Raw genomic sequence first — 57,403 nt, 5'->3', positions numbered from 1 at the left:
GGCTGTCGCAGAAGACCGGGCAGAGATACCGCCTTCCGAGCGAAGCCGAATGGGAATATGCGGCGCGCGCGGGAACCAAGACCGCGTTCTGGTGGGGCCGCGACGCAGGCTCCGGACACGCGCAATGCGACAATTGCGGCAGCCCGACCACCCAGAGACTGGTTGCCACCGGTTCATTTCGGCCCAACGGGTTCGGACTGTACGATACCGCCGGCAACGCCGCCGAATGGGTCGAAGATTGCTGGAACGACAATTATCGGGGCGCGCCGAAGGATGCCTCGGCCTGGACCAGCGGCGATTGCCGCCTGCGCGTATTGCGCGGCGGCAATTTCACCAGCAAGGCTGCAGAAGTCCGCTCCGCGTCGCGGTTTCGCTATGATGTCGACGTGCGCTACTACGCCAACGGTTTTCGGGTGCTGCGGGAAATACAGTGATGGCCCATCATTCATTTGATGTGTTGCAGCGCGAGCTCGCGCTGGCGATCGGGATCTGTGCGGCAGCTTCCGCGACAAGTGCGCAAACCTATTCGGCCAGTGGTCAGATCGGCTATCTCCAGGAATGGGAGATGAAGGCCAGTCTTGCGAAAACCATGACCGCTACCGGCGCAAGTTACGATGGCCCGGTGACGCTGCGCCATGTCGGCCTGTGCAGCGTCAACGGCGTCGAGGAAAAATCCGGCACCGTGCAGCTAAAGGTTTCGCCGAAGACCTCGGGCATTGAGGGAACATTGGCGATGCAGGACGACAACTGCCACATCGTCGCCTCTGCAGCACAATCCTACTCGGGACTGCTGAGCTGCCGCGATGGCCAGGGCATCCCGATCAAATTTTCCATCGAGCTGATGCAAATCGCCGATCAACACGATCCGGCGAACGGGAAATAGCGGTCTGACCGGCTCGCATCGCGATCCCTACTTGATCACGACTTGCCGCTATCCTCGGTCTTCTTCTTGGGCCGCGGTGGTCCATCCACCGGCGGCAGCGACTTCAGATATTCCGCGATGGCGCCGCGGTCCCCGCCGCTCAATTGCGAAATATTTCTGAGCACAGCCACCATCGAGCCGCCGGCAGAATCGCCATCGGGGGTTTGTCCGCTTTCAAGAAAATACGCGACATCCTTTTCGCTCCAATCCGAAATTCCCTTTTGCGTAATGTTCGGCACCCAGCCCTTGCCGTCCGGCTCCGGTCCGCCCGCGAAACGTTGCGAGGCGACAATGCCGCCGAGGAAATTGCGCGGGCTGTGACACTCCGCGCAATGGCCGAGGCTGTTCACGAGATACGCGCCCCGATTCCATTGCGCCGAGCGCGCGGCGTCCGGCGTGAACGGCTTGTCATCCATGAACAGCCATTTCCAGATTCCGACATTGCGGCGGATGTCGAACGGAAACGGCACGTCGTGATCGCGCACCCTGCCCGAAACCGGCGGCAGCGTTTTCAGGTAGGCGAAGAGATCGCGGATGTCTTCGCGCTTCGCATGCGCATAGGAATCGTAGGGAAAGGCCGGAAAATAATGAACGCCTGACGGAGAAACCCCGCGCATGACGGCGTTGACGAACTGCGCCTCGGACCATCGCCCGATGCCATCGACCGGATCGGGCGAGATGTTCGGGACGTAGAAGGTCCCGAACGGCGACGGCAGCGCAAGGCCGCCGCCAAGGCGGGTGCGATCGGGCTGGCCGGGCACGGCGTGGCAGGAGGAACATCCTCCGGCGTTGAATGTTGTCTGACCGTTCGCGAGATTTGGCGTGTAAGCCGGTTCTGTCACTGTGGATATGACCGACGGAATCGTGAGCCACCAGTAAACGCCGAAGGCAGCCGCACCGGCCAACACAACAGCAAGGACTATTCGTCGCGTCATTCACCGATCCGTCACTGACCGCTTCAATTTAACGGCTAGCACGGCCTGATTTCCAGCCATAGACTGCCCGAAATTTTGAGCCTCGGTGCCTGCCAGGGGAATAAATCTGCAATCTTATTGTTTTGAGGAAATGTCATTGTTTTAAGACCGTTCCAACCACTTGACGTCAACAGGGAGAGAAGCATGTCGAAAATCAAGATCGCGCTTGTTACGCTGGCACTGGGTGCGACCGTCGCCTTCACCAGCTCCGCCTTCGCCGAGAAGATGAAGGCAACCCTTGACGGCAAGTCCGAAACCCCGCCCAACGCCAGTGCCGGCAAGGGCGAAGCCGACATCGACTATGATGCGGCCACCAAGAAGCTGACCTGGAAGCTGACCTATTCCGGACTTTCCGGTCCCGCGACCGCGGCCCATTTCCACGGGCCGGCCGAACCCGGCAAGAACGCCGGCGTTGCGGTCGCGATTCCGAACGCCACCTCGAGCCCCGTCCAAGGCAGCGCCACGCTGACAGACGCGCAGGCCGCCGATCTGACGGCCGGCAAGTACTATGTCAACATCCACACCGCGGCCAATCCGGCCGGCGAAATCCGTGGCCAGGTGACCAAGTAAGCCCGTCGGTCGACGAATAATCCAAAAAAGGGGCCGACACATCGGGTGTCCGCCCCTTTTGCTTTGTGCTCTGCTCGAACTGAAATCAGCTGTTCTTGACGCGGAAGGTCTCGTGACAGCCGCCGCATTGCTTGCCGATGACCGGCAACGTCGCCTTCAGCGTATCGAGATCCTTGATCGTGCCCTTGGCGTCGGTCACGACCTTGCCGAAGCTTGCGATGTGCTCGCTGAAACCGGCCTTGTCCTCCCAGATCTTTGACGAGGCGCTGTAATCGCCATCCGCCTTGAGACCCTTGATGCTGTCGGGAAATAACGTCGGAAGATTCTTGGCGGTATCTGCGAACTGGGCAAGCGCCGTATCGACGGTCGCCTGGTCGTAGGGCTTTTCGCCCTTGACCATCGCGGCCAGCGCGCCTGCATTCTTTCCGTTGCCCTTCATGAAGGTCTGCGCATGCTTGACCGCATCCTGCTGTGCCACGACGGCACCAAACCCGAGCAACAACGCTCCGGCAACCACGACAGCCCGCATCATCATTCCAATTCCCCTTGTTTTTCGGCCGCGATCAATTCGCGTCCCGGAAACTATCCCTGCGGTCATTTCAACACCGCGGCTCGCGTTTCATTCCAGGGCATGATCCCGAAAAGTGGAAACCGGCTTTCGGAAAAAGATCATGCCCCAACAAAAGATAAGCGCAGAATCCGATTCAGCTTTGCTGAAGCAGATTGCAGCGATGATATCAGAGGCTATGGCGGCGTTGATGCTCCCGGATCGCAATCCAGACCCGCTCAGCCGTGGCCGGCATGTCGATATGGTCGATTTTGTATTCGCGCCACAGCCCTTCGATGATCGCATTGACCACCGCCGGACAGGAGCCGATCGCCCCGGCCTCGCCCGCGCCTTTGACGCCCAACGGATTGGTCGTGCACGGCACGTTATGGGTCTCGAACACGAACGACGGACCGTCGGCCGCGCGCGGCAAGGCGTAGTCCATGAAGGTCCCGGTGACGAGCTGGCCATCCTTCGGGTCGTATACCGCCTGCTCCATCAAGGCCTGCCCGATCCCCTGCATGGCGCCGCCATGAACCTGGCCGGCAAGCAATAGCGGGTTCAGCGTCACCCCGAAATCGTCGACGATGACGTAGTTCACGATTCTGATGATGCCGGTGGCGGGATCGATCTCGACCTCGGCGACATGCGTGCCGTTGGGGAATGTACCGTCGGCGCTGGCGAAGGTCGCGCTCGCATTGAGCTTCGATGGATCGACGCCCGGCCGCTTGGCCAGATCGGCAAAGCTGATCGAGCGATCGGTACCGGCGACGCGAATGGTGCCGTCGTTGATTTCGAGATCTGCGGCGCTGGTCTCCAGCGCTTCAGCCGCGATCTCGCGCAAATTCACGCCCAGCGTGCGGGTGGCCCGCTCAACGCTGACGCCGCCCGAGGGAATCGACGCCGAACCGCCGGTGCCAAGGCCGGTGGCGATCATGTCGGTATCGCCCTGGAAGATGTGGACACGCTCGGGCGCAAGCCCGAACTGCTCGGCGACCAACTGCGCGTAAGCGGTCTGATGGCCCTGCCCGCTCGACTGGGTGCCGATCAGAACCGTGACGTCGCCATTGGGATCGAGCCGCACATTGGCGGTCTCCTCGCCCATGGTGCCGCAGACCTCAACGTAAGTGGACATCCCGATGCCGCGCACCAGGCCGTCTTTTTTCGCGGCCCTGACGCGCTTGGGAAATTCCTTCCAATCCGCGATTTCCATGGCACGCTTCATGTGCGCGGTGAAATCGCCGGAATCATAGACTTTTCCGGTCGCGGTCTTGTAGGGCATCGCGCGCGGCGCAATGAAATTCTTGCGGCGGATCGCATCCGGCGTCATGTCGAGTTTTCGCGCCGCGGCATCGACCAGGCGCTCGACCACGTAAGCGGCTTCCGGCCTGCCGGCACCGCGATAGGCATCGACCGGCACGGTGTTGGTGAAGACGGTGCGCACGCGGCAATGGAACGTCTGGATGTCGTAGAGGCCGGGCAGCATGCCGGCGCCGCCATGCGGAATGTAGGGGCCGAAGGTCGACAGATACGCGCCCATGTCGCCCATCAGATCGACATCCATCGCCAGGAATTTACCGTCCTCGGCCAGCGCCATCCGCGCTTTGGTCACGTTGTCGCGGCCCTGCGCGTCGCCCATGAAGTGATCGGCGCGATCGGCGGTCCATTTGACCGTCTTGCGCAGCTTGCGCGCGGCAACCGCGATCAGCGCATATTCGCGATAGGGAAACAGCTTGGTGCCGAATCCGCCGCCGACGTCGGGGCAGATCACCCGCATCTTCTCGAGCGGCATCTTCAGCACGTTCTGGCACAGGATCTCGCGCAGCCGATGGCTGCCCTGGCTGCCGATGGTCAGCGTGAGGTGATCCTGCTTGGCGTCGTATTCGGCGACCGCCGCGCGCGTTTCCATGAAATTGGTGACGACGCGTGGATTGACGATCGACACTTCGGCCACCGCATGCGCCTTGGCGAACGCAGCGTCCGTCGCCTGCTTGTCGCCGATCGGCACATCGAACAGCACGTTGCCGGCATGATCCGGCCAGACCTGCGGCGCATCCTTCTTCACCGCATTGGCGACGCCGACCACCGCCGGCAGCGGCGTCCAGTTGACCTCGATCGCCTCGATGGCGTCGCGGGCCTGATCGATGGTTTCAGCGACCACGAATGCAACGGCATCGCCGACATGCCTCACCTCGCCCTCGGCCAGGATCGGATAGGGCGGACCGGTGAAGGGATTGTCCTCCAGATTGAACAAGCACGGCAGCCCGCCGAGATCCTTCACGTCGGCAGCCGTCAGGATCACGCCAATGCCGGGGAGACCGCGGGCGCGGGTCGCATCGATGGTAAATTTCGCGTGCGCGTGCGGCGAACGCAGCATCAGCGCATGCATCGAAGCCTGCGGCGCGTGGTCATCGGTGTAGCGGCCCTTGCCGCGAATGAGCGCATCATCTTCCTTGCGAAGGACGCTTTGACCGACGCCAAATTTCACCGGAGCAGCCATGTGATCTCCACTTGCAGCCTTGATTTGCGGCATATTGCAGCGGATCGCGCGCCAGCGCAAAGGGTTTAGCTGCGCACCAGCGATCTCAGCCAGCCTCTGCCGAACAACAGCAGGATCAATCCGGCGTAGACGATCGTGCCGACGACCATCAGCAGCAAAAGCGCGGTTTCATCGCGAAACGCGGGCAATCGCGCAAGGTGCGCCGCGGCGAGCCTTGCCGTAAACCAGAACGACGCGGCGAGGACCAAGCCGGAGGCGGCAAACTTCGCCAGCGATTGCGTCAGCGCGCGATCGATTTCGAGATACCCGGCCCGCACCGCAAAACCCAGCACCAGCAACAGATTGATCCAGGCGCCGACCGCGGTTGCGAGCGCAAGACCGACCTGCGCCAGCGACCCCATCAGAAAAACCTTCAGGAGCACGTTGACGGTCAAGCCGGTGAGCGACGCCTTCACCGGCGTCACGGTGTCCTTGCGGGCGTAGAACGTCGCGACCGCGCTGCGGATCATCACGAACGGAATGAGTCCGATCGAGTATGCCGCAAGCGTCATCGCCGCGGCCGCGGCATCGCCCTTGGTGAAGGCGCCACGCGCGAACATGGCGCGGGTGATGACATCGGGCACCGTGAGAAACGCAGCGACGAAAGGCACGGCCGCGAGCAAGGTGAATTCAAAGGCGCGCCGCTGCGCCGCCGCGGCGCCCGCATCATCGCCCGCTGTAATTCGCCGCGACATTTCCGGCAGCAGCACGGTGCCGATGGCGATGCCGATCACGCCGATCGGCAGTTGATAGAGCCGGTCGGCGTAATACAGCGCCGACAGCGCACCCGCCGGCAAGAAGGTTGCAATGATGGTATCGGCGAACATCGCGACCTGTGTGCCCATCGAGCCCAGCGTCGCCGGGCCGATGGCGCGGAAGAAGGCGCGCACGTCCTCGTCAAGCTTCAGCGGCGCAAAGCGCGGCAGGCCGCCATGGCGCGACAGATCGCCGGCGAGCAGAAAATACTGCAGAAAGCCCGAGATCAGCACGCCCCACGCCGCGGCGTGACCGACGGTCGGGAAGAACGCGGCCAGCGCCAGCGTCGCCATCATCGAGATGTTGAGCAAGATCGACGCCGCCGCGGCACTGGCAAAACGATGCATCACGTTGAGCATGCCGCCATACAGCGTCACCAGCGTGATCAGCAGAAGGTAAGGGAAAGTGATCCGTGTCAGCTCGATCGCGAGCCGGCGCTGCTCGGGTTCGTCGGTAAAGCCGGGCGCCAGAAGGCTCATGGCTTGCGGCATGAACAGCCAGGCGACGACGAGCAGAACCACTTGCGACAGAAACAGCAGCGTAAAGATGCGGTCGGCGAACAATCGCGCCGAGGTCTCGCCACCCTTGCCATGCACATGGGCGTAAGCCGGCACAAACGACGCGTTGAATGCGCCCTCGGCGAAAATCGCGCGGAAGTGATTGGGCAGCCGGAACGCCACGAAAAACGCGTCGGCGACCGGCCCCGCGCCCAGGATCGCCGCCAACATGATGTCGCGCGCGAAGCCGGTCAGGCGCGAAAGCAGCGTATAACCGCCGACGGTAAAGATACGACCGAGCATGCGCCGCTTCTACAGCATGAGGCGGTGCTTCAAAACGGCGAAATCAGCAGAGACATCCTTTTGCGCATAATCTTTTCCGAAAACCGGACGCCACTTTTCGGGATCATGCGCTAAGAGCGCCGCGCACAGCCTTGATGATACGCTCCTGCGCCGGCTCATCGAGATAGGCATGCATCGGCAGGCTGATCACATCGGAGGACAGACGTTCGCTGACCGGCAGGCCGCCGTCCGCGACCGGAAAATCCCGGTAGGCCGTCTGCTGATGCATCGATTTCGGGTAATAGATCGCGGTCGGTACGCCCTGCGCCTTTAACGCCGCCGCAAAACCATCGCGGTCGGTGCCCTTTGGCAGGCGAATGGTATATTGCGCCCACACCGAGGTGCAGCCGCTGGCGAGACGCGGAACGGTCACGACATTGCCGAGGCCCCGCGCATAGCGCTCCGCGACCTTGTTGCGCGCGGCGATCTCGTCTTCGAAGATCTTCAGCTTCTCGATCAGGATCGCGGCCTGCATGGTATCGAGCCGGCCGGTGACCCCGAGACGGACGTTGTCGTATTTGTCCGAGCCCTGGCCCTGGCCGTGGACGCGGATGCTGCGCAGCGTTGCGGCGAGTTCGGCATCGTCGGTGAAGATCGCGCCGCCGTCGCCAAAGCAGCCGAGCGGCTTGGCGGGGAAGAAGCTGGTCGCGGTGACGAGGCCGAAAGTGCCGAGACGGCGGCCCTTGTAGCTGGCGCCAAAACCCTGCGCGGCGTCATCGAGAACAAACAGACCCTCGGCCGCCGCAACCGCGCCGATGGCGTCGTGATCGGCGCTCTGTCCGAACAGATCGACGGGAATCACCGCCTTTGGCTTGAGCCCGCGCTTCTTCGCGGCGGAGATGCCGCGCTCCAGCGAGCGGGCGTCGATGTTGAAGGTCGCTTCATCGACGTCGACGAACACAGGCGTCGCGCCGGTCAGCGCCACCGCCTCGCCGGTCGCACAGAATGTAAAGGACGGGCAGAGCACGGCGTCACCGCGGCCGATGCCCTTTGCCATCAGCGCCATCAACAGCGCATCGGTGCCGCTCGCGCAGCTCACGACATGCTTGGCGCCGCTGAACTCCGCAAGCAGCGCCTCGAGCTTCGTCACTTCCGGACCGTTGATGAACTGGCAATGATCGAGCACACGGGCAACCGCCTCATCGATCGATTTGCCGAGCCGGCGGCGTTGCGCGCCGATATCGATAAAGGGCACGGGTTCTACGGTCATGTGCTGGTTCATGGCGCCTTCAGCTCTTGAGATTGGTCTGGATCACGATCCGATTGAACTCGCATCATGATCTCGTTTCTTTGTTCACGCATGATCTCGCCGCAAACGCCTCGCATTTGCCGCGAGGGATCATGCTCTAGCCCACGACGCGGCGCGGTCCCTTGCGGGCGGATGCGGCGGCGGCTGGCCTTGCAGGGGTTTCCAGGCAACGGATTGCAATTTCAAGGCTGGCGACGCCTTGGTCGCCGGTGACCGCCGGTATGCCGCCGGAGCGGACCGCATGGAGGAATGCGATCAATTCGGCGCGCAGCGGCTCGTCATGACCGACGGGCAGATGGCGCATTGAATAGCTGCCGTCCGGCTTGAAGCCGAAACATTCGGTGACCTGACGGGTGAGAAGATCCCCCATGACATATTTGCCGCGGGTCGCGACGGTGACATTGCGCGCCTTGAACGGCGTCAGCCAATTGGTGTTGATATGGGCGAGCACGCCCGAAGCCGTGCGGAACTGCAGCAGCGCGATATCCTCGCGCTCGGCGACCGCGCTGGAGAGTTGCGGCTGCACTTCCACGATGTCCGACTCGGTGAACCAGCGGATCAGATCGATGTCGTGCACGGCGAGATCGATGACCACGCCGACATTGGACATGCGCGGCGGAAACGGACCAACGCGGGTGATGGCGATCGAGAGGATATCCTCGCCCGATATCGCCTGCTTGATCGCGGCGACCGCCGGGTTGAAGCGCTCGACATGCCCGACCATCAGCGTCACGCCGGCGCGAGCGGCAGCGGCAACGATCTCCTGTCCCTCCTCGACCGAGGACGCGATCGGCTTTTCGACGAGGACGTGGATGTTGTGCGCAATGCAGGCGAGTGCAATCTCATGATGCAGATGCGTCGGCGCGGCGATGGTTACGGCATCCACGCCTTCCGCGATCAGTTCGTCGAGATTTGCGAAGGTGCGGCAGCCTGTCAGCTCGGTGGCGCGTGTCCGATGCGCCGGCAAGGGATCGACGACCCCGACCAGCGTCGTACCCGGCAGCCCGGCCAGCACGCGGGCATGATTGCTGCCCATGACACCTGCGCCGACCACCCCAACGCGAAGCGATTGTTTCGCGTCGGCTTTCACATCCGATGCGGACCCATTAGAACCCATCCCGTCAACCCCGGTAATATTTTCGTCACGAACGTCCCGGTGCTCTCCTAGCACGTCGCCACAGTTGTGGCGAATATCCCGAGTCGCTCCCAGACACGTTTTGAGTCAAAAAGTTACACGGTTTGGCGAGCTGCTTAGGCGCCAAAAAAGTCACAAACCAGGAGGTCGAACTCCACGGATTCGGTCCAATCGCTCAGGAGCGCCGGTAGTCGTCCTCGATCCGGATGATGTCGTCCTCGCCGAGATAGCTTCCGGTCTGGACCTCGATCAACTCCAGCAGAATCTTGCCGGGATTCTCCAGCCGGTGAACGGCACCGATCGGGATATAGATCGATTCATTCTCGTGCACGATCTTGACGAGTTCATTAACCGTCACCTTGGCGGTCCCGCGCACCACGATCCAGTGCTCGGAGCGGTGATGGTGCTTCTGCAGCGAAAGCCGCTCGCCCGCTTTCACCGTGATGCGCTTGACCTGATGGCGATCGCCATTGTCGACCGACTGATAGGCTCCCCAGGGACGATGCACCTTGATGTGGTTCTGAGTCACCTCGGGCGCAACGGTCTTGACCTTGGCGACCAGCCGCTTCAATCCGTTGGCGTCCTTCTGGCGCGAGACCAGCACTGCATCCTGGGTCGCCACGACCACGAGATCGTCGACTCCTTCCAGCGCGACCAGCGCCCTGTCGGTCGAAACGTTGCAGTTGCGCGAATCCTCGAACACGACAGCGCCTTGCGCGGCATTGCCCTGCCCGTCCTTGTCGGACAGTTCCCACACCGCGTGCCAGGAGCCGACGTCGGACCAGCCGCACGCCACCGGCACCACGGAAGCGCGCGAGGTCTTTTCCATGACCGCATAATCGATCGAGATCGCCTTGACCTTCCCGAACGATTCCGGGTCAAGCGTCACGAAGCCAAGATCGCGTCCGGCCTTGCTCACGGCATCGCTGACCGCTTGCACGCTCTCGGCATCGACGTTGCGGTATTCATCGAGCAGGACGGAAGCGCGGAACATGAAGTTGCCGCTGTTCCAGAGATAGCCCGCTTTGATATACGCGGCCGCCGTGGCCGGATCGGGCTTTTCAACAAATTTGACCACCGAACGGACATCGCCGGAAATGACCTCGCCGGGGCTGATGTAGCCATATTCGGTGGCCGCACGTTCGGGCTGGACGCCAAAGGTCACGATATGCCCCGCGTCGGCGGCGACCAGTCCCTGCCGGCAGGCCACGATGAACGCCGGGGTATCGCCGACCACGTGATCGGCGGCAAGCGCGAGAACGACGGCGTTGCTGTCACGCGCTTGCGCGAATACCGCGCCGGCGGCGATCGCCGGGCCGGAATCACGCCGCGCCGGCTCCAGCAGGATATCCGCCTCAAGTCCGATCTCGGCCAGTTGCTCGAGCACCATGAAGCGGTACGCCGCATTGGTGATGACGATCGGACGTTCAAACAGCGCCGTATCCGAAACCCGCAGAATCGTATCCTGAAATGTCGAACGCGTCCCGAACAGCGGCAGAAATTGTTTTGGACGAACCTCGCGCGAGGCGGGCCACAGCCGCGTTCCGGCGCCGCCGCACATGATCAGTGGAACAATTCGTCTGTCCATCGCCGTCAAACCTTGTAATGGTCGCGATACCACGCGACAAAATCACGAATGCCATCCTCGATGGAGGTCTCGGGCTTCATCCCTGTATCGCGCGTCAGGTCCCCAACATCGGCAAAGGTCTCCACGACATCACCGGGCTGCATCGACAGCATATCCTTTACTGCCGGGCGGCCCAACTCCTTCTCCAGCAGCGTTACCACATGCATCAGCTCTTCAGGATGCTGATTGCCTATATTATAGACTCGCGCCGGCGCGCATCCCGTCCGTTCGCCCGCGGGAACGAGATCGATCAGACGTAATACTATACGGGTCACATCATCGATATACGTGAAGTCGCGGCGCATCCTGCCATGGTTAAAAAGCCTGATCGGCGCGCCTTCGAGGATGGCTTTGGTAAACAGGAACAGCGCCATGTCGGGCCGTCCCCACGGCCCGTAAATGGTAAAGAAGCGCATGCCGGTGACCGGGAGATGGTAGAGATGGCTGTACGAATAGGCCATCAGCTCGTTGGCTTTTTTGGTCGCGGCGTAGAAACTTATGGGATGATCGGTCTTGTCGTCGACCGAAAACGGCACCTTGGTATTGGCGCCATAGACCGACGATGACGATGCATAGAGCAGATGACGGCACTGATTGTGCCGGCATCCCTCCAGAACATTGGCGAAGCCTTCCAGATTAGCATCGACGTAAGTCTGAGGATGCTCGATCGAATAGCGGACGCCGGCCTGGGCTGCGAGGTGGATCACGACCTCGAAGCGATGCTTCGCAAACAGCGCGGCGATGGCCGGACGATCCGCCAGATCTGTCTGTACGAAACTGAACCGTGAATTCTCGCGCAGGATATTCAGCCGCGCCCGCTTCAATTCCGGATCGTAGTAAGCGTTGACACTGTCCAGACCGACAACATCGCGGCCCTCAGCGAGCAGCCGCCGGGCAATGTGAAAGCCGATAAACCCCGCCGCGCCCGTGACCAATATTGTCTGATCAGACATAATACCCCAAGGATATCCAAGGCCCGCCAGCGCCGGCCCCGGCCTCTTTAGCCGCCGTATGGAGGGTGTCGCAATACCCGTTTGCGCGGCTACGGCCAGATCGGCCTTAAAACCATGCCAGCGCCCGTTTCCGAAGTTCGCAATCCACCGTTCACTTGAGCTCTTTCTGCTTTTTCGCGCGGTGCTGCTGCGTCGCGAAACTGCGGCCAGATGCAGAGCGGATTTTCGGGCGGAGGCACCATCCGTCCAAACGATCCACACCTTTGACCCAAGTAGATGCGGATAAAAGCCATAAAATCTTTACTCGCAGAAGTCGCTAAGTTAGGTTCCCTCTCGCGTTAGCGACGACACAGAAAGCCTTGGTCTGCGCTCGAGAGGCCAACAAGGCTTGCGATCATCGATGCGCCAACCGGAAAGCGCGAAAACCCGATGAACCAAGGTCAACCAGAAGAGTACTCTCTTTCCCCACTTCAAACTTTTTTTGCCAAGGTCGCAATTGTCACTGGCGCCCTCTTGACCACCCTCTATTTCGCATCCTCCCTCGCCGTATCCTTTGTCACAACTCAAAGCGAACAGTTAAAGGCATTAAAAGGTGGCGCCGCCTTCTGGGGAGCGATGGAGCAGAAGCTTTATACCCTCGCGGATGCGCCGGACATCGCTCCGGAAAAAAAGCAAAAAATCATCGATGCCATTCATCGGCTTTCGTTGAAGTACAAGCCATATTTCGATGCGCTTAACGATGATGGTGCACCCGGCAAGCCAGAACGCGCCAAGCCCGACCATGGATTTTAATCAGTCGTACAAGCCTTCTCTGATCATCAAGTCTTCTCTGATCATCAAGCCTTCTCTGATCATCAAGCCTTGCCTGAGCATTACGCCATCTCTGCTTCATTGCTAACAATCCAGATGCCCGACCGGTCTCGGCGGGCGCCATCGGTTCTCGAATAAATTGGTACAGAGCATGCAACCCGCCGTGCGCAACGGCGTCGCCTATTTCCTGGCCGCGACGCTCATATTCGTCTCACTATCGGTCGCAGACTATGTCGGCTGGTTGCGGTTGAAGCCTGAAGTTTCGGCTATCGGCTGGATCGCCGAAAAGCCCAACTATGACGACCATGTGCTCAACATCTATGAGCGCGCCACCGTCCGCGCCAAGGGCAACCCATCATCATTTCTGCCGATCTATGATGTGCAGAACCCCGGCCTCTTTCTGCTGGTGGCGGAATTATACACGCGCGCAGGCGCGACGACACCGCTTCCGCTCGAAATCACGTCGATCGTCTTGTTCAACGTCGGCGCCCTCTGTTTCTTTTTCTGGGTATACGCCTTGTTCGCCGACCTGGTGGTCGCAGCGTTCGCCACGGCATTTCTGTTGTTGTCGAAATTTTTTCTCTTTTTCCCCGGCGTTACCCACACGTTTCCGTATGAATTCGCCTTCTTCAATATCACGATGTTGTTCTTTGTTCTCTTTTTGAAAAACAACAAAAAAGCTTATCTGGTCGCCTCGCTGGTAGCCATGTTCATAACGTGCATGAACTACTGGTTCTATTATATGTCCTCGTGGATCATCATGGTCGGACTCTGGTGGCAATACCGGGGGCGCCCCCGTGTCAGGGATGTCGCGATCATATCGGCGCCGCCGATCGCTGCGGCTACCTTTACGGCGATCATGGTAATGTCGCTCTCCGGAGGAGTGAAGCAAGGCGTTTTGCGTCTCGCCGACATCCTCGTCGCGCGCACGTTTGATGCCCGCATTCCCGGCGGCGCATGGCATCCCGAACAGCGGTTCATGAACACGCTGGACTGGCTGGTCTACCCAACGACCGTCGCAACCAGGCTGGAGTGGTCGTACTCCCTCAACGTCTTCTGGTTTGCCATCGCCACCGTCTGCACATTCTTTCTTCTATCGCTGCACAACAGGAGAGCCCTGGTCTCGGCGCTCATCTTACTTGCGGGCGGATTTTCCTGGTATTGTGTGATGTTTCAGCACACGCACATCCACGCCTTTGTCGGCCAATACAGCTTCATGGCGATCTGCCCGATTTTTGGCCTGATCATATCGGAGGCGGTGTTTTTTACCCGGAGGTCTCTGCATCGAGTGACGACCAGCCGCGCCACATCTGTCGGCGCAGATCTCGCGACGGCGGCTTTGCTCATGGCGGTTGTTTGGGCAATGATCTGGCCCTACCTCGAAAATACCTACGGTCTGATCATGCAGACGGTCGAAATTTCGAGAACGGCCCAGGCGAAGTATGCCACGGCGATACAATCCATCTGCCGACAACATCCGGACATCACGCTTGCGGACCTGGAGTCCGCATCGAAGGATTGGGGTTTCGAGTGGATTCCGCGGTTGATAACAGAAACAAACCAGACACCGAGGTGCTCCAGCCAAGCCTCCTGAGCCTGGCAGTACCGCAACGGCCTCCCTTACTCGCCGTTTTGAGGGTGTCACAATACCCGTTTGGCAGCTATTGCCAGATCGGCTTTAAAACCATACCAAGGCGGCGAAGTTCGGCGCGCAGCGCCGGGGTGCGCTGTCTTTGACCTCCTTCCCAATCCTCACGAAGCGCGGATGAGATGCGCCGGATTCTGTTTTCGACGATCAAGATTTTGATCTCCGCGGCGCTGCTTTATTTCTCGCTGCGCAAGGTCAATCTGTCGGAGCTTGCGTCACGCCTCGATATTGCGAGCCTGGGCTGGATCGGTCTCGCGATAGCCGCGACCTTCCTGCAGATTTATGTTGGCGTATTGCGGTGGTGCGAGATCAGCGCCGAGTGCCGCGCGCCACTGGCGACCAAGCAGGCGATGCGTTTCAATCTGATCGGGACGTTCTTCAACCAGACGCTGCCATCCTCGATCGGCGGCGACGCGGTGCGACTCTGGCTGGTCGCGCGTGGCGGCGCCGGATGGCGCGCGGCGACCTATTCCATCTTCGTCGACCGGGCTATCGGCCTCATCACGCTTGCCATCATCATCGTCGCCACCCTGCCGTGGAGCTACAATCTCATCACCGATCCCCGAGGTCGGTCAGCGCTCTTGTTCGTCGATTTCGCGGCACTTGCGTGTGGGCTTGGATTTCTGGGTCTCGGCTGGTTGCGGTGGCCCTGGCTCGAGCGTCTGTGGGGAATGCACCATCTCCACGCCTGCTCGGTGATCGCGAACCGCGTCATCTTCAGCCGCGCGCACGGACCGGCCATCGCCGTGCAGTCGGTCCTTGTTCACGTTCTCGCCGCCGTGATTGCCTGGTGTGTGGAGCAATCGATTGCCGCACCGGTAACGTTTGCTCAAACGTTTCAGCTGATTCCGCCGGTCATGATGATCACGATGCTGCCGATTTCGATCGCCGGCTGGGGCGTCCGCGAGGCCACGATGGGTCTTGCGTTCGGGTATGCCGGACTGATGACGAATGAGGGCGTCAACGTTTCGCTGCTGTTCGGTGCGGTATCCTTCATCGTCGGCGCATTCGGTGGCCTGGTGTGGATTTTCAGCGCCGAGAAGGCAGCCCAGGGCGCCAAGCCGATCGAGATTCCCGAATAACGGCCATCGCACAGAATGACTGATTCCAAATTCTTCCTGGCGCTGGTTGCCCTGCTCGCCGCGGCGCTGCTTTCGGCCGCCCTGACCTGGGCGATCCGGCCGATGCTGTTGCGGCATGCGCTCGCGCGGCCGAATGCGCGGTCTTCGCATCGCATTCCCACCCCTCAAGGCGGAGGCATCGCGGTGATCGCTGCGACGCTGCTGGTCGCCGGAGCGGTCATGGCTTGGGCCGGCGCCGCCGACTTGAAAATCCCGGTCGCGGCCTTCGCCGCCACGCTGTTCATTGCAATCGTAGGCTTCGCCGACGACGTCAAATCCATCGACGTGTTGCCGCGGCTGTTGCTGCAGGCTGCGGCCGTCGCCGTGATCATCTTCATGGCATCAGGCGATTTCCGGATTGTCCCAGCCTGCCCGCTTTGGATCGAACGCGGCCTGCTTTTGCTTGCAGGGATCTGGTTCGTCAATCTCGTCAACTTCATGGATGGACTCGACTGGATGACCGTCGCTGAGGTCGTCCCGATTACATCGGCGCTGCTGCTCCTCGGCTGGCTCAGCGAATTTCCGGCCTCGGCAACCCTTGTGGCCGCGACGCTATGCGGCGCCATGCTTGGATTTGCGCCGTTCAACCGCCCCGTCGCGAAAGTCTTTCTCGGCGATGTCGGCAGCTTGCCGATCGGTCTATTGTTGGGCTGGTGCCTGGTGCAGCTCGCCCATGAGGGGCACTTCGCCGCCGCGCTGCTGCTGCCGATGTATTATCTGGCGGACGCCACCGTGACCTTGTTGCGCCGGATGGCAAGGCGCGAGCCATTTTGGGCGGCGCATCGCTCGCATTTTTATCAGCGCGCGACCGACAATGGTTTCACGGTGTGGCGCGTGGTCAGCGAAGTGTTCGCGCTCAACATCCTGCTGGCGGCACTGGCGATCGGGTCGGTCGCGGCGCCATCGGCCTCGGTCGGAATCGCGCTGCTTGTCGCCGGCGGCGCTGCGACGGCGTTCGTGATGTACAGATTTTCGCAACCGCGTTCTGCGTGAGATTTATCGTCGCGGGCTATCGGCTTTCCCGCAACAATTTTTGCATCAGCGCGGCGTAGCCGGTCATGGCGTCGGCAAAGTTGAAGCGCTGCGCGACAATGGCCGCACGCTCGCCGATCGATGAATTGTCGGATGAAGACGCAAGGCGGATCGCGCCGGCGAGATCGTCAGCATTACCCGGCTCGACCACCCAACCGAGGCTATGCTCCCTGACCGTCAGCGCCGCCTCGGCATTCGCTTCGGACACGAGAATGACCGGCCGCCCGATCGCGAGAAGATTATAGAACCGGCTGGGAACGGACACGCCGGCGAGATCCTTGCGATAAGGAATCAGCCAGACATCCGCCGCGCACAGAAACGCTTCGAGTTTTTCCTCCGGAACCCGCTCGACCAGCGTCACGTTCGGAAGGTTCGCCGTTGATTGCATTTCCTTCAACCGCTCGAAACCGATGCCCCAGCCCGAGAGCAGAAAATGGATTTGCGGATCATCCCGCAGCATTCGCGCGGCTTCGAACACCACGAGGGGGTCATGCGTGAAACCGAGATTGCCGGACAGACCGACAATGAAGCGCGCCGCGATCGGCCGGCGATAAGGGTTATCGGGATCGACCGGGCGCAACGCCGGAGTAAGCGTAGCCCAATTCGGGATAAAGCAGATCTCATCGCGCGTCAGCCCCTTGTAACGCAGCAAAAGCGGCTCGGTATCGCGCCCGATGATCACGACCGCGTTCAGCGCGCGAAACATCAGCGCATTGGCGCCGCGGATGGCTTTCGCAACCATCGACGAGGGTTTGAGCAGACCGGCCATGACAAGCACGTCCGGAAACAGGTCGTGCATGATCAGCGCTGAACGGGCGCGCTTTAGTTTGGCGGCGGCAACCACCGCATAGGGCAGCATGAACGGCGCGGTGACGGTAAGCGCGACGTCTCCCTTGCGCAGCCGCAGCAACAGTGCAGCGAATACGCGGACCGTGAAAATTATTTCCGCAATCGCGCGCCGGATCAGCGCGGCCTTTTCCGGCAATCTGTTTTTGATTTCGATGACGGCAGGTTGGCCCGGATTCACGGCCTCTTGCGTGGCCGAGCCGGGCATTCCCGAAAGCACCGTGACCGGCGCCACCGATACCAGGTGGCCCGCGATCGCCGCCATGATGGCCGCGGTGGTGCTGCGATCCGGCGGATAATGTTGGCTGACGACAACGATTTTGGCAGTCTGCTGCATCAACGCTTTCGGCATGGCGTGGCCGGACTACGCCGCCGTCGAACCGAACTCCGGCACCGCATCCTTCAGAATGGCCCTGATGGTAACCCGGTCGTCATTGGCAATGGCCTGATCGAGCGCCCCCAGCCATTTCCGGATCATCTGCATCGGCGGCTCGTTTGGCTTCGCCGCCATGACGCCCGCAACGCCGATCTCGACGGCCGGCTCCTCATTGGCGAACAGGATCTCGTTCAGCCGTTCCCCCGGCCGCATGCCGGTGAACACGATCTCGATATCATGGCCGGGTTCCAGCCCCAACAGGCGGATCATCCGCTCGGCCAATTCAACGATCTTGACGGGATGCCCCATGTTGAGCACGTAGACCGAGACGTCCGCGCGCGCCGGCGTCAGCGCATGGGTCGCTGACGTCAGCACGAGATCGCAAGCCTCGCGAATGGTCATGAAATATCTGACCATATCCGGATGCGTCACCGTCACCGGTCCGCCGGCCTCGATTTGCGCCTTGAACTTGGGCACCACAGAGCCGTTCGACGCCAAGACATTGCCGAATCTCACCGAGATGATGCGCATCCGCGGTGCGTTGCCGGCCTGCGCCGCAAGATCGTGATCAAGCGCCTGGCAATACATCTCGGCAAATCGTTTAGTCAGACCGAGCATGGAGACCGGCTCGATCGCCTTGTCGGTCGAGATCATCACCATCGCCTTGGCGCCCGCCGCCAGCGCCGCGTCGGCGACGTTCACCGATCCGAAAATGTTGGTCTTGACGCCTTCGCTCCAGTCGCGTTCGAGGATCGGCACATGCTTGAGCGCGGCGGCGTGAAACACGATGTCCGGCTTGAACTCGGCCATCAGCCGCATGATGCGTTCGCGGTCGCGAATGTCGGCGATCCGGCCCTCGATAACTGCGCCGGTCTCGCGCCCCGTCAGCGCCTCGGTCACGGCATAAAGCGCCGGCTCGGAATGTTCGAGCACCAGCAAGCGCGCGGCGCCGAAGGTTGCGACACGGTCGCAGATTTCCGAACCGATCGAGCCGCCGCCGCCGGTGACGATGACCGCCTTGCCCTTCACCAGGGCCTCGAGGCGGGCGTAGTCGATTTCGACGCTGGAACGCAGCAACAAATCCTCGACAGCGACCGTGGTCAGCCGCGGCGTCTCTCCGCCCTCCAGCGATGGAAGACGGCTGACGATCAGCCCGAGGCGGCGCGCGCGCATCAGCACGGATTCGGGATGCGCCTCCGGCTCGAATGCCGATGGCGTCATCACCACGCGCGTGATCGGCTTTTCGCGCCGGGCGAAATCACGGATCACGTCCTCGATGTCGTCGATCCCACCAAGTACCGGAATGTTCCGGATCGACTGGCCGCGATCGGCCATCGACGGCGACAACACGCCGACCGGCCACAGCCGGGTGACGGCGCCGCTTTCGATTCCGCGCAGCAGGATCTCGGCGTCGGCGGCCCGGCCGATCAGCAGCGCCGGCGAGGCTCCATCGGTGCGGGCGTGGCGGCGGACGCGCGTATAGCGGAAATATCGATACGCAAAACGCAGCGCGCTCAGGAAGGATATTTCAAGAAACCAGAAAAGGATGATGGTGATCTTGCCGGCAAAGAACGCGCCGCGAACGTTGGGCGCGACGAAAATGTAATCCAGCACCAGCAACGCCAGCGTCAGCGCGGTGGCGACGCGCAGGATGTTCAACGCGTCCGGTAACGAAATGAAACGCCATTTCGTGGTGGTCAGGTTGAAGACGTAACAAACCACCACGGTAAACGCGATGAAATAAGGCAGGATGTGCAACAGCAGCGGCACGCGGGCGTAGAACAGTTCGCCGCCCTCAAAGCGCACATAGAAGCTTGCGAAAAGCGCGATCGCCGTCGCCACAGCGTCATGCGCCGCAATCAACGCGTTACGCGAGGTCAGATTTGAAAGACGCATCATTTCGCTGGCCGGTGGCGGACTGGGTTACTGGCTGCTGATAGCTCATCTCCCGCGGGCATGCCAGTCGTCATGAATTGCCGGAATTTTCCTGTTCCGCGGCCACACCCTGTGAACCTGCCTTGAGCAATGTTCCCCCGGCGACGCCGACGCCGAGGACATACATCCACCCCTCGTGAAAATCGAAGATGTGAGAATTGAACAGCGAGGTGAAAATATTCTGCACCACCACCAACAGCCCGATCCAGGCCACCAGTCCTTCGCCGCGGAACAGCAGCAGATGCAACAGCCACATCGCATACAGCACGACAATTCCGATCGCGCCCCACTGCACCGCCACGTTGAGCGTTTGATTGTGCGGATTGCCGATCACCTCACCGGCCGCGCCGGTCTTGCCGATGGCGGCCTGCTCGAACAGCCCGCGTGTCGAGCCGGTGCCGTGCCCGAACACTGGAGCCTCGGCAAAGAATCGCAGCGACTTCTCCCAGAACTCGATCCGCAAGCCCATCGAGGTCGGGACGTTCTGCTCCTTGTATAACCGATAGTCCCTCGAAAACGTCCCGACGGTCTTGCGCAATTGCGGCGACGTTACCCAGGCCAGCCCCGCGAATGCGGTTAGCAGGCACGCGATGATCACGATGCTCCGCCATCTCAGATGCAGCAGCGCGAACACCGCGAGCATGATCGGCATGGTCACCATCGCCGTGCGCGACACGATGACAAACGCCATGTTGACAACGAAACTGAACGCCAGTGCGCTCAACAGCAGCGCCGGCACAATCCGCTTTTCGCGGAACAGCGCGATCACGGGAAACGCCAGCGCCACCGCGCACAGCGCGAATTCCTGACTCTGATCGATGTAATTCTTGACGAAGATGCCTCGTTCGAAGGTGGATTCCGCCCTCGGCTTGAGCGAGAGGTTTGGATCGAACGCTACGATCCACGACATCACCATCAGCAGCGAGCAGGAGATCAGAAACGCGGTGAATACCCACATGCCGCGCGTCGAACGCTCGAAGTGATAAAACAGGATCGGCAGCACCAGCAGTTTCACGGTCGGGCCGATGGCGTAAAGCCGCACGCCCCATGGCGCGTCCGACCATAGGGTTCCGATCGCAGCCAGGGCGAACAGCGCAATCGGGACGGTGCAGATCGGACGCTTCAGCAGCGCCGCAAAATCCCTCGGATCGATCATCGGCACCACGACGACGATCCAGGCCACCGCGAAGATGGCGACCAGCGAGGTCGACCACGGCAGCGAGAGCGCGATCAGAACGGCGATGATATCCGCCACTTTGGTCCAGGCCAGCGGGTTGCGCCAAACCGGCAGCGCGGGGTTGGCCGGCACGGTTGCCATGGCAGCGCTCACGCCGCGCCCCCACGCGCGCGGTTGACAAGCGACGTTGTGCTGAAGCCCGGCAGGATATCGACCAGCCGCACTTCGCCGCCATAGGCTTCGACGACCTCGTGGCCGACCACCTGCTCGCGGGTATAGTCCGAGCCCTTCACCAGCACGCCCGGCTTGATCTGCGTGATCAAATTGAGCGGGGTGTCCTCTTCGAACAGCACCACGAGGTCGACCGCCTCCAGCGCCGCCAGCACTTCGGAGCGGGCGCGCTCGTTCTGAACCGGACGGCCCTCGCCCTTGAGCCGCTTCACCGAGGCATCCGAGTTGAGGCCCACGATCAGCCGGTCGCAGGTGGCACGCGCCGCCGTCAGCAGTTTGACGTGGCCGGGATGCAGGATATCGAAGCAGCCATTGGTGAAGCCGACCCGCAGGTCCTGCTTGCGCCATTCCAGAAGCTGTGCGTCGAGTTCGCTGCCTTGAGCGAGGATTTTTTCTTCGGCCGCGAGAAAAGCGTGCGGCAGGATCTTGCGGCGCAATTCCGCCGGCGTCACCACCGCCGCGCCTTTCTTGCTGACGGCGACCGCGGCCGCTGCGTTCGCCATCCGCAGCGCGGCCTCCCAATCGGCTCCGGCCGCCAGCGTCACCGCAACAACCGCGGCGACGGTATCGCCCGCACCCGAGACGTCGCGGACCTTGACCGGCAGGCCGGCCACATGAATCGGCTCGCCATGACGCGGCACCAGGGTCATGCCGTGTTCGCTTTGGGTCACCAGCACGGCTTCGCAATCCGCAAGCTGCATGATCTCCTGCGCCGCTTCCGCGAGGCTCTTGCCGGTGTCGGCGCGGCTGCGGGTCGCCTCGTTGAATTCCTTGCGATTGGGCTTGAGCAGCGTCGCGCCGCGATAGACCGCAAGGTTGGGGTTCTTGGGATCGACGATCACGGGCTTGCCGAGCTTGCGCGCGGCATCGATCACGTTGCGGATCACACGCGCCGTCAGCACGCCCTTGGCATAGTCTGATAACAACACGACGCTCGCGCGCGGCAATTGCGGCAGAATCGCATCGATCAGTTTCTGCTCGATATCGATGGAAGCCGGCGCGGCCAGTTCCCAGTCCGCCCGCAGCATGTGCGTGGAGAAATGCTCGGAAACAAAACGCACCTTTCGCGTCGTCGGCCGGGCCGAATCGCGAACCAGCGTGCTTTCGATCAGGCTTTCCCGCGCCAACGCCGCCTGCAGCTTGGCGCCGGCGTCGTCCTCGCCGATCAGGCCGACAAAGATGCAGCGCGCGCCGAGCGAGGCGATATTGCGCGCGACATTGCCGGCGCCGCCGATGTCGGTCTCGCTGCGCTGGACCGCGATGACCGGTGCCGGAGCCTCAGGCGAAACCCGCGACACCTCGCCATAGACGAATTCGTCCAGCATGAGGTCGCCGACACACAGCACGGTCTGGCGGGTGATCGCATTCGACAGGGCGTCAAAATCGAACATGTGTTCTCGTCATCTATTGCCGTCAGCGGAAACGATCGGCCCGGTCAAGGAAGCCTTTGACGTAAGTTTCGACGGCATCTTCAAGCGCCGTGAAACCACCATTATACCCCGCGCGCCGCAGCCGATCGACATTGCCTTGCGTGAAGTATTGATAGCTGCCGCGAATCTGCTCGGGCATGTCGATATATTCGATATTCGGAGCCGCGCCGAGCGCGGCGTAAGTTGCGAGCATCAAATCCCTGAAACTGCGCGCCTTGCCGGTGCCGACATTGAAGAGACCGCTGACCGACGGCGTCGCCAGCAGCCACATCACGACCCGCACCACGTCGTCGACATAGATGAAATCGCGCCGCTGATCGCCGTCAGCGATTCCCTCGCGGTGCGACTTGAACAACTGCACGACGCGGCCGGCCTTGACGTCGTCGAAGCGCCGCGTCAGCACGCTCATCATCGTGCCCTTGTGGTATTCGTTGGGCCCGAACACGTTGAAAAATTTCAGGCCGACACATTGTGGCGGCAGCCTATCACCACGCGCCACGTGCTCGGCGACCGCCATGTCGAACAGATGCTTGCTCCAGCCATACAAATTCATCGGCCGCAGCGTCTTCAGCGCCAATAGCGACGGGTCGTCGTCAAAACCCTGCGCACCATCGCCATAGGTGGCCGCCGACGAGGCGTAGATGAACGGCGTGGCGTTGGTCGTGCACCAGTCGAGCAGCCGCATCGACAGCCGGAAATTGGTCTCGATCACGAGATCGCCATCTGTCGCGGTGGTCTCGGAAATGGCGCCAAGATGAATGATGGCGTCTAGCCTGCGGCCGTTCAGCCAGGCCGGCAGTTCAGCCGGCGGCAGGATGTCCGCGAGCTGGCGGTTGGCGAGGTTGCGCCATTTGCCGTCATGGCCGAGCCCGTCGCAAACCGCCACGTCGGTGCGGCCGGCGTCATTGAGCGCGGCCACGACGTTCGATCCGATAAAACCGGCACCCCCGGTCACCAGCAACATGAAAGTCCCCGCCCTGATTGCAATGCAAGCTTTGCCCCACCCGCGCTCCGCAGGCAACGTGCCTCATAAGGCGTTGTGAAGACGGCAATGCGCCGCTCGGTGCGGCTTTACCTGCCGCTGCGGAGGGGCTACCGACATCGCCGAATCAACCGGGACGAATCTACCAAAGATATGAACATTGATTCAGTGCATCGTGCGGGCGCGGAGGACCGGGAAGATGCCCGGCCGATCCTCATCGTCCCCTATATGTGGATCGGTGACTTCGTCCGCGGCCACACGGTGGTGCGGGTCCTGAAGCAGCGCTGGCCCAACCGGCCGGTCGACCTCCTGGTGACCCCCCTGTGCGCTCCGCTGGTCGATTACATGCCGGGCGTCCGCACCGGGATCGTTTGGGACCTGCCGCGGAGCCGGCTTGCGGTCGCCAAACAATGGGGGCTGGCACGGCAGCTCCGGGCCAACCATTACGGCACCGCGCTGGTCTTGCCCCGCACCTGGAAATCGGCCATTGCGCCGGCGCTGGCCGGCATTCCGGAACGGGTGGGTTTTGTCGGCGAAGCCCGGTTCGGCCTGCTCAATCGATGGCGCTGGGGCGAGAAGGCCCTGCCCCGCTTCATCGACAAGAACGCCGCACTGGCGCTGCCGGACGGCGCGCCGCTGCCACCGGAATGGCCAGCGCCGCAATTGATGGTTCCCGCCGATGAAACCGGCCGCTGGCGGCAAGCGAACGGGCTGGGCACGGCTCCCGCAGTGGCGCTGGCGCCAGGCTCGGTCGGCTCGTCCAAGCGCTGGACCTATTATCCAGAGGCGGCGCGACGGCTCGCCAAACAGGGCCTGGATGTCTGGGTGGTCGGCGGTCCCGGCGAAAAGGCGCTGGCGGCGGAGATCGTGGCCGCGGGCGGCCCGCGCGTCCGCGACCTCACCGGTACTGATTTGCGCAACGGCATTCTGGCTGTCGCCGCAGCCAGCGTGGCGATCTCAAACGATTCCGGCTTGATGCACATCGCGGCAGCGATCGGCACCCCGACCATGGGCATCTTCGGCCCCACCAGCCCCTATCACTGGGCTCCGCTCAATGGCCTCGCCGCGACCATCGTGACCAAGACCGTGGTGCCGTGCCAGCCCTGCCACCGTCCGGTCTGCACCATGAACGACCATCGCTGCATGCGCGACATTGCCGCCGCCGACGTGGTCGCCGCCGCCCAGCGCGTGCTGGCAGAGGCCACATCGCATTAACAGGACTGCTGCATCAAGATGAACGCCATCGATCCCGCCCGCTTCACGCCAAGACCATCTACGCCAAGGCCATCTACACCAAGACCCGCGGCCTTCCTCGACCGTGACGGCGTCGTCAACTACGACGATGGCCATATCGGCACGCACGACCGAATCCGCTGGATGCCGAATGCCGCGAAAGCGATCCGCCGGCTGAACGATGCCGGGTATCTCGTCTTCTTCTTCACCAATCAGTCCGGCGTCGCGCACGGCCACTTTACCGAAGACGAACTCAACACGCTGCTCGACTGGATGCGCGCCGAACTCGCCGCGGAAGGCGCTGTCATCGACGACGTCAGGTATTGCCCGCACCATCCCGACGGAACAGTGGCCGGCTATCTCGAAGACCATCACTGGCGAAAGCCGAGCCCGGGCATGATCCAAGACCTGATGCAGCATTGGCCGGTGCGGCATGACGGCAGTTTTGTCATTGGCGATCGCGCGACGGATATCGAGGCCGCGGAAGCCGCGGGCTTGCCGGGTTTTCTGTTTGCGGGCGGCGATCTCGACGCGTTCGTTGCCGACGTGATGCATCAAACCAGTGTGCGATAAACCGCCGCGATCCGGTTTGCCTCGGCATCCAGACTGAATTTCTCCACCACGCGGGCTCGCCCCCGCGCGCCCATCGCGGTCGCAGAGGATGGATCGCGCATCAATGGCTCCAGCGCCGCGACCAGCGCATCTGCGTCGCCCGGCGGCGTCAACATGCCGGTCACGCCGTCTTCGACGACAAGTTCAGCCGCGCCCGCGCGCGACGCCACCAACGCTGCGCCTGCTGACATCGCCTCGATCAGCGTCAACCCGAAACCTTCATTGCGCGAGGTGAAAGCGTAGATCGTCAACCGCTGATACCAGCGCGGCACCTCCTCGATCGGGACCTCGCCCGTGATGACGATGCGCTGACGCAGGCCGGCCGCCTCGATCCGCTTTTTCAGTTCATTGGCAAAGGCGGTCTGCTCCACCGCAATCGCGCCGACGATCACAGCGGTGAAATCAGGATAGCGCGGCAGCAATCGGCACATCGCATCGACAAACACGTCGGTGCCCTTTTGCGCGCGCACCCGGCCGAAGCAGCCGATCGCATAGCGGCCCGGCAATCCGGCTTCCGCAAACGCTGCCGCGCGATCGACGGGCGGGGCGTAGCGATCGGTATCGACGCCATGCGGAATCACGGTCGCTTCGCGCTTGAGAAACGACGCGGAGATGTCGGAGGTCGCGATGATCGCGTCCATCCGCCGTATCAGCCATCGCGTGATCCAGGTGTGATGACGCTGGGCCGCGGAAGTGAACACCAGCTTCAGAGGCCAGCCGAGCGATCGTAATACAACGCCGATGATCATCTCGTTGTTGCGGCGCGCGTGCCAGATCAGCGGCGCGCGGCGTCGCCATAGTTTCAAAAGATCCGCCACGCCCATCCGGGCGATGCCGTCAGGCGCGTCGGAACCGAACCAGGCCGAACGTAAAAGCTTAGCTAACTTCGGCGCCACCATGCGGTTGGTCGCGGTAACGCCTGAGTAACGCCTGTGGAGATTCGGCACGATCAGTTGCAGATCGCCGGCAAAATTGTTCTCGATCGGCACATCAGGCTCCGTTTCGCGCAACTGCTATACGCAACATTAAGCATCGTGACCAGTTCGCCCGCGGTGAAACCCCCTCTTCACCCAACAACGGCTAGCATCGGCCCAACAAAAAAATTGACTAACAGGGTGAGCTCATGACCGTGCTTGTGACCGGCGGCGCCGGTTATATCGGGAGTCATATGCTTCGCGCGCTGGCGGATGCCGGCGAAGGCGTCGTTGTGATCGATAATCTTTCCACCGGTTTTTCGTCATTCGTGCCGGAAGGCGTGCCGCTGTTCATCGGCGATGCCGCCGACGAGAATCTCGTCGAGGGCGTGATTGCGGCGCATGGCGTCGAGAGCATCATTCATTTTGCCGGCTCGGTGGTGGTGCCGGACTCGATGCGCGATCCGCTCGCCTATTATCGCAACAACACCATGACGACGCGCAGCCTGCTCAACGTCGCGGTGAAATGCGGCATCAACCGTTTCATCTTTTCATCGACCGCGGCGGTGTACGGCAATCCCGATCAGGTGCCGGTTTCCGAGAGCGCCCCGACGCGACCGCTGTCTCCTTACGGCTCCTCGAAGCTGATGACCGAAATCATGCTGCACGATGTCGCCTCCGCGCACGGCATGAACTACGTCGTGCTGCGCTACTTCAATGTCGCGGGCGCCGATCCGCTGGCGCGGATCGGACTTGCGACGGTTGGCGCAACCCATCTGCTGAAGATCGCGGTGGAAGCTGCAACCGGACAGCGCGCCAAGATCGACGTGTTCGGGACCGATTATCCGACGCCGGACGGAAGCTGCATCCGCGACTTCATCCATGTCAGTGATCTCGCGCAGGCGCATCGCGCGGCGCTGGCTTATTTGCGCGGGGGCGGCAGTTCGGTGACCCTCAATTGCGGCTATGGCCGCGGCTATTCGGTGCTGGAAACCATCGAAGCGGTCCGGCGCGTCTCCGGACGCAATTTTGCGGTTCAATATGCCCCGCGCCGGCCCGGCGACATCATGACCATGGTCGCAGACACCAGCCGCATGCGCACGCTGCTGGATTGGACGCCGCACTACGATAATCTCGAGACCATCGCCGAGCATGCGCTGGCCTGGGAACACAAGCTGTTCCAGGAACGCAATGGCGACCAGCAGCACGCCGCGTCGGCCTAAAACCTGTTCGGTTCTGTGATTGAATCAGAACCCGGCTCCAGCTTTTTGTTTTGACACGTTTTCCCGGCGCGAACCGGGACCCGTTTCGCTCGAAAACGCGATAAAATCTAGTTCCGCGCAAGCCCTGATTCGGCTTGAAAAACCCTGACATAGCGGGCAAGGAGTCCTTCGCTAAGGCCCTGACGCGCCGGCCGATATCCGAGCCTCGCGCTGTCAATGGAACGCGAATGACCGAACTTCCAAAGAAAATCACCGACGACCCCTATGGCGCGGCGATCCTGATCCGCCGCCTGATCATGGAACAGGGAGTCGCCTACTGGCGGCGCTATCTGCTGGCGTTCGGGCTGATGGGCATTTCGGCGGCAACGACCGCCGGATCGGCCTATCTGCTCGGCAAGGTCATCAACCAGGCCTATGTCGACAAGAACATTCGCGGCATCGCGATCCTGTCGGGGATCACGATCGTGATCTTCATGCTCAAGGGTGCGGCGACCTACGGCCACACCGTGATCCTGTCGCAGATCAGCAACGCGATCCTGGCCAATAACCAGCGGCGGCTGTTCGCCAAGCTGATGAACGAAAGCATCGCCTTCTTCTCGGAACGGCATTCGTCCGAATTTCTGGCGCGGCTGACCGCCGGCGCCAATTCGGTCACGCAGGTGCTGAGCCTCCTGATCAACGCGGTCGGGCGCGATCTGCTGTCGCTGATCGCGCTCGTGATCGTCATGGTGACGCAGGATCCGCTGATGTCGCTGCTCGGCTTCCTGGTGGCGCCGCCGGCCATGATCGTGCTGCGCAAGCTGGTAAAGCGGATCAAGGGTCTGGCGCATAACCAGTTCACGGGTACAGCCGACATTATGGAAACCATGCAGGAATCGCTGCAGGGCATCCGCACCGTGAAGGCCTTCACGCTCGAACAGACCATGAGCGACCGCATCGATGTCAGCATCAGCGCGGTCGAGCACAACGCCAACAAGATGGCGCATGTCACCAACCGTTCGAGCCCGCTGATGGAAACGCTGGGCGGCTTCGCGATCGCGGGCGGCCTGATGTATGGCGGCTATCGCGTGGTGGCGATGGGCGCGACCCCGGGCGAGTTCTTTTCGTTCCTGACCGCGTTCCTGCTCGCCTATGAGCCCGCCAAGCGGCTGGCGCGGCTGAACATCGAGTTGAACAGCAATCTGATCGGCGCGCGCAAGCTGCTGGAAATCGTCGACAGTCCGGCCACCGAACCGGCCGATGACGACAAGCCGGCACTGAAGCTGACCGAGGCGCGGATCGAACTGCGCGACGTGACCTTCAGTTATCGAGCGAACGAGCCGGTGCTCAACCGCATGAGCTTTGTCGCAGAGCCTGGCAAAGTCACCGCGCTGGTCGGCCCCTCCGGCGGCGGCAAGTCGACCGTGCTGGCGCTGCTGCTGCATTTCTACGACGTGACCAGCGGCGATATCCTGATCGACGGCCAAGCCATCTCCAAGGTCTCGCGAAAGTCGCTGCGCCAGCAAACCGCCTATGTCGGGCAGGACGTCTATCTGTTCCGCGGTACCATCCGCGAGAACATTGCATTCGGAAAGATCGGCGCCAGCGAGGCCGAAATCGAAGCCGCCGCCAAGGCAGCCTGCGCGCATGAGTTCATCACGGGCTTTCCGCTCGGCTACGACACGCCGGTCGGCGAGCATGGCGCGCAATTATCCGGCGGCCAGCGTCAGCGCATTGCCGTGGCGCGGGCGCTGATCAAGAATGCGCCGGTGATCCTGCTCGATGAGGCGACCGCCGCGCTCGATTCGGAATCCGAACAGCAGGTCCAGGAAGCGATCGAGCATCTCTGCCAGAACCGCACCACCATCGTCATCGCCCATCGCCTGCACACCATCATGCATGCCGACGCTATCCTGGTGGTCGAGGGCGGCGAGATCGTCGAGCGCGGGCGGCATGACGATCTGCTGCGCCGCGGCGGGCGCTATGCCTCGTTCTTCCGCCTGCAACATCGCGACGCCGGCCCGCTCACACTGGCGCCGATCAGCGCAACCGCGTAAAAACGACGACCTCTAGTCCGCAACCCCCGAGACCCTTTCATGAACGCTACATCCTTTGTCATCCCCGCCGCCCCGCAAGCCGCGATCCCCGTCGCCGGCGAGTCGAAATCGTTCCCGGTTCGCCGCATCTGGTGTGTCGGGCGCAATTATCTCGAGCACATCCGCGAGATGGGAAATGACGAGCGCGCCCCGCCGTTCTTCTTCGCCAAGCATGCCGACATGCTGGAGCCGGATGGCGCCACGATCCCCTACCCGCCGCTGACCAAGGATATGCACCACGAAGTCGAGTTGATCGTGGCGATGAAGAGTGGTGGCCTCAACATCCCCGCCGACAAGGCGCTCGATCACGTCTACGGCTACGCCGTCGGCATCGACCTGACCCGCCGCGACCTGCAGCAGGCCGCGCGCAAGAAGGAACGGCCGTGGGAGATCGGCAAGTCCTTCGATCATTCCGCGCCCTGCTCTGCGTTGCAGCCGGCCTCGAAGATCGGTCACCCCGCTAAGGGCAAGATCTGGCTCTCGGTCAACGGCACCGAACGCCAGAAAGGCGATCTCACCGAACTGATCTGGAGCGTGCCGGAGATCATCTGGCAGCTCTCGCAGCAGGTCGAGATCGGCGCCGGCGACATCATCATGACGGGAACGCCGGCCGGCGTCGCTGCGGTTTCGCCCGGTGACAACATCGAATGCGGGGTCGATGGCATCGGCACCCTGAAAGTCTCGATCGGCAAGCCGGCGGCGTAACCGCCTCGCCTGTATCTTCTGAAAATAATAAAGGCCCCGGACATGTTCGGGGCCTTTTTTGTATCGCGTTTTATCGCGGCGCGCTCAGATTCTCGCCAGGGCTTGCAGGCCCTTGAAAGTCAGGCGCTTGGGGTCCTTCACGCCGGACAGGTAAAACCTGCGGATGAAGGCGGTGACCGTATCGCGATCACAGTCGGTCAAGGCCATGACGGCATCGACGGCAATTCGCTGGGCGTCCATGTGGTGTTCCCTGGGCTCCTCGTGCTGACAGCAGCCTCAAGCCGCACAGCGTAGGCGTCACCGGTTAATCCGGCGTTAACCGTTTTGCCAAGATCACCGATTCACCCCCCGGCGCGTATACGCAAAACAACGCATAGGGCGTTTGGACCCAGGATCAGGCCGAAATGTCAGTGATCATGCCGGTGCGCTTGTCGGAGCTGTCCTGAACCTGTTGCTTGATCATCTGCTGAATTTTTTGTTCGACCTTCTGCTGATCGGCAGGACTCATCGCGTTGAATTGGTCCTGGGTGAGGCCGAGCTTGTTGAGCATGGAAGCGAACATGCGCTGGGCGGGCGTCATGTTGGCGTATTCTAAAAATTGCTGCACCGCTGAATTGGTTTGAGCAGCAGGCTTGGCGGTCAGGCTCGTTGACTGCGGCGTGCCTGAGGAGGGCGTCGAGGAAACGCCCGAAAACGAAACCGACATGGCAAACTCCGGACTATTACGCCGTCCAGCAAACGGCGTGCCAGACGCGCAAAAGCCAAAAGCTACAATTTTTCATTGAGTTGGCGGCGCACCGAACCGGGCAAAAAGCTCCGGATCAGGCGGGGGGAGAAAAAACTGCCGGGAAGAATGTTCCGGCCTGCTCGCCGGCGCGGCGCTTGCGCCAGGCGTCACGAATACTGCATCACGCCATCATCGACCTTGCCGAAGCGCAAGGTCACGACGTCGAGCGCGTAGTTCTGATACAGCCGCCACGGCCGTTTCGATCCCTGTTTCGGCATCTTCGCCACCGAGCGCTGCACATAGCCTGAGGTGAAGTTCAGCGACGGCAACTCGGTAATGGTGGGATCGACATTGTGCGGCATGCATTGCTTGTAGCCGCGGCGATCCATGTAGTTGATCAGGCGGCAGACATATTCGCAGGTGAGATCGCATTTCAGCGTCCACGACGCGTTGGTGTAGCCGAATGCGGATGCGAGGTTGGGCACGTCCGAATACATCATGCCCTTGTAGTTCAGCGCGCGGGCGAAATCGACAACACGGCCGTCGACGCTAACTTCGAGACCACCGAGCACTTGCAAATTCAGCCCGGTGGCGGTGACGATGATGTCGGCGTCGAGCTCGCTGCCGTCCTTCAGGCGAATGCCTTTGGCCGTGAAGGTATCGATCTGGTTGGTCACGACCGAGGCGCGCTTTTCCCGGATCGCCCTGAACAGATCGCCATCAGGCACCAGGCACAGCCGCTGATCCCAGGGATTGTAGCGCGGCGTGAAATGGGTGCCGATATCGTAGTCCGGCCCCAGCGCCATCCTGACGCCGCCGAGGATGAGCTGCTTGACCCGCTCCGGCTTGCGCCGCGAGAGCTGGAAGAAATACATCCCCCACATCACGTTGCGCCAGCGGATCAGCTGATACGCCAATTTGGCCGGCAGCCGCGCGCGCAATTTGTTGGCGACCGGATCCTGCGCCGGACGCGCGACCACATAGGTCGGCGAACGCTGCAGCATGGTGACATGCGCGGCCTGCTTGGCCATCTCCGGCACCAGCGTCACCGCGGTCGCGCCCGAGCCGATCACCACCACGCGCTTGCCGGCGTAGTCGACGTCGTCGGTCCATTTCTGCGGATGCACGATACGGCCCGCAAAATCCTTCGCGCCCGGGAATTCCGGCGCGTAGCCGTTCTCGTAATTGTAGTAGCCGGAGCACATGAACAGGAAATTGCAGGTGAAGCGCACGATTTCGGTCGCCCCCTCGCCGACCGTGCGTTCAGCCTCCACGGTCCAGCGCGCATCCGGCGACGACCACGACGCGCGCTTGACCCGATGGTTGAAGCGGATCTTCTGGTCGATGCCGTTGTCGACCGCGGTTTCGCGCACGTAATTGAGAATTCGCGGGCCGTCCGCGATCGCCTTGGGCTCGGTCCATGGCTTGAACGAATAGCCCAGCGTGAACATGTCGCTGTCGGAGCGGATGCCGGGATAGCGGAACAGATCCCAGGTGCCGCCGATGCAATCGCGGCCCTCCAGAATGACGTAGCTCTTGCCGGGACATTTGCTCTGCAAATGATAGCCCGCGCCGATGCCGGACAACCCGGCGCCGACAATCAGCACGTCGAAATGTTCGGAAGGTGTGATCATCACCGAGGCCTGCCTGGCTCACCACCACCATGGCCAGGCTTCGTCCCGGCCATCCACGTCTGCTCACACCGACTCTAAAGACGTGGATGCCCGGCACAAGGCCGGGCATGACAAAATATTGCGTAATTCCGGGACGCCAGCAGAGCGAGCGAACCCGGAATAACGATTTAAAAGCTCAATACCGGTAATGGTCGGCCTTGAACGGGCCTTCCGGCTTGACGCCGATGTACTCGGCCTGGTCGGGCCGCAGTTTCGTCAGCTTCACGCCGATCTTGGCGAGATGCAGCCGCGCCACCTTCTCGTCCAGCGACTTCGGCAGCACATAGACCTTCTTGTCGTACTTGCCGCCCTTGTTGTTGGCGAACAGTTCGATCTGCGCCAGCGTCTGGTTGGTGAAGGACGCCGACATCACGAAGCTCGGATGACCCATGGCATTGCCGAGGTTGACGAGGCGGCCTTCCGACAACAGGATGATGCGGTGCTTGTCGGGGAATTCGATCTCGTCGACCTGCGGCTTGATGTTGGTCCATTTCAGATTGCGCAAGCCTGCGATCTGGATCTCGTTGTCGAAGTGACCGATGTTGCAGACGATGGCGCGGTCCTTCATCGCGCGCATGTGCTCGATGGTGATGATGTCCTTGTTGCCGGTCGCGGTGACGAAGATGTCGGCGCGCGGAGCTGCATCTTCCATCGTGACGACTTCATAGCCTTCCATCGCCGCCTGCAGCGCGCAGATCGGATCGACTTCCGACACCAGGACGCGGCAGCCGGCCTGGCGCAGCGACGCAGCCGAGCCCTTGCCGACGTCGCCGAAGCCCGCGACCATCGCTACCTTGCCCGACATCATCACGTCGGTGCCGCGACGGATGCCGTCGACCAGCGATTCACGGCAGCCATAGAGATTGTCGAACTTCGACTTGGTGACGCTGTCGTTGACGTTGATCGCCGGGAACAGCAGCTTGCCTTCCTTCTCCATGGTGTAGAGCCGGTGCACGCCCGTCGTGGTCTCTTCCGAGACGCCCTTGATGTTTTTCGCGATCTCGGCGAACCAGCCCTTGGGCTTTTCCTTCAGGAGCTTCTTGATCAGCGCGAAGAACACTTCCTCTTCTTCCGATCCCGGCTTGTCGAGGAACGCCACATCGCCGTTCTCGGCGCGCAGGCCGTGATGCACCAGCATGGTGGCATCGCCGCCGTCGTCGAGGATCATGTTGGGCGTGCCGCCGCCATGCCAGTCGAACAGCTTGGCGGTGTAATCCCAGTACTCAGTGAGGCTCTCGCCCTTTACCGCGAACACGGGAATGCCGGCTGCGGCGATCGCGGCCGCCGCATGGTCCTGCGTCGAATAGATGTTGCAGGAGACCCAGCGGATATCGGCGCCAAGCGCCGCCAGCGTCTCGATCAGGACCGCGGTCTGGATCGTCATGTGCAGCGAGCCCGCGATGCGCGCGCCCTTCAGAGGTTGTTTGGGGCCGTATTCCTCGCGCGTCGCCATCAGGCCAGGCATTTCGGTCTCGGCCAGCGAGATTTCCTTGCGGCCGAACTCGGCGAGCGAGATGTCCTTGACGATGTAATCGGTGAAGGCGGGCTTCTTGGCGGTGGCGGTCATGTAATGGGTTCCTTTATCTTCGCTCGAACGACCGTTCATACGAAGGGGTCTGCAATGTCTCGTCATGCCCGGCCCTGTGCCGGGCATCCACGTCTTGGCCGCTACAAAAGAAGGACGTGGATGGCCGGGACAAGCCCGGCCATGACGGCTTATGTATGTCGCGGCGTCCTACTCAAATACACAATCAGATCGCGCGCTTCAGTTCCGCGGCGAGGTCGGTTCTTTCCCACGAGAAGCCGCCGTCCTTTTCCGGCGCACGGCCGAAGTGACCATAAGCCGCGGTGCGGCGGTAGATCGGGCGGTTCAGCTTGAGCGAACGGCGGATGTTGGTCGGCGTCAGGCGGAAGATCTGCGGCAGCACCTTCTCCAGCTTCTTTTCATCGACCTTGCCGGTGCCGTGGGTATCGACCAGCACGGACATCGGATCGGCGACGCCGATCGCGTAGGCGACCTGGATGGTGCAGCGGTCGGCGAAACCCGCCGCCACCACGTTCTTGGCAAGATAGCGCGCGGCATAGGCGGCCGAGCGATCGACCTTGGTCGGATCCTTGCCGGAGAACGCGCCGCCGCCATGCGGCGCATAGCCGCCATAGGTATCGACGATGATCTTGCGTCCGGTGAGACCGCAATCGCCGTCGGGGCCGCCGACCACGAAGTTGCCGGTCGGGTTGACCAGGAAGTCGGAGTTCTTTTGTGGCATCCAGCCCTTCGGCAGCGCCGATTCGACCGCGGTCGAGATCATGTCCTTGATCAGGCCGGGTGAGTACTTCTTGCCGTTGCGGCTTTTCTCGTTGTGCTGGGTCGAGACCACGACCTTGGTGCAACCGGTCGGCTTGCCGTCGACATATTTCACCGTCACCTGGCTCTTGGCGTCGGGCTGCAGATCGGCGAGTTGGCCGTTGCGGCGCTTCTCGGACAGCACCTTCAGAATCTTGTGCGCGAAGTAGATCGGCGCGGGCATGTAGGAGCCCTTTTCGTACACTTCGCTCTCGTTGCAGGCGTAACCGAACATCATGCCCTGGTCGCCGGCGCCTTCTTCCTCGCCGCTCTTCTTTTTCTTGGCATCGACGCCCATCGCGATGTCGGGCGACTGACCATGCAGCAGCACCTCGATGTCGGCGCCGTGATAGGAAAAGCCGTTCTGGTCGTAGCCGATATCCTTGACCACGCCGCGGGCGATCTCGCTGATCAATTCGCGGTCGACGACCGGGACGCCATGGATGGTGCGGAACAACTGGCCGCGGCCTTCGCCGGCGATGACGATCTTGTTGGTGGTGCACAGCGTCTCGCAGCCGAGCCTCGTATTGACGAGGCTGTTGTCGGCAATGCCGAGCTCGACATCCTTGGCAAGGAACGCGTCGAGGATAGCATCCGAAATCTGGTCCGAGACCTTGTCCGGGTGCCCCTCTGAAACCGATTCACTGGTGAACAGATAAGACTCGCGCATCAACTAACCCCTTGTTTCCGCCTGATGTCGGCGGCCCTTTCATGTGTGTCCTGAAATGTCAGTCTCGACGACGCGAGATGACGTAGGATTCGTCGTAAAACCAGAGCCCGTTATGCTTGCGCAGAACTTCTCTGGCGGCATCGAGAGTGCGGCCGCTTTGAGCCATGTCCGTCAACCGGTCGTCTTCAATCTGCGCGACATACACCGCCGCGTTCCATGCTGCAAAGGCCGTTGAGGTTCCGATCGTGCCGGTGACCTCATTGGGCAGCGCTTCCATATCATAACGGAAGATCGAACGGTTATCGGCGTAGGCATTAAAGTTAAGGTCGCGCCCGGCCGACCCCAGCTCGTATTTCACCGCGCGCAATAGCTCATGGCGACTGACCGCGAAAGGATTTTCTCCGGGCCATACGGCCTGGATCATTTCGAGGCCCGGATCCTGCCCGTGGGAGTGGATTCCAATCAAGCGGCCCCCTGCCCGTAGCGCGCGCGCGAGCGGTGCAATGATACGCTTGGCGCGGAAATTAACCGAGGATTTGGCCCGATAAGGCTGGGAAGCGATGATCAGGTCGAAATTGGCCTCGGAGCGGCCGGCACGCGGAATGATCGAATCAAGCAGGAACCGGTGGTCGTCCCGATACAGCACCAGCGCGACCGGCCGCTCATAGGTCGGCATGCCCGAGCGCGGGCTGACATTGGCGCGCCAGTTCTGCTCAAGAAATGGGCCGAGTTCGGCGATCTGGGTCTCGAACTCTCCGGATGAGGCCCCGCGCAGCGCCACCTCGTGCCAGATCATCCCAGCCGCCGCCGCGGGCGAGGCCGGCGTCAGCCAGGGCGCCTCGGCGTAATACATGTTGGTGAGCACAAAGACGGTCGCCGGATGCTCGAACAGCCGGTCCGGCACCTTGTCCAGCGTCAGCCGGACGTCCTCCAGGCTGAGCTCCTTGCCCGCGATATAGAACGGCATATGCGGCAGGCGGCTGTGCATCGACCGCATCACCCGCGCCAGCACGGTGCCGTCGCCGCAACCGGCGTCGAACACCCGCAGCGCCGGCGGACGCGGATGGATGCTGGAAAGCTCCAGCGCCACCCGCTCGGCGATCACCCGCTTCTCGCTGCAGGTGTGGACGAACAGCAGATATTTCTGCCGGTTCTCGAAAAACCGGAAATTGCCGCGGGGATCGCGTTTTTCAGGTGGGACTTCGAGGCCGCGCGGCGGTGGCACCCCGCCCGGCATCGATGCTGCGATATAGGCCTGGATGCGATCGAGGGTGTCGATGGTGATGCGCTTGCCCTCGCGCAGCCGGTGCACCAGCTTGCCGTCATTGACCGCACGGCGGCCAAAGGTCGATTCCGCCATGTCGATCTGGCGGCAGAATTCGGAGATCTGGCTGAGGATCTGGTCGTTTTTCATCAGGCCGGAAATGGGAAGATTGGGTGGGCAGCGGCATTTGGCCCAAACGTCCTACCATCATCTGCCCAACGGGGAAATGCCGATGAGGCTATTTTCTCACATAGCCCTTCACGCTCTCCGCGATCCGCTGCGCCTCAAGTCCGATCTCGCGAAATTGTCCGGTCGCCGCGGTGATCTGGCCACAGAAATAGAGACCGGGCGCGCTGGTCGCCCGCCCGGTCACCAGCGGCATGCCATGCTTGTCGAACACGTCTTCCACGTCCGGCATCAAGCGGCGCAGATCGGGGCGGAAGCCGGTCGCCAGAATGATCGCGTCGAACTTTTCGTTCTTGCCATCGGCAAACACGACGCTATCGGACGCAAGGCGGTCGATGGCACCGTATATTTTGATGGAGCCATCCCTGATCCTGTCCAGCGTGCCGACATCGATCAGCGGCACGCGTCCGTTCTCTTCGATCATTTGCAGCGGCCCTCTCGCCGCGCGGCGCAATCCAAGCTTTTCGATATCACCCAAAGCGAGCCGCAACACCGGCGCGTTGATCAGGTCGACCAGCCGCGCAGGCAGGCGCCGATATAAGATCGCCCATGCCACGATCGGAAAACCCAGGAGATCGCGCGGCAAGACCTGAACGGGGCCGCGAACCGCCAGCGCGACATCGACGCCGGCACTGGTGAGATCGAGCGCGATCTCACCGCCGGAATTGCCGAAGCCGACAACGAGCACACGCTTTGCCGCATACGGTGTCGGGTTGCGATATTCGCTGCTGTGAACGACCGATCCTTGATAGGTCTCCAACCCCGGCCATGACGGACGATAGGGTGCGTCGGCAAGACCTGTTGCAACGACTACCACGGGAGCGGCCATCGAGGTGTGACCGGCCTCCACGCGCCACTGCACCCCGTCGCGCCGAACCGACGACACCGCCATATTGAAAACCGGGCGGATGTCGAAGCGTGCGGCGTAGCTTTCGAGATATTCGACCACCTGTTGGCGAGATGGATACAGCGGATAGGTCCGCGGCATTTCCATGCCGGCCAAACCAGAATGTTTGCGGTCTGAATGCAGGTGCAGCCGATCGTAATGGCGACGCCAAACCGATCCGACGCTGTCAGCCTTTTCCAGCACCATCACGTTGAGCCCCTCCGCGCGTATCATAGCGGCGCAAGCAAGCCCCGCGGGGCCGGCGCCGACAATGATCGCGTCAGGGCTTGGTGTCATGTCCCCTCTCGTCATTGCACGCGACGGGATCTGCGTAGGCTATCATATCCTCATGGTGAGCCAACGGATCGGGGCAACGCGCCGACCGATGAAAGGCTTCGCGGTGCAATCCAGGACCACACAGGCGGTCTGGATTGCTTCGTCGCTGTCGCTCCTCGCAATGACGCGGTAATATACCAGCGTATTGGCAGTAACTCCGATGAAGCAACCCTGCGTTTACATCATGGCAAGCCGCCGCAACGGAACGCTTTACGCAGGCGTTACGTCCGATTTGCCGAAACGTGCTTTCGAACATCGCGAAGGGTTGGCCAAGGGTTTTTCAGCAAAATATAGCTGCAAGATACTTGTCTGGTATGAACTTCACGACAGCATGATCGAAGCCATTACGCGCGAGAAGCAGATTAAGGCTGGGAGCCGGGCGGATAAACTAGCTCTGATTGAAGGCCTCAATCCTCAATGGAAAGACCTCTACGAAACGCTGGCATAGGTCGACGGGCGCGCGTTGCGATCACGCCGTCATTGCGAGCGCGACGAAGCAATCCAGGACCACACAGGCAGTCTGGATTGCTTCGTCGCTTACGCTCCTCGCAATGACGGAAAGGTCAACCTCGCGCGGTGCGAAGGAAAGGAAATCACTTCCCCCACACCTCGTTCGCGACGTCGACCGCGAGCTTCAATTTCGCCCACTGTTCTTCCTCGCTGAGGATGTTGCCCTCTTCCGTGGAGGCAAAGCCGCATTGCGGCGACAGCGCGAGTTGTTCGAGCGGCACGAACTTGGCCGCCTCTTCCAACCGGCGCTTGATGTCGTCTTTTTTCTCGAGCGCGCCGGTCTTGGAGGTAATGACGCCGACCACCACGATCTTGTTGCCCTTCGGCAAATAGCGCAGCGGCTCGAAGCCACCGGCGCGGTCGGAATCATATTCCAGGAAATAGCCGTCGTAATTGGTGCCGGCCAGCATGGTCTCCGCCACCGGCTCGTAGCCGCCGGACGAAATCCAGGTCGAACGGAAATTGCCACGGCAGACATGGGTCGTGATCACCATATCGGCCGGCCGCTCTGATATCGCGTAGTTGATGATGCGGGCATAGATTTCCTGCAGGCCGTCAGGATTGTCGCCACGCTCGCGCGACTTCCTCAGTTCATCCTGCGAGCAGAGATAGGCCCACACCGTGTCGTCGAATTGCAGATAGCGGCAACCGGCGTCGTAAAAAGCCTTGACCGCCTTGCGATAGGTTTTGCCGAGATCCTCGAAGAACACTTCGAGATCGGGATATACTTCTTTCGAGATCAGCTTGCGGCCGCCGCGGAAATGCAGCACGGCCGGCGACGGGATCGTCATCTTCGCCGTGACATGGGCGATATCGCACTGCCTCTTCAGAAACTTGAAGTGATCCAGCATCGGATGATCGGCGGGAAAATCCAGCTTTCCGGTGACGCGGATGGCATCATGCCGGGTCTGCACGCCGGCAAACTGGATGCCTTCGTCGGGGTGAAACAATTCGCAGCCGGTGAGCTTTGCGAGAAAATCGAAATGCCACCAGGAGCGGCGGAATTCACCGTCGGTCGCCAGCTTCAGACCGGTCGAGGCCTGCCGGTGCACGACTTTCTCGATTTCCATGTCTTCGGCCTTGCGCAGATCGGCAGCCGTGATCTCCCCCTTCTCGAGCCTGGCGCGCGCTTCCTTGATGCGCGGCGGCCGCAACAGGCTGCCGACCTCGTCGGCGCGGAACGGGGCTTTGGTTCTTTGCATGGTGTTCACTCCCTCGAAAACGATCTCAAAGTCAGTCCGGGATGCGCCGAAGACGCCGGCCCGGCATCACGCCTAATGCCAGATTCCGAGTTCGCTCGGTTCACTCGCGGCCCCGGAATGACGAAAGAAATCATACCTTGGCGGAGACCCCCAGATAGCGCTCCAGCACCGCGGGATCGGCCTTCAGATCGGCACTCGCCGCATCATGAACGATCGCGCCGCGCTCCAATATCACAACACGATCGGCGAGCCCTAGAACCTTTTGCGCATTCTGCTCGACGATGATCGAACAGGTGCCGCCTGATCGGGTAATTTTGCCGAGCGCCTTTAGGAGTTCCTCAACGATAATCGGCGCCAGCCCCTCGGTCGGCTCGTCCAGCAGCAAAACTTTCGGGTTGAGCGTGAGCGCGCGGCCGATGGCGAGCATCTGCTGCTCGCCGCCGGAAAGCTGGTTGCCGAAATTGTTGCGCCGCTCTTTCAGGCGCGGAAACATCTCGAAAACCTTTGTCACCGTCCAATGTCCGGGCTGCGCCACCGCGGTCATGTTTTCTTCCACCGTCAGCGAGCGAAAGATATTCCGCTCCTGCGGCACCCAGCCGATGCCGGCCCGCGCCCGCTGGTCCGGCCGCATCGAGGTGATATCGCGCCCGCCGACGGCGATGCTTCCGCCAAACCGACGCGTGACCCCGACAATCGAATTGATCAGCGTGGTCTTGCCGGTGCCGTTGCGCCCCAGCAGCGCCAGCACCTGGCTTTCCGGAAGGCGCAGCGACATGCCGGGCAGCACCACCGCTTCGCCATATCCGGCGCGTAGACCCTCGATGGTGAGAAGATCAGGCATCCGCCGCCTCGCCGAGATAGACCGCTTTGACCCTCGGATCCCGCGCGACCTCGTCGGGCGCGCCCTCGACCAGCAGCGCGCCATTGACCAGCACGGAGATGCGGTCGGCGAACGAAAACACCAAATCCATGTCATGCTCGATCAGGAGCACGGTCACGTCGCGGGGCAGTGCTGCGACGGCGGAGAGAATATCGTGGCGCTCGCCTTCGGGCACGCCAGCGGCGGGTTCATCGAGCAGCAGCACGCGCGGCTTGGTGGCAATCGCGACCGCGATCTCCAGCAGCCGCTGTTTTCCATAAGGCAGCGTCGCGGTGGTCTCGTTCATGACGTCGAGCAGATGAAAGCGCGCCAGATTCTCGGCGATCTCGGCGTTGACATCGTCGCGCGTGCCGAGCCTTCGCCACCAGTCGCCGCCATGACCGAGCCGTTCCGAGACCACAAGGCCGATGGTCTCGCGCGGCGTCAGGTCGGCGTAAAGCTGGTTGATCTGGAAGGTGCGCGACAGGCCGCGCCGCACCCGCGTATGCACCGGCAAATCGGTGATGTCGTGGCCTTCTAGCAGGATGCGCCCGGCATTGGGTTTGAGCACGCCGGTCAGCAAATTGATGACGGTGGTCTTGCCGGCGCCGTTCGGGCCGATCACGGCGTGGCGGGCGCCCGGCGCGATCCCGAGCGACAGATCGCACGTGACCTTCAGGCCACCGAATTGCTTTTCGAGCGCGCGGGTTTCCAGCGCAAAGGTCATGGCGCGTCGCCTTCCGGAACCGCGACGATCGCCTTGCGTCCACCGAGCTGCCGCACGATCAGGTTCGGCGCCCACAACACCCAGCGATGCAGGCGCTGGCGGCCGATCAGCACGATCACGACCAGCACAAGACCGATCCAGAACTGCCAGTATTGCGGGGTGATCGAGGAAAACACTTCCTGCAGCAACCGGAACACGACGGCGCCGATCAGTCCGCCATAGAGATAGCCGGTGCCGCCGAGGACCAGCACCAGCATCAGGTCGGCAGAGCGCTCGAATGAGAATACATCCAGCGAGGCCAGCGCCGTGGTCTGGGTGAACAGCGCGCCCGCGATCCCTGCATAAAACGCGGCCAGCGTGTACACCGCGATCAGGCGGCGATTGACGGGAATGCCGATCGCGGACGCGCGCAGCGGATTGTTGCGGATCGCGCGCAGCGACAGGCCAAACGGCGAATGCACGATCCGCCGCGCCAGCAGGAACAGAACAAACAACACGGCAAGCGAGTAGAAGAAACCGGTCTTGCCGAACATGTCGAACGTAAAGAAACCGAGAATCGGCTGGATCTCGATGCCTTGCAGCCCGTCGGTGCCGCCGGTGATATCCGAGAACCGCTCCGCCAGCGCTTCCAGCAACAGTGCAATCCCCAGCGTCACCATCAGGCGGGTCAGGTCGACGCCCCTGATCACCAGGAAACTCGTCAAAAATCCGAGCACCGCGGCGGCAAGGCCGGCTACGACCAGAGCAATCACCGGCTCATTAATGATGCCGTGCACCGCGAGCAGCCCGGCCGCATAGGCGCCGACGCCGAAGAACGCCGCATGGCCGAGCGAGACAATGCCGGCGTATCCGAGGATCAGATCCAGCGATAGCGCAAACAGACCGAGCCGCACGATGTCGGTCATGATCAGATAGCGCGAGGGAAATGCGAACGCGCAAGCCAGCGCCGCCAGCCAGAACACGATCTCGCTCCAGCGCCATCGTGCCTGCCGCCTTGAATAATATCCGACATCGGCGAGCGCGGTCATGTCGGCGTCACCGCGCAGCGGTGCGGCCGAACAGGCCGTTGGGACGCCAGATCAGGATCACGATCATAATGGTGTAGATCACGAATGGTCCCATCTTCGGCACGTAATATTTACCGGCGACGTCGCCGATGCCGAGCAGCAGCGAGGCGAGGAATGGCCCGGTGATGCTAGAGGAGCCGCCGACGGTCACCACGATCAGAAAGTAGATCATGAATTTCAGCGGAAAATACGGATCGAGCCCGAGGATCTCGGCGCTGAGCGCGCCGCCGAGACCGGCAAGACCGCATCCGAACGCAAAGGTGAAGGCGAATACCTGCGGCACGTTGATGCCGAGCCCGCTGGCGGCGCGCGGATCGTCCACCGCGGCGCGAAGCCGGCTGCCGAATCTGGTCCGCGCCAGCACCAGTTGCAGCGCCACGGTCAAAAGACCGCAGATGACCACGATCATCAGTCGGTAGCGGCCGATGCCGACGCCGAAGACATCGAACTGGCCTTCGAGCGCCGCCGGCAATTTGATGAAGACCCGCGACGACCCCATGATGTAATCGACCGCCGCCACCGACATGAACACGAGGCCGATACTGAACAGCACCTGGTCGAGATGGCCTCTCGTGTAGAGATGGCGATAGAGCGCGCGCTCGAACACGATGCCGGTCGCGGCACTTGCGACAAATGCCAGCGGCAGCGCCGCAAAAAACGGCCAGCCCGACTGATTGACCAGGACCGCGCAGACATAGCCGCCCGCCATCGCGAATGCGCCATGCGCGAGGTTGACGAAGTTCATCAGCCCGAGCGTCACCGCCAGACCGCAGGCCAGCACGAACAGCAACATGCCGTAGGCGACGCCGTCGAACAGATTGGTGAGTACGGAGGTCATGGGATCAGGTCAACCGAAACCAGCGATATCTCGGCAATAGTACCGAAGTAGTTACATCGTCATGCCCGGCCTTGTGCCGGGCATCCACGTCTTTTTTTCAGCACGAAGGAAGGCGTGGATGGCCGGGACAAGCCCGGCCATGACGGAAGAGTGTGAAGCATGCACCCCGGAATGACGTCGAGTCGACGTCACTTCTTCGTCTTGCCGGGATCCTTGACGGCTTCGAAGGTCTGGAATTCGACGTTATAGAGCTCGCCGTCGACCTTCTCGACCTTGCGGATATAGACGTTCTGCACGATGTCGCGGGTATCCGGATCGATCGAGATCGGGCCGCGCGGGCTTTCCCACTTCATCCCTTTCATGGCCCCGATCAGCGCGTCACCATCGGTCTTGCCGCCGGTCTTCTTCAGCGCATCATAAATCAGGTGCATGCCGTCATAGCCGCTGACCGCCATGAAGCCCGGGCGCGAACCGAAAGCCTTCTTGTAGGCGGCGACGAAATCCTTGTTCATTTGCGAGGGATGCGCCGCGGAGTAGATATGCGCGGTGACGGCGCCGAGCGCCGCATCGCCCATGCCGTTGAGCAGATCGTCGTCCATGACGTCGCCGGGGCCGATTACCTTGATGCCTGACTTGTCGAGCCCACGCTCGGCATATTGCTTCATGAAATTACCGCCCTGGCCTGCCGGAACGAACACGAACATGGCATCGGGCTTGGCATCCTTCATCCGCTGCAGGAACGGCGCGAAGTCGGGATTGGCCAGGGGCACCTTGACCTCTTCGACGATCTCGCCGCCGCCGGCCGTAAAATGCTCCTTGAAGGAAGCCAGCGCGTCGTTGCCGGGGGCGTAGTCGGAGGTCAGCGTCGCAACCTTCTTGATGCCGTTCTTGACGGCCCAGTCGCCGATAATGGTGGATGACTGCGGCAGCGTGAAAGAAGTGCGCACGATGTAGGGCGAGCGCTCGGTGATAACAGAAGTGCCCGCCGCCATCACCACTTCCGGAATCTTGGCTTGCGTCGCCAGCGGCGCCGCCGCAAGTGCTGCCGGGGTGACGCCGAAGCCGGCGATGATAGTGACCTTGTCGTTGACGATCAGCTCCTGCGCGAGGCGCTTGGTGTTGTCAGGGAGCGCCGCGTCGTCCCGGAGGATGACCTCGATCTTCTTGCCGGCGACGGTATCGCCGTTCTGCTGCATGTAGAGTTTGATCGCATTGTCGATCTGCTTGCCGGTCGAGGCCTGTCCGCCGGTCATCGGCAGGATCAGGCCGATCTTGACGGTCTCCTGCGCGCGCGCAGGCACCAGCGCCAGCGTGCCCAATATCGCAGCGCCCAGTGCAGCCTGCGACAACATCCTGGAAATCGACATTAACACCCTCCCCTGATCAGTTTCGTCTTTCGAACCGAGTCCCCGGCCCTTTGCCTGACCGTATAGCTGAAAATCTTCAACCGTGTATCGGCGCGGCATGGCGTCTCAGCGCTGTGACCTTGTCAATCGCGACGATGGGCGCAACCTGTTTTGCAGCGCCTCCCCATCGAATCGCTGGCGCGAGCGCATCATGCCCTTCCGATGATATAGGTATTTAAGTACCATATATTTCATTCAACACGGATTGCAATTTTACCGTATTGTGGTCCGAACAAGCTTCGGCCGCGCTGCACCGCACCAAAATGCGCTCTTAGGCACTTTGACCCAAAACCAACGACTAGGCCGTAACGCGCTCGCAAATGCCGATCAGAAGCCGCCATCTCGTCATCATGCTTGCCCTCACGCTTTCAGCCTGCGCGCTGAGCGGCTGTGGGACCATCAACGAAAAGCTCGCGAACGGCATGGGCGACTATGTTCCGCAATGGCTCGGCGGCCTGCCTGCGGACGCGCCGCCTCGTCCGGGCAGCGCTAAGTACGATGAATGGATGCAGGAACGCGACCGCAAGCGGCTCGAACCCGCGCCGGCAGCGGATGCGGCCAATCCGCCGGCATCCTCGAGCGCGATCAATCCGGTTCATTGAGCGCGCTGCCAGCGCACGGGCGCGTCACCCCATGAACACCACGGTCTTGCGGCCGTTGAGGAGCACGCGATCTTCCAGATGATGGCGCATCGCGCGCGCCAGCACGCGGCGCTCGATATCGCGTCCCTTGCGGACGAGATCGTCGGGCGTGTCGCGATGGCTGATGTGCTCGACGTCCTGGTCGATGATCGGGCCCTCATCGAGGTCGCGGGTCACGTAATGCGCGGTGGCGCCGATCAATTTGACGCCGCGCTCATGCGCCTGATGATACGGCCGCGCGCCCTTGAAGCCCGGCAGAAACGAGTGGTGGATGTTGATGCAGCGTCCGGACAGTTTGGCGGACATCTCGTCCGACAGGATCTGCATGTAACGCGCCAGCACCACCAGATCGGTTTTGGTTTGTTCGACCAGGTCCCAGATCGAGGTTTCCTGTTCGCGCTTGGTTTCCCTGGTTACGGGAAAAAAGTGAAACGGGATCTCGCCGAAATCGAGACTGCCGTAGGTTTCTCGCGGATGGTTGGAGACAATGGCGGTCGGGATCATTTCCAGCTCACCGGTCCGCCAGCGATAAAGGATATCGGCGAGGCAGTGATCCGATTTGGAGACCAGCAGCATCACCCGGCGGCGCGTGGCGCGATCGCGCATCAGCCAGTCCATGCCGAAACGGTCCGCGATCGCGGTGAATCCGGTTTGCAGGGCGGCGAGATTGACCGCTAGATCGGCGGCGTTGAACACCACCCGCATGAAGAAATGACCGGTCTCGACGTCGTTGAACTGCTGCGCGTCGAGAATGTTCTGCCCGTTATGGGCGAGGAACGTCGACACCGCGGAGACAATGCCGGGACGGTCCGGGCAGGATAGTGTCAGAACGAATTGATGGTCGGGCATGTGGGCTGTTTACAACACGGGGATGACGACGGAACGGTATGACATGCCCTGCTCTATCACCCGCGGCGGCCTTGCGCCAATCCCGGTCAAGGGGTCAAGATGAACAAACCGAAGGCGACCGGCGTTAGGGCATGATCCCGAAAAGTGGAAACCGGTTTTCCCTCGCGACAAACGCGGAGCGTTTGCGCGGAGATCATGCTCAAACAAAAGGTAAGGTGAGTCTGCTCCAGCAGAGCTGAAGCAGCCTCTGGAGCAACATCATGGCGGACAGACTGAACGGCTATCGCATTCTCATCATGGAAACGCGCGAGGAAGCGCAGTTTTCCCGCCTACTCGCCGAGCAAGGCGCCGATGTGGTGCAATGTCCGATGTTCACCATCCACGATTCGCCCGATTCCGCCCCGATCGAGGCATGGATCAGGCGTTTCATTGACGCGCCTTTCGACGATCTGGTGCTGATGACCGGCGAAGGCCTGCGGCGGCTGATGAAGGTGGCGCGGCGGATCAACGTCGACGGCGACTTCATTGCCGCGCTCGGCAAGGCGCGAAAATTCGCCCGCGGGCCGAAGCCCGGCCGTGCACTGCGCGAGATCGGCCTCGAGCCGCAGGTCACGACGGAAAAGCCAACCTCGGAAGGCATTGCCGAGATGCTGTCACGCGTCGATCTCACAGGGCATCGTCTGGGCCTGCAGCTCTACCCGGACAAGGATCACGGCCGACTGATCGGCGCCATCACGGCGCAAGGCGCCGAAGTAGATACCGTATTGCCCTATGTCTATGACGCGCAGGCGGCCGAAACCAACATCATCACCGCCATCGACGAAATGGCCAATGGCCGTATTGATGCGATTGCGCTGACCAGTTCCGGTCAGGCGCGCCGCCTGTTCGAAGTGGCCCAGGCCCACGATTGCGAAGCGCGGTTGCGCGAGGGGCTTGAGCGCACGCCGATCGCTTCCGTCGGCCCGGTGGTGTCGGAGGAACTCAAAGCGCACGGCCTGCGCACCGACATCTCGCCGGCCAACGAAGCCTATTTCATGAAGCCGCTGATCTCGGCAATGGCAGCAGAGCTGGGCAAGACCGCGCCGCGTTCCGCCGCCCACCGCTGATCAACGCGCGCTATGGCGCGGCCCGGGCGCGTTCGCCGCGTGAGATGCAATATTCCTTCCACATCGTCCGATAGGCGGCCTCGGCGGCGCGGGTGTAGAGTTGTGTATTGCTTGCCGCCGACGCGATGCTGGCGGACAACCCGGAAACACGCGTCCGAATCCGGCTTCAACTATGTTTGATTCGGCTGGTCTTCGGTTAGCGACCCGACCGGGAAAACCCGGCGATCATTTCGAGTCGCGCAAATACGCCTGATAGGCGAGCCCGATCCCATCCTTGAGGGAGGTGCTTGCACGCCAGCCGAGTTTGGCGAGACGGCTGACATCGAGCAATTTGCGCGGCGTGCCGTCGGGCCGCGAGGGATTGAAGCTGATCCCGCCGGTATAGCCAACGGCTGCGGCGACGACGCGGGCGAATTCGGCGATGGTGATGTCTTCGCCGGTGCCGATATTGACCAGCTCGTCGCTGGAATAGCTCTTCATCAGATGAATGCAGGCATCCGCAAGATCGTCGACATACAGGAATTCCCGCCGCGGCGTGCCGGTGCCCCAAACCACGACGTTGGAAGCGCCGGAAACCTTCGCCTCGTGAAACCTGCGGATCAGCGCGGCGACGACATGGCTGTATTCGGGATGATAATTGTCGCCGGGCCCGTACAGATTGGTCGGCATCACATTGATGAAGTCGGAGCCATACTGGCTGCGATAGGCCTCGACCATCTTGATCCCGGCGATCTTGGCGATCGCGTAGGGTTCGTTGGTCGGCTCCAGCGGCCCGGTCAGCATCGAATCTTCGCGCAGCGGCTGCGGCGCGAGCCTTGGATAGATGCAGGACGAGCCGAGAAACATCAGTTTCTGGGTCGCGTTGGTGTGGGCGGCCTGGATCACATTGGCCGCGATGACGAGGTTGTCGTAGAGAAATTCGCCGCGCAGCGTGTTGTTGGCGACGATGCCGCCGACCTTGGCCGCGGCCAGAAACACCGCCTGCGGGCGCTTTTTGGCAAACCAGCCGAACACGGCGGCCTGGTCGCGCAGATCGACTTCGTTGCGCCCGACCGTCAGCAGTTCGACATTCTCCCGCGCGAGCCGGCGCACCAGCGCGGCCCCGACCATCCCTTTGTGGCCGGCAACAAAGACCGTCTTGCCGGTCAGCTCAAACGGAGTGCTTGCCATTGGCAGCCTCCCGCCTGGCGATCGCGAGATCGCCCGCCATCATCTCCTTGACGAGCTGGGTGAAGGTTGTCTTCGGCTTCCAGCCGAGCTTGTCGCGCGCCTTGGAAGCGTCGCCGATCAACAAATCGACTTCGGTGGGGCGGAAATAGGTTGGATCGATGCGAACGACGGTCTTGCCGGATTTCTTGTCGATGCCGGTCTCCTCGACACCCTTGCCCTGCCACGCGATGGTGCGGCCGACCTCGGCAAACGCCAGTTCGACGAATTCGCGCACCGAGCGGGTCTCGCCGGTTGCCAGCACGAAATCGTCCGGCGCATCAGCCTGCAATATCCTGTACATGCCCTCGACGTAATCCTTGGCATGGCCCCAATCGCGCTTGGCCTCGAGATTTCCGAGATACAGCGTGTCTTCAAGGCCGGTCTCGATGCGGGCAACGCTGCGCGTGATCTTGCGCGTCACGAAGGTTTCGCCGCGGATCGGGCTTTCGTGATTGAACAGGATGCCGTTCGAGGCGTAGATGCCGTAGGCTTCGCGGTAGTTCACCGTGATCCAGTAGCCGTAGAGCTTGGCGACGCCATAGGGCGACCGCGGATAGAACGGCGTGGTTTCCTTTTGCGGAATCTCCTGAACCAGGCCGTAGAGTTCGGACGTCGACGCCTGGTAGAAGCGCGTCTCTTTTTCCATGCCGAGGATGCGGATCGCTTCCAATAGCCGGAGCACGCCGATAGCATCGGCATTCGCGGTATATTCAGGGCTCTCAAAGCTCACGCCGACATGGCTTTGGGCGGCGAGGTTATAGATCTCAGTGGGGCGGATCTGCTGCATCAGCCGGATCAGATTGGTCGAATCCGTCATGTCGCCATAGTGCAGCAGGAACGGCACATTGCCGGCATGGCGATCCTCGTAGAGATGATCAACTCGCGCGGTATTGAAAGAGGACGACCGCCGCTTGATGCCGTGCACCGTGTAGCCGAGGCCTAGCAGGTATTCGGAGAGATAAGCACCATCCTGCCCGGTCACGCCGGTAATCAGCGCGACACGCCGTTTTGAATCCTGAACCGCCATATCTTCTCCAACTAACGCGCCGGGGACCATCCTGAAAATAGCCGCCTCGGGGGCAATAAAATAATCGCGCCCGGCCCGCTGGACCGCCCGCAACGCAGGCCATAGCATTCGAGCATGGCGAATTCTAATACCAAAGTCGATTCCAATCAGGTCTTTCGATACCTGCGACAAGTACGACGGTTAACGTGCTAGCGTGGTTGAACTAGGTTAACCCGTCATGGACCGGGTTGATCCGGCGATTATCGAACAAGAGCGCGCAAAGCGCCCGGACGGAGGGAATGCGTGGAACACGCTTTGGAAGTGCGTGGGGTATCGTTGCGTTTTGGTGGCGTGCACGCGCTCACCGACGTCAGCTTTGGCGTCAACGAGGGCGAACTGTTCTCGATCATCGGGCCCAACGGCGCCGGCAAGACCTCGATCGTCAACTGTATCTCGGGACGCTACCGTCCGACCGAAGGCCAGCTGTTCTATCGCGGCCAGGACATCACCGCGCTCAATCCCAACGCACGGCCCCGGCTCGGCATCGGCCGCACCTTCCAGAACCTCGCGCTGTTTCATCACATGAGCGTGCTCGACAACATCATGGTCGGGCGTCACCATCTGCTGAAGAACAATTTCATCACGGGATCGCTGTACTGGCTGACCGGCGCGCGGCGCGAGGAGCTCCAGCACCGCCGCAAGGTCGAAGAGATCATCGATTTCCTCGACCTGCAGTCAGTGCGCAAGGCGACCGCCGGAACGCTGCCTTATGGCTTGCGCAAGCGCGTAGAACTGGCGCGCGCGATGGCGCTTGAGCCGCAACTGATCCTGCTCGACGAGCCGATGGCCGGCATGAATTTCGAGGAAAAGGAGGACATGGCGCGCTACATCGTCGACCTCAACGAAGAGTACGGCATGACCGTCGTCATGATCGAGCACGACATGGGCGTGGTGATGGATATTTCCCACCGGATCATGGTGCTGGATTTCGGCCGCAAGATCGCCGAAGGCGACCCGACATCGGTGCTGGCCGATCCCCATGTGAAGCGCGCTTATCTCGGCGAAGAGGACGAGGTTCTGGTCGATCCCGATCATACACCGGCGCCTGCGGAGAGCGCCGCATGATGGATTACGCTGGTCGCATCGCGCAGGCTGATACCTATCCCAAGCTGCTGCGCCTCAACGCGCGCGAGCACGGCGACGAGATCGCGCTGCGCGAAAAGGATCTCGGGCTGTGGCGCGTCTTCACCTGGACCGACTATCAGGCGCGGGTGCGCGACTTCGCACTCGGCATGGTCGAGCTTGGCCTTGGCCGCGGCGATGTCATCGGCATCATCGGCGACAACCGGCCGGACTGGGTCTCGGCTGAAATCGCCAGCCACGCCATCGGCGCCATGAGTCTCGGCCTCTATCGCGACGTGCTCGATGAGGAAGCCGCCTATCTCCTGAGCTATGGCGAGGCCAGGCTGGTGTTTGCCGAGGACGAGGAGCAGGTCGACAAGCTGCTGACGCTGGCCGAGCGTGTGCCGCATCTCAAGCACATCGTCTATTCCGATCCCCGCGGCATGCGAAAATATGACGACCCCCGCCTGATCGCAGCCGACACGCTCGCCAAGATGGGACGCGATCGCGCCGCGCGCGAGCCCGGTCTCTACGACAGACTGGTGGATGACACGAAAGGCGACGACGTCGCGATCCTCTGCACCACCTCGGGCACGACCGCCAACCCGAAACTGGCAATGCTGGCCGCAGGCCGGGTGCTGCGGCATTGCGCCACATATCTCGCCTTCGACCCGAAAGGACCTGACGACGAATACGTCTCGGTGCTGCCGCTGCCCTGGATCATGGAACAGGTCTACGCGCTCGGCAAAGGGCTGCTCTGCCGGATGAAGATCAACTTCGTCGAAGAGCCCGATACCATGATGAACGATTTTCGCGAGATCGCGCCGACCTTCGTGCTGTTCGCGCCGCGGGTCTGGGAATCCATTGCCGCCGACGTGCGTGCAGGCGTGATGGACTCCTCCCCGCTCAAGCAAGGCCTTTACGAGCTCGGCATGAAGGCGGGATTGTCGGCGCTGGCGAAAGGCAGGCATTCGGTGATCGCGGACACCCTGCTGTTTCGCGCCTTGCGCGACCGTCTCGGCTTTACGCGGCTGCGCTCGGCGGCAACTGGCGGCGCCGCGCTCGGACCTGATACGTTCAAATTCTTCCAGGCGATGGGCGTGCCGCTGCGCACGCTGTACGGCCAGACCGAATTGCTCGGCGCTTACACCCTGCATCCCACGGACCGTGTCGATCCCGACACGACAGGCGTGGCGATGGCCGACAGCATCGAAATCCGGATCGACAATCCGGATATCCATGGCGTCGGCGAGATCGTGGTGCGCCACCCCAATATGTTCCTCGGCTACTACAAGAGCCCGGAAGCATCGGCCGCCGATATGAGGGATGGCTGGATGCAGTCCGGCGATGCCGGCTATTTCAACGACAACCAGCAGCTCGTGGTGATCGACCGCATCAAGGATCTCGCAGAAACCGCGCGCGGCGAGCGCTTCTCGCCGCAATACATCGAGAACAAGCTGAAATTCTCGCCCTATGTCGCCGAGACCGTGGTGCTCGGCGCCGGCCGCGACGCGCTCGCCGCCATGATCTGCATCCGTTACTCCATCATCTCGAAATGGGCCGAGAAGAGCCGGATATCTTTTACGACGTATACCGACCTCGCCTCACGGCCCGAAGTTTATGCCTTGCTGCGCAAGGAGGTCGAAACCGTCAACGCCACGCTGCCGCCGGCGCAGCGCATTTCGCGCTTCCTGCTGCTCTACAAGGAGCTCGACGCCGACGATGGCGAGCTGACCCGGACACGCAAGGTCCGGCGCAGCGTCATCAACGAGAAATACGCAGATATCATCGACGCGATCTATGGCGGCAAGCGCGACATTCCCATCGACACCATGATCCGCTTCCAGGACGGCACCACCCAACGCATCCGCACCACGCTGGCGGTGGTCGATCTGGCGCGCGACGTGCAGGCGACGGAGGCCGCGGAGTGAGAGAAACAGGCGATTTCAATAAATTGGTAGGACATATCACGGTGCCAATGACTGCGCCCTCTCCCCTTGTGGGAGAGGGCATCGCAGTCAGTCGAATCGAACTCGGTTGGGTGAGGGGTATCCTCCCCGCAATCCCGATGCGTAGCCAACCCCTCACCCGTCTTCGCTTCGCGAAGCCACCCTCTCCCACAAGGGGAGAGGGAAACAACCGCGCAACCTGCATCTGGCAAGCCGCATGAACCTGCAGTTCCTGATCCAGCTTCTGGTCAACGGCCTCGTGGTCGGCACGCTCTATGGCGTGGTCGCGATGTCGTTCGTGCTGATCTACAAGGCGACGCAGGTGGTGAATTTCGCGCAGGGCGAATTGCTGTTGATCGGCGCCTGGGTGTGCTGGGCGCTGCTGACCAAATACCAGGTGCCGTTCTGGCTCGGCATGCCGCTGACGCTGGCCTTCATGTTCATCTTCGGCATCGCGATCCAGATCGTGATCCTGCGGCCGATGATCGGCGAGCCGATCATCTCGGTCATCATGGTCACGATCGGGCTGTCGACGGTGTTTCAGGCTGCGCTGAAATGGATCTTCGGCGTCAACCCGCAGCCATTCCCGCGCGTGTTCACCAGCCAATCCCTGAACTTCCTGGGTCTGCAAATCCAGACCGTCTATGTCATGAGCCTTGTGGTGTCGGTGGCGATGATGGCGGGCATGGCCTGGTTCTTCCGCGCCTCGAAATACGGCCTCGCCATGCGCGCCACCGCCTTCGACCAGCAGGTCGCGCAATCGCTCGGCATTTCCGTCAAGAATGTATTTGCGATGGCGTGGGCGATCTCGGCCACCGTCTCGGCAGTGGCGGGCGTCGTGGTCGCCGTCGTCAACGGCGTGTCGTCAGGCCTGTCGGATTACGGCATCAAGGTGTTTCCGGCGGCAATCCTAGGCGGGTTGGACTCGATCGGCGGCGCAGTGCTCGGCGGCATCATTATCGGGCTACTTGAAAACATCGCGCAATATATCGACAGCGAATATCTGCATTGGGGCAATCTGTACGAGATTGCGCCGTTCTACGTGCTGATCATCGTCCTGATGATCAAGCCGTACGGCCTGTTCGGCACCAAAGACATCGAGCGGGTGTAATCATGGCTGGCCCCTCTCTCATTCCCTCCGGCGACTACCGCACCAGCTATGCGGCCGACACCACGATCTTTCCCACGAGGATCAGCCGCAACGCCGCAATTCTCGGCGTCATCCTTGTCTGCTTCGCACCGCTGGTGCTCGCCAATTACTGGCTGAGCATTTCAATCCAGATCGGCATCTTCGCGATCGCGGCGCTCGGCCTGAACATCCTGGTCGGCTTCACCGGGCAGATTTCAATTGGCCACGCCGCGTTCTTTCTGCTCGGCGCCTTCACCTCGGCCTACATCTCGAACAACGCGCCGATCCCGGTCTTCTTCGCGATTCCGCTGGCGGGCGTCGTGACCGCGCTGGTCGGGCTCATCTTCGGCGTACCGGCGGCCCGGCTCAAGGGACTTTATCTCGTCATCGCGACGCTCGCCGCGCAATACATCCTGCTCGATTTCTTCTCGCGCGCCGACTGGTTTTCCGGCGGCTCGGTGCCGGCCAGCGCCAATCCGTTCTCGATCTTCGGCTACGCGTTCCGCGGCGACCGGCAATATTTCTATGTGGTGCTGGCTTATCTGCTGGTCAGCTATCTCCTCGTCACCAATCTGATGCGCACGCGCGACGGCCGCGCGCTGGTTGCGATCCGCGATCATTATCTTTCCGCGGAAATCATGGGCATCAACCTGACGAAATACCGCACGCTGTCGTTCGGGCTCGCCGCCTTCTTTGCCGGCATCGCCGGCGCACTCTATGCGCATTACCAGCTCGTCGTATCGAACGAGGGTTTTGGAATCGAGCGATCGATCCTTTTTCTGGCGATGGTCATCATCGGCGGCACCGGTTCGATCATGGGCACGCTGATGGGTACCGCCTTCGTGGTGCTGCTGCCGGAATCGATGGAGTGGATCAGCGCGGGACTGAAAGGCAGCGCGATCGACAAGGCGCTGTCGCTCAACAACAACATCACCTTCCTGCGCGAGATCGCGGTCGGGCTGATCATCATCGCATTCCTGATGTTCGAGCCGGATGGACTCGCGCATCGCTGGCGGCAGATCAAGACCTACTGGAAGCTCTACCCGTTTTCACATTGAGGTTGGATCGGGACTGGATACAATACGCGTCAACAAAAAAGCCGGAGGAAATTTACATGACCATCAAATCCCTGCTCAGCACTGTTTCACTCGCTTTATTGATCGGCGGCACGACGACGGCGCAAGCCCAGATCGCGATCGGGCACCTGGAAGACCTGTCGGGCGGTACGTCCGACGTCGGCACGCCCTATGGACAGGGCGTCGCAGACACCTTTGCCTGGGTCAACAAGCACGGTGGCATCGGCGGCAAGCAGCTCAACGTCGACAGCAACGACTATGGCTATCAGGTGCCGCGCGCGATCGCGCTCTACAAGAAATGGTCAGGCGGCGACAAGGTCGCGGCGATCATGGGTTGGGGCACAGCCGATACCGAAGCGCTGACCGGCTTCCTGGCGCAGGACAAGATCCCCGATATTTCCGGCTCCTACGCCGCGGCGCTCACGGACCCCGAAGGCACCAGCGGGAAGGCAAAACCCGCGCCGTATAATTTCTTCTACGGCCCGAGCTACTCCGACGCGTTGCGCGCCGAACTGACCTGGGCGGCGGAAGACTGGAAGGCCAAGGGCAAGCCGGGCAAGCCCAAATTCGTGCACATGGGCGCCAACCACCCCTACCCGAACGCGCCGAAAGCGGCCGGCGAAGCGCTCGCCACCGAACTCGGCTTCGACGTGCTGCCGCCACTGGTGTTCGCGCTGGCGCCCGGCGATTACAGCGCGCAGTGCCTCAGCCTGAAAAGCGCCGGCGCCAATTACGCCTATCTCGGCAACACCGCCGCTTCCAATATCTCCGTCATGAAGGCCTGCAAGACCGCCGGCGTCGATGTCCAGTTCCTCAGCAACGTCTGGGGCATGGACGAGAACGCCGCCAAGGCCGCCGGCGACGCCGCCGATGGCGTGATCTTCCCGCTGCGCACAGCGGTCGGCTGGGGCGGCAATGCACCCGGCATGAAAACGGTGATGGAAATCTCCGGGATGTCCGACCCGACCGGCAAGGTCTATCGGCCCGTGCATTACATCACCGCCGTCTGTACCGCGCTGTACATGAAGGAAGCGATCGAGTGGGCAACCAAGAACGGCGGCCCGACCGGCGAGAATGTCGCCAAGGGCTTCTATCAGAAGGCCGACTGGGTGCCGGCCGGCATGGAAGGCGTCTGCGATCCATCGACCTGGACCGAGAAGGATCATCGCCCGACCATGAAGGTCGATCTCTATCGCTCGAAAATCTCCGGTCCGACCGACGGCGATATCAACGATCTCATGGCCAAGGGCATCATCAAGCTCGAGAAGGTCAAGACCGTCGAACTGCCGCGCAAGCCGGAATGGTTTGGGTGGTGAGCTATTGATCCAGCCGCTTGTCCGTGGGCGGCCGAACGCACTTGGACGTCATCCCCGCGAAAGCGGGGATCCAGTACGCCGCAGCATTTCGATTGATCACAGGCGTTCTGGAATACTGGGTCACCCGCCTTCGCGGGTGACGACGACAGCAGGTAGTCAGGATGAGGGAAACGACCGAGCTGGATCGCATGACGACAACGGCGCAGGCGACCGCCCCGCTGCTCAGCGTGCGCAATATCGAGGTGGTGTATGACGACGTCATCCTGGTGCTGCGGGGCCTGAGCCTTGAGGTGCCAAAGGCTGCGATCGTCGCGCTGCTCGGCGCCAACGGCGCCGGCAAATCGACGACGCTGAAGGCGATCTCGGGTTTGCTCAAGACCGAGGACGGCGAAGTCACCCGCGGCGAGATCGTCTTCGACGGCGAGCGCATCAACGGCATCGATCCCGACAAGATCGTCCGCCGCGGCATCTTTCAGGTGATGGAAGGCCGCCGCATCATCTCCGACATGACCTCGCTGGAAAATTTGCGGCTCGGCGCCTTCACCCGCAGCGATGGCGATATCAGCGCCGACATCGACATGGTCTTCAAATATTTCCCGCGCCTGAAGGAACGCACGGGCCTCGCCGGCTATCTCTCCGGCGGTGAGCAGCAGATGCTGGCGATCGGCCGCGCGCTGATGGCACGCCCGAAGATGATCCTGATGGATGAGCCGTCGATGGGATTGTCGCCGCTGCTCGTCAAGGAAGTGTTTGCCATCATTCGCGAGATCAACCGGGATCTCGGGGTGACGATCCTGCTGGTGGAACAGAATGCGCGCGCTGCGCTCTCGGTCGCCAGCCATGG

The 57,403-nt window shown here is 61.8% G+C and carries 51 protein-coding genes (2 of these 51 cut by a window edge); 21 read left to right on the top strand and 30 right to left on the bottom strand.

The window, feature by feature from the left end:
* Both BLV09_RS00745 and BLV09_RS00740 read left to right on the top strand, forming a co-directional pair.
* Positions 1 to 434, top strand: the 3' portion of a protein-coding gene (locus tag BLV09_RS00745; protein ID WP_146685973.1) for a formylglycine-generating enzyme family protein. Its footprint begins 430 nt before the window's first position; the window shows 434 of its 864 coding nt (coding positions 431–864); the start codon falls outside the window, past its left edge; the stop codon is at positions 432 to 434.
* Positions 434 to 883 (top strand): hypothetical protein, encoded by a 450-nt coding sequence (locus tag BLV09_RS00740; RefSeq protein WP_146685972.1) that lies wholly within the window; start codon positions 434 to 436, stop codon positions 881 to 883. The genes BLV09_RS00745 and BLV09_RS00740 overlap by 1 nt, the downstream gene beginning before the upstream one ends.
* 35 nt (positions 884 to 918) lie before the next feature.
* Here the strand turns inward: BLV09_RS00740 and BLV09_RS00735 are convergent, their stop codons facing one another.
* Positions 919 to 1,857: a c-type cytochrome gene (locus tag BLV09_RS00735; protein WP_146685971.1), complete on the bottom strand. Its 939-nt coding sequence runs from the start codon at positions 1,855 to 1,857 to the stop codon at positions 919 to 921.
* Between the two features lie 183 nt (positions 1,858 to 2,040).
* On the opposite strand from BLV09_RS00735, the gene BLV09_RS00730 reads away from it, so the two are divergent.
* The gene (locus tag BLV09_RS00730) at positions 2,041 to 2,466 is read left to right on the top strand and encodes a CHRD domain-containing protein (protein WP_100382840.1); all 426 of its coding nucleotides are present in this window, start codon (positions 2,041 to 2,043) and stop codon (positions 2,464 to 2,466) included.
* An 85-nt stretch (positions 2,467 to 2,551) separates the two neighbouring features.
* Here the strand turns inward: BLV09_RS00730 and BLV09_RS00725 are convergent, their stop codons facing one another.
* From BLV09_RS00725 to BLV09_RS00695, 7 genes are all read right to left on the bottom strand, one after another.
* On the bottom strand, positions 2,552 to 2,998 hold the full coding sequence (locus BLV09_RS00725; RefSeq protein WP_146690937.1) for a c-type cytochrome: 447 nt from the start codon (positions 2,996 to 2,998) through the stop codon (positions 2,552 to 2,554).
* Positions 2,999 to 3,203: 205 nt separating this feature from the next.
* Positions 3,204 to 5,513 carry a xanthine dehydrogenase family protein molybdopterin-binding subunit gene (locus BLV09_RS00720; RefSeq protein WP_146685970.1) on the bottom strand — a complete coding sequence of 770 codons (2,310 nt, stop codon included), beginning with the start codon at positions 5,511 to 5,513 and terminating at the stop codon, positions 3,204 to 3,206.
* A gap of 65 nt (positions 5,514 to 5,578) precedes the next feature.
* Complete coding sequence (murJ, locus tag BLV09_RS00715) at positions 5,579 to 7,108, bottom strand: murein biosynthesis integral membrane protein MurJ (RefSeq protein ID WP_146685969.1); 1,530 nt, start codon at positions 7,106 to 7,108, stop codon at positions 5,579 to 5,581.
* Positions 7,109 to 7,211: 103 nt separating this feature from the next.
* Positions 7,212 to 8,369, bottom strand: a complete 1,158-nt coding sequence (locus BLV09_RS00710; RefSeq protein WP_146685968.1) for a DegT/DnrJ/EryC1/StrS family aminotransferase — start codon at positions 8,367 to 8,369, stop codon at positions 7,212 to 7,214.
* Between the two features lie 124 nt (positions 8,370 to 8,493).
* Complete coding sequence (locus BLV09_RS00705) at positions 8,494 to 9,513, bottom strand: Gfo/Idh/MocA family protein (RefSeq protein ID WP_100382844.1); 1,020 nt, start codon at positions 9,511 to 9,513, stop codon at positions 8,494 to 8,496.
* Between the two features lie 193 nt (positions 9,514 to 9,706).
* Positions 9,707 to 11,119, bottom strand: coding sequence for a mannose-1-phosphate guanylyltransferase/mannose-6-phosphate isomerase (locus tag BLV09_RS00700; protein WP_146685967.1), 1,413 nt, complete (start codon positions 11,117 to 11,119; stop codon positions 9,707 to 9,709).
* 5 nt (positions 11,120 to 11,124) lie between these two features.
* Entirely contained in the window at positions 11,125 to 12,111 is a 987-nt protein-coding gene (locus tag BLV09_RS00695) for an NAD-dependent epimerase (protein ID WP_146685966.1), read from the bottom strand.
* 429 nt (positions 12,112 to 12,540) lie between these two features.
* Between BLV09_RS00695 and BLV09_RS00690 the strand changes: the two genes are divergently transcribed.
* From BLV09_RS00690 to BLV09_RS00675, 4 genes are all read left to right on the top strand, one after another.
* A complete protein-coding gene (locus BLV09_RS00690; RefSeq protein ID WP_146685965.1) occupies positions 12,541 to 12,903 on the top strand; it encodes a hypothetical protein in 363 nt (120 codons plus the stop codon).
* Between the two features lie 325 nt (positions 12,904 to 13,228).
* Positions 13,229 to 14,515, top strand: coding sequence for a hypothetical protein (locus BLV09_RS00685; protein ID WP_146685964.1), 1,287 nt, complete (start codon positions 13,229 to 13,231; stop codon positions 14,513 to 14,515).
* Between the two features lie 176 nt (positions 14,516 to 14,691).
* Positions 14,692 to 15,651 carry a lysylphosphatidylglycerol synthase transmembrane domain-containing protein gene (locus tag BLV09_RS00680; protein WP_146685963.1) on the top strand — a complete coding sequence of 320 codons (960 nt, stop codon included), beginning with the start codon at positions 14,692 to 14,694 and terminating at the stop codon, positions 15,649 to 15,651.
* A gap of 15 nt (positions 15,652 to 15,666) precedes the next feature.
* The gene (locus BLV09_RS00675; protein WP_146685962.1) at positions 15,667 to 16,683 is read left to right on the top strand and encodes an MraY family glycosyltransferase; all 1,017 of its coding nucleotides are present in this window, start codon (positions 15,667 to 15,669) and stop codon (positions 16,681 to 16,683) included.
* Between the two features lie 16 nt (positions 16,684 to 16,699).
* On the opposite strand, the gene BLV09_RS00670 is transcribed toward BLV09_RS00675, so the two are convergent.
* From BLV09_RS00670 to rfaD, 5 genes are all read right to left on the bottom strand, one after another.
* A complete protein-coding gene (locus BLV09_RS00670) occupies positions 16,700 to 17,920 on the bottom strand; it encodes a glycosyltransferase family 4 protein (RefSeq protein WP_244548936.1) in 1,221 nt (406 codons plus the stop codon).
* Between the two features lie 12 nt (positions 17,921 to 17,932).
* Positions 17,933 to 19,843 carry an SDR family NAD(P)-dependent oxidoreductase gene (locus tag BLV09_RS00665; RefSeq protein WP_146685960.1) on the bottom strand — a complete coding sequence of 637 codons (1,911 nt, stop codon included), beginning with the start codon at positions 19,841 to 19,843 and terminating at the stop codon, positions 17,933 to 17,935.
* A 67-nt stretch (positions 19,844 to 19,910) separates the two neighbouring features.
* On the bottom strand, positions 19,911 to 21,197 hold the full coding sequence (locus BLV09_RS00660; RefSeq protein WP_146690936.1) for an O-antigen ligase family protein: 1,287 nt from the start codon (positions 21,195 to 21,197) through the stop codon (positions 19,911 to 19,913).
* 8 nt (positions 21,198 to 21,205) lie between these two features.
* Complete coding sequence (gene rfaE1 / locus BLV09_RS00655) at positions 21,206 to 22,678, bottom strand: D-glycero-beta-D-manno-heptose-7-phosphate kinase (RefSeq protein WP_146685959.1); 1,473 nt, start codon at positions 22,676 to 22,678, stop codon at positions 21,206 to 21,208.
* A 22-nt stretch (positions 22,679 to 22,700) separates the two neighbouring features.
* Positions 22,701 to 23,681, bottom strand: coding sequence for an ADP-glyceromanno-heptose 6-epimerase (gene rfaD / locus BLV09_RS00650; protein WP_146685958.1), 981 nt, complete (start codon positions 23,679 to 23,681; stop codon positions 22,701 to 22,703).
* A 171-nt stretch (positions 23,682 to 23,852) separates the two neighbouring features.
* Here rfaD and waaF point away from each other — a divergent pair, with 171 nt between their 5' ends.
* Both waaF and BLV09_RS00640 read left to right on the top strand, forming a co-directional pair.
* Positions 23,853 to 24,914 carry a lipopolysaccharide heptosyltransferase II gene (waaF, locus tag BLV09_RS00645; protein WP_146685957.1) on the top strand — a complete coding sequence of 354 codons (1,062 nt, stop codon included), beginning with the start codon at positions 23,853 to 23,855 and terminating at the stop codon, positions 24,912 to 24,914.
* Between the two features lie 18 nt (positions 24,915 to 24,932).
* Positions 24,933 to 25,505: a D-glycero-alpha-D-manno-heptose-1,7-bisphosphate 7-phosphatase gene (locus tag BLV09_RS00640; protein ID WP_146685956.1), complete on the top strand. Its 573-nt coding sequence runs from the start codon at positions 24,933 to 24,935 to the stop codon at positions 25,503 to 25,505.
* On the opposite strand, the gene BLV09_RS00635 is transcribed toward BLV09_RS00640, so the two are convergent.
* Positions 25,487 to 26,533, bottom strand: a complete 1,047-nt coding sequence (locus tag BLV09_RS00635; protein ID WP_167558580.1) for a glycosyltransferase family 4 protein — start codon at positions 26,531 to 26,533, stop codon at positions 25,487 to 25,489. The genes BLV09_RS00640 and BLV09_RS00635 overlap by 19 nt on opposite strands.
* 134 nt (positions 26,534 to 26,667) lie before the next feature.
* Here BLV09_RS00635 and galE point away from each other — a divergent pair, with 134 nt between their 5' ends.
* The 3 genes from galE (at position 26,668) to BLV09_RS00620 (ending at position 30,461) form a co-directional block, all read left to right on the top strand.
* Positions 26,668 to 27,681, top strand: coding sequence for a UDP-glucose 4-epimerase GalE (gene galE, locus BLV09_RS00630; RefSeq protein ID WP_146685955.1), 1,014 nt, complete (start codon positions 26,668 to 26,670; stop codon positions 27,679 to 27,681).
* 227 nt (positions 27,682 to 27,908) lie between these two features.
* Positions 27,909 to 29,717, top strand: coding sequence for an ABC transporter ATP-binding protein (locus tag BLV09_RS00625; RefSeq protein WP_146685954.1), 1,809 nt, complete (start codon positions 27,909 to 27,911; stop codon positions 29,715 to 29,717).
* Positions 29,718 to 29,756: 39 nt separating this feature from the next.
* Positions 29,757 to 30,461 (top strand): fumarylacetoacetate hydrolase family protein, encoded by a 705-nt coding sequence (locus tag BLV09_RS00620; protein ID WP_146685953.1) that lies wholly within the window; start codon positions 29,757 to 29,759, stop codon positions 30,459 to 30,461.
* A gap of 84 nt (positions 30,462 to 30,545) precedes the next feature.
* Here the strand turns inward: BLV09_RS00620 and BLV09_RS36900 are convergent, their stop codons facing one another.
* From BLV09_RS36900 to BLV09_RS00590, 7 genes are all read right to left on the bottom strand, one after another.
* Entirely contained in the window at positions 30,546 to 30,701 is a 156-nt protein-coding gene (locus BLV09_RS36900; RefSeq protein ID WP_167558579.1) for a hypothetical protein, read from the bottom strand.
* A 154-nt stretch (positions 30,702 to 30,855) separates the two neighbouring features.
* A complete protein-coding gene (locus BLV09_RS00615) occupies positions 30,856 to 31,167 on the bottom strand; it encodes a hypothetical protein (protein ID WP_100387008.1) in 312 nt (103 codons plus the stop codon).
* 188 nt (positions 31,168 to 31,355) lie between these two features.
* Positions 31,356 to 32,822, bottom strand: coding sequence for a flavin-containing monooxygenase (locus BLV09_RS00610; RefSeq protein WP_146685952.1), 1,467 nt, complete (start codon positions 32,820 to 32,822; stop codon positions 31,356 to 31,358).
* 175 nt (positions 32,823 to 32,997) lie between these two features.
* Positions 32,998 to 34,428 carry an adenosylhomocysteinase gene (gene ahcY, locus BLV09_RS00605; protein WP_146685951.1) on the bottom strand — a complete coding sequence of 477 codons (1,431 nt, stop codon included), beginning with the start codon at positions 34,426 to 34,428 and terminating at the stop codon, positions 32,998 to 33,000.
* Between the two features lie 184 nt (positions 34,429 to 34,612).
* The gene (gene metK / locus BLV09_RS00600) at positions 34,613 to 35,875 is read right to left on the bottom strand and encodes a methionine adenosyltransferase (protein WP_146685950.1); all 1,263 of its coding nucleotides are present in this window, start codon (positions 35,873 to 35,875) and stop codon (positions 34,613 to 34,615) included.
* A gap of 58 nt (positions 35,876 to 35,933) precedes the next feature.
* Positions 35,934 to 37,289, bottom strand: coding sequence for a hypothetical protein (locus tag BLV09_RS00595; RefSeq protein ID WP_146685949.1), 1,356 nt, complete (start codon positions 37,287 to 37,289; stop codon positions 35,934 to 35,936).
* A gap of 88 nt (positions 37,290 to 37,377) precedes the next feature.
* Positions 37,378 to 38,508, bottom strand: a complete 1,131-nt coding sequence (locus tag BLV09_RS00590; protein WP_146685948.1) for a flavin-containing monooxygenase — start codon at positions 38,506 to 38,508, stop codon at positions 37,378 to 37,380.
* 199 nt (positions 38,509 to 38,707) lie between these two features.
* On the opposite strand from BLV09_RS00590, the gene BLV09_RS00585 reads away from it, so the two are divergent.
* Positions 38,708 to 38,995 carry a GIY-YIG nuclease family protein gene (locus tag BLV09_RS00585; protein WP_146685947.1) on the top strand — a complete coding sequence of 96 codons (288 nt, stop codon included), beginning with the start codon at positions 38,708 to 38,710 and terminating at the stop codon, positions 38,993 to 38,995.
* A gap of 145 nt (positions 38,996 to 39,140) precedes the next feature.
* Here BLV09_RS00585 and BLV09_RS00580 read toward each other — a convergent pair whose 3' ends face one another.
* From BLV09_RS00580 to BLV09_RS00555, 6 genes are all read right to left on the bottom strand, one after another.
* On the bottom strand, positions 39,141 to 40,259 hold the full coding sequence (locus BLV09_RS00580) for a cobalamin-independent methionine synthase II family protein (RefSeq protein WP_146685946.1): 1,119 nt from the start codon (positions 40,257 to 40,259) through the stop codon (positions 39,141 to 39,143).
* 130 nt (positions 40,260 to 40,389) lie between these two features.
* Positions 40,390 to 41,100, bottom strand: a complete 711-nt coding sequence (locus tag BLV09_RS00575) for an ABC transporter ATP-binding protein (protein ID WP_146685945.1) — start codon at positions 41,098 to 41,100, stop codon at positions 40,390 to 40,392.
* Complete coding sequence (locus BLV09_RS00570) at positions 41,093 to 41,845, bottom strand: ABC transporter ATP-binding protein (protein WP_146685944.1); 753 nt, start codon at positions 41,843 to 41,845, stop codon at positions 41,093 to 41,095. Before BLV09_RS00570 ends, BLV09_RS00575 begins: the two co-directional genes overlap by 8 nt.
* The gene (locus BLV09_RS00565; RefSeq protein WP_146685943.1) at positions 41,842 to 42,873 is read right to left on the bottom strand and encodes a branched-chain amino acid ABC transporter permease; all 1,032 of its coding nucleotides are present in this window, start codon (positions 42,871 to 42,873) and stop codon (positions 41,842 to 41,844) included. The genes BLV09_RS00570 and BLV09_RS00565 overlap by 4 nt, the downstream gene beginning before the upstream one ends.
* Positions 42,874 to 42,880: 7 nt before the next feature.
* Positions 42,881 to 43,750, bottom strand: a complete 870-nt coding sequence (locus tag BLV09_RS00560) for a branched-chain amino acid ABC transporter permease (RefSeq protein WP_146685942.1) — start codon at positions 43,748 to 43,750, stop codon at positions 42,881 to 42,883.
* 188 nt (positions 43,751 to 43,938) lie between these two features.
* Entirely contained in the window at positions 43,939 to 45,117 is a 1,179-nt protein-coding gene (locus BLV09_RS00555; protein ID WP_146685941.1) for an ABC transporter substrate-binding protein, read from the bottom strand.
* Between the two features lie 359 nt (positions 45,118 to 45,476).
* On the opposite strand from BLV09_RS00555, the gene BLV09_RS00550 reads away from it, so the two are divergent.
* The gene (locus tag BLV09_RS00550) at positions 45,477 to 45,758 is read left to right on the top strand and encodes a hypothetical protein (protein WP_146685940.1); all 282 of its coding nucleotides are present in this window, start codon (positions 45,477 to 45,479) and stop codon (positions 45,756 to 45,758) included.
* A 24-nt stretch (positions 45,759 to 45,782) separates the two neighbouring features.
* Here BLV09_RS00550 and purU read toward each other — a convergent pair whose 3' ends face one another.
* Entirely contained in the window at positions 45,783 to 46,646 is an 864-nt protein-coding gene (gene purU / locus BLV09_RS00545) for a formyltetrahydrofolate deformylase (protein ID WP_146685939.1), read from the bottom strand.
* Positions 46,647 to 46,906: 260 nt separating this feature from the next.
* Here purU and BLV09_RS00540 point away from each other — a divergent pair, with 260 nt between their 5' ends.
* A complete protein-coding gene (locus tag BLV09_RS00540; RefSeq protein ID WP_146685938.1) occupies positions 46,907 to 47,752 on the top strand; it encodes a uroporphyrinogen-III synthase in 846 nt (281 codons plus the stop codon).
* 225 nt (positions 47,753 to 47,977) lie between these two features.
* Here BLV09_RS00540 and BLV09_RS00535 read toward each other — a convergent pair whose 3' ends face one another.
* Positions 47,978 to 48,922 (bottom strand): GDP-L-fucose synthase family protein, encoded by a 945-nt coding sequence (locus BLV09_RS00535; RefSeq protein WP_146685937.1) that lies wholly within the window; start codon positions 48,920 to 48,922, stop codon positions 47,978 to 47,980.
* The gene (gmd, locus tag BLV09_RS00530; RefSeq protein WP_146685936.1) at positions 48,903 to 49,988 is read right to left on the bottom strand and encodes a GDP-mannose 4,6-dehydratase; all 1,086 of its coding nucleotides are present in this window, start codon (positions 49,986 to 49,988) and stop codon (positions 48,903 to 48,905) included. The genes BLV09_RS00535 and gmd overlap by 20 nt, the downstream gene beginning before the upstream one ends.
* Before the next feature lie 282 nt (positions 49,989 to 50,270).
* Between gmd and BLV09_RS00525 the strand changes: the two genes are divergently transcribed.
* The 6 genes from BLV09_RS00525 to BLV09_RS00500 form a co-directional block, all read left to right on the top strand.
* Positions 50,271 to 51,092: an ABC transporter ATP-binding protein gene (locus BLV09_RS00525; protein ID WP_100382874.1), complete on the top strand. Its 822-nt coding sequence runs from the start codon at positions 50,271 to 50,273 to the stop codon at positions 51,090 to 51,092.
* A complete protein-coding gene (locus tag BLV09_RS00520; protein ID WP_146685935.1) occupies positions 51,089 to 53,020 on the top strand; it encodes a long-chain fatty acid--CoA ligase in 1,932 nt (643 codons plus the stop codon). Before BLV09_RS00525 ends, BLV09_RS00520 begins: the two co-directional genes overlap by 4 nt.
* A gap of 235 nt (positions 53,021 to 53,255) precedes the next feature.
* A complete protein-coding gene (locus tag BLV09_RS00515) occupies positions 53,256 to 54,149 on the top strand; it encodes a branched-chain amino acid ABC transporter permease (RefSeq protein WP_146685934.1) in 894 nt (297 codons plus the stop codon).
* 2 nt (positions 54,150 to 54,151) lie between these two features.
* Complete coding sequence (locus tag BLV09_RS00510; protein WP_146685933.1) at positions 54,152 to 55,225, top strand: branched-chain amino acid ABC transporter permease; 1,074 nt, start codon at positions 54,152 to 54,154, stop codon at positions 55,223 to 55,225.
* Between the two features lie 56 nt (positions 55,226 to 55,281).
* Complete coding sequence (locus BLV09_RS00505; RefSeq protein ID WP_146685932.1) at positions 55,282 to 56,559, top strand: ABC transporter substrate-binding protein; 1,278 nt, start codon at positions 55,282 to 55,284, stop codon at positions 56,557 to 56,559.
* A 161-nt stretch (positions 56,560 to 56,720) separates the two neighbouring features.
* Positions 56,721 to 57,403, top strand: the 5' portion of a protein-coding gene (locus BLV09_RS00500; protein ID WP_146685931.1) for an ABC transporter ATP-binding protein. Its footprint extends 157 nt past the window's final position; only the first 683 of its 840 coding nucleotides appear in the window; the start codon lies at positions 56,721 to 56,723; its stop codon lies beyond the right edge, outside the window.

The sequence above is a fragment of the Bradyrhizobium canariense genome (genome assembly GCF_900105125.1).
Taxonomy (GTDB): Bacteria; Pseudomonadota; Alphaproteobacteria; order Rhizobiales; family Xanthobacteraceae; genus Bradyrhizobium; species Bradyrhizobium canariense_A.
Note: the sequence above shows the minus strand (reverse complement) of the source record. Positions and strands in the feature narration are given on the sequence as shown.

Excerpts from the sequence above, each read along its gene's own strand:
- BLV09_RS00570 (WP_146685944.1), bottom strand. The coding sequence starts at position 41,845 with ATGACCTTTGCGCTGGAAACCCGCGCGCTCGAAAAGCAATTCGGTGGC.
- BLV09_RS00720 (WP_146685970.1), bottom strand. The coding sequence starts at position 5,513 with ATGGCTGCTCCGGTGAAATTTGGCGTCGGTCAAAGCGTCCTTCGCAAG.
- BLV09_RS00680 (WP_146685963.1), top strand. The coding sequence starts at position 14,692 with ATGCGCCGGATTCTGTTTTCGACGATCAAGATTTTGATCTCCGCGGCG.
- rfaD (WP_146685958.1), bottom strand. The coding sequence starts at position 23,681 with ATGTTGCTGGTGACCGGGGGTGCCGGTTTTATCGGATCGAACGTCGTG.
- BLV09_RS00540 (WP_146685938.1), top strand. The coding sequence starts at position 46,907 with ATGGCGGACAGACTGAACGGCTATCGCATTCTCATCATGGAAACGCGC.
- gmd (WP_146685936.1), bottom strand. The coding sequence starts at position 49,988 with ATGGCGGTTCAGGATTCAAAACGGCGTGTCGCGCTGATTACCGGCGTG.
- BLV09_RS00640 (WP_146685956.1), top strand. The coding sequence starts at position 24,933 with ATGAACGCCATCGATCCCGCCCGCTTCACGCCAAGACCATCTACGCCA.
- rfaE1 (WP_146685959.1), bottom strand. The coding sequence starts at position 22,678 with ATGTTCGATTTTGACGCCCTGTCGAATGCGATCACCCGCCAGACCGTG.
- BLV09_RS00620 (WP_146685953.1), top strand. The coding sequence starts at position 29,757 with ATGAACGCTACATCCTTTGTCATCCCCGCCGCCCCGCAAGCCGCGATC.
- BLV09_RS00590 (WP_146685948.1), bottom strand. The coding sequence starts at position 38,508 with ATGACACCAAGCCCTGACGCGATCATTGTCGGCGCCGGCCCCGCGGGG.
- BLV09_RS00580 (WP_146685946.1), bottom strand. The coding sequence starts at position 40,259 with ATGCAAAGAACCAAAGCCCCGTTCCGCGCCGACGAGGTCGGCAGCCTG.
- BLV09_RS00670 (WP_244548936.1), bottom strand. The coding sequence starts at position 17,920 with ATGCCGAAAGCGTTGATGCAGCAGACTGCCAAAATCGTTGTCGTCAGC.
- BLV09_RS00740 (WP_146685972.1), top strand. The coding sequence starts at position 434 with ATGGCCCATCATTCATTTGATGTGTTGCAGCGCGAGCTCGCGCTGGCG.
- BLV09_RS00505 (WP_146685932.1), top strand. The coding sequence starts at position 55,282 with ATGACCATCAAATCCCTGCTCAGCACTGTTTCACTCGCTTTATTGATC.
- BLV09_RS00675 (WP_146685962.1), top strand. The coding sequence starts at position 15,667 with ATGACTGATTCCAAATTCTTCCTGGCGCTGGTTGCCCTGCTCGCCGCG.
- BLV09_RS00595 (WP_146685949.1), bottom strand. The coding sequence starts at position 37,289 with ATGAAAAACGACCAGATCCTCAGCCAGATCTCCGAATTCTGCCGCCAG.
- BLV09_RS00730 (WP_100382840.1), top strand. The coding sequence starts at position 2,041 with ATGTCGAAAATCAAGATCGCGCTTGTTACGCTGGCACTGGGTGCGACC.
- BLV09_RS00610 (WP_146685952.1), bottom strand. The coding sequence starts at position 32,822 with ATGATCACACCTTCCGAACATTTCGACGTGCTGATTGTCGGCGCCGGG.
- ahcY (WP_146685951.1), bottom strand. The coding sequence starts at position 34,428 with ATGACCGCCACCGCCAAGAAGCCCGCCTTCACCGATTACATCGTCAAG.
- metK (WP_146685950.1), bottom strand. The coding sequence starts at position 35,875 with ATGCGCGAGTCTTATCTGTTCACCAGTGAATCGGTTTCAGAGGGGCAC.
- BLV09_RS00520 (WP_146685935.1), top strand. The coding sequence starts at position 51,089 with ATGATGGATTACGCTGGTCGCATCGCGCAGGCTGATACCTATCCCAAG.
- BLV09_RS00615 (WP_100387008.1), bottom strand. The coding sequence starts at position 31,167 with ATGTCGGTTTCGTTTTCGGGCGTTTCCTCGACGCCCTCCTCAGGCACG.
- BLV09_RS00705 (WP_100382844.1), bottom strand. The coding sequence starts at position 9,513 with ATGGGTTCTAATGGGTCCGCATCGGATGTGAAAGCCGACGCGAAACAA.
- BLV09_RS00700 (WP_146685967.1), bottom strand. The coding sequence starts at position 11,119 with ATGGACAGACGAATTGTTCCACTGATCATGTGCGGCGGCGCCGGAACG.
- purU (WP_146685939.1), bottom strand. The coding sequence starts at position 46,646 with ATGCCCGACCATCAATTCGTTCTGACACTATCCTGCCCGGACCGTCCC.
- BLV09_RS00515 (WP_146685934.1), top strand. The coding sequence starts at position 53,256 with ATGAACCTGCAGTTCCTGATCCAGCTTCTGGTCAACGGCCTCGTGGTC.
- murJ (WP_146685969.1), bottom strand. The coding sequence starts at position 7,108 with ATGCTCGGTCGTATCTTTACCGTCGGCGGTTATACGCTGCTTTCGCGC.
- BLV09_RS00550 (WP_146685940.1), top strand. The coding sequence starts at position 45,477 with ATGCCGATCAGAAGCCGCCATCTCGTCATCATGCTTGCCCTCACGCTT.
- BLV09_RS00535 (WP_146685937.1), bottom strand. The coding sequence starts at position 48,922 with ATGGCAAGCACTCCGTTTGAGCTGACCGGCAAGACGGTCTTTGTTGCC.
- BLV09_RS00565 (WP_146685943.1), bottom strand. The coding sequence starts at position 42,873 with ATGACCGCGCTCGCCGATGTCGGATATTATTCAAGGCGGCAGGCACGA.
- BLV09_RS00695 (WP_146685966.1), bottom strand. The coding sequence starts at position 12,111 with ATGTCTGATCAGACAATATTGGTCACGGGCGCGGCGGGGTTTATCGGC.
- BLV09_RS00560 (WP_146685942.1), bottom strand. The coding sequence starts at position 43,750 with ATGACCTCCGTACTCACCAATCTGTTCGACGGCGTCGCCTACGGCATG.
- BLV09_RS00725 (WP_146690937.1), bottom strand. The coding sequence starts at position 2,998 with ATGATGCGGGCTGTCGTGGTTGCCGGAGCGTTGTTGCTCGGGTTTGGT.
- waaF (WP_146685957.1), top strand. The coding sequence starts at position 23,853 with ATGAACATTGATTCAGTGCATCGTGCGGGCGCGGAGGACCGGGAAGAT.
- BLV09_RS36900 (WP_167558579.1), bottom strand. The coding sequence starts at position 30,701 with ATGGACGCCCAGCGAATTGCCGTCGATGCCGTCATGGCCTTGACCGAC.
- BLV09_RS00690 (WP_146685965.1), top strand. The coding sequence starts at position 12,541 with ATGAACCAAGGTCAACCAGAAGAGTACTCTCTTTCCCCACTTCAAACT.
- BLV09_RS00735 (WP_146685971.1), bottom strand. The coding sequence starts at position 1,857 with ATGACGCGACGAATAGTCCTTGCTGTTGTGTTGGCCGGTGCGGCTGCC.
- BLV09_RS00585 (WP_146685947.1), top strand. The coding sequence starts at position 38,708 with ATGAAGCAACCCTGCGTTTACATCATGGCAAGCCGCCGCAACGGAACG.
- BLV09_RS00665 (WP_146685960.1), bottom strand. The coding sequence starts at position 19,843 with ATGATGCGTCTTTCAAATCTGACCTCGCGTAACGCGTTGATTGCGGCG.
- BLV09_RS00555 (WP_146685941.1), bottom strand. The coding sequence starts at position 45,117 with ATGTCGATTTCCAGGATGTTGTCGCAGGCTGCACTGGGCGCTGCGATA.
- BLV09_RS00510 (WP_146685933.1), top strand. The coding sequence starts at position 54,152 with ATGGCTGGCCCCTCTCTCATTCCCTCCGGCGACTACCGCACCAGCTAT.
- BLV09_RS00575 (WP_146685945.1), bottom strand. The coding sequence starts at position 41,100 with ATGCCTGATCTTCTCACCATCGAGGGTCTACGCGCCGGATATGGCGAA.
- BLV09_RS00660 (WP_146690936.1), bottom strand. The coding sequence starts at position 21,197 with ATGGCAACCGTGCCGGCCAACCCCGCGCTGCCGGTTTGGCGCAACCCG.
- BLV09_RS00710 (WP_146685968.1), bottom strand. The coding sequence starts at position 8,369 with ATGAACCAGCACATGACCGTAGAACCCGTGCCCTTTATCGATATCGGC.
- BLV09_RS00625 (WP_146685954.1), top strand. The coding sequence starts at position 27,909 with ATGACCGAACTTCCAAAGAAAATCACCGACGACCCCTATGGCGCGGCG.
- galE (WP_146685955.1), top strand. The coding sequence starts at position 26,668 with ATGACCGTGCTTGTGACCGGCGGCGCCGGTTATATCGGGAGTCATATG.